We start from the raw sequence: 41,409 nt of genomic DNA, 5'->3' as shown, positions 1-41,409 counted from the left end.
CCATTGATTCGCAGCACGCGGCCGACCGCGCCGGTGTCGCCGCCGAACGCGGTGCGCCAGAGCTCATTGCCAATGACAACGACTGGCGCGCGCGAATCGCAGTCGTCGCGTTGGAGCACGCGTCCCGCGATCGGCCTCACGGGCCCATACACGTCGAAGAATCCGCACGTGACGAGCGCGCCGGGCGTGGGGCGCGCGCCATCGGACAGCGCCAGCTGCACGTGCTGCCATCCCGCGATCGAGGACAGTGATCGGATCCCGCGCGCGTAGGCGAGGTAGTCGCCGAGCGGAGCTGCACCGGGGAACGTTGGCCCCGTCGTGTCCGTGCGATACGACACCAGGATCTGCGTGAACGACGCAGCGTCGCGGTCGACGCGCGCACGGAACGCGAGCGCGTTCATGACGGAGAAGACGACGGCACTGATGCCGATGCCGAGCGTGAGTGTCGTGACGACGATCAACGATTGGATCGGATGGTGTCCAAGGCCGCGCGCCGCGAACGCGACGTTGGCTCGGAGCTCCTGCCACGGTCGCAAGCCGCGCACGTCGCGAGCTGCCTCCTTCTGCGCTGCCACGCCGCCGAACTCGACACGCGCCCGCCGCTCGGCGGCGGCGCGCGCGAGGCCGCGCCGCTCGAGGTCGTCCGCGCGATGTTGGAGGTGACTCCTGAACTCCTCCTCCATATCGCGCTCGAGCGTCGCGCGGCGGACGAGGTGGCGTACGATCGCCCAAGCCTGGCGGATACGTGCTTTCACAGCGACTCCGGCGTCGCACGCAGCGCCGTCGTCATGGCGGCGACCACCTGTTCCCAGCTCGAACGCTCGTCGCGGAGCTGCTTCCGGCCTTCGGGCGTGAGGCGGTAGAACTTCGCGCGCCGATTGTTATCCGACGTACCCCACTCGGTGCCCAGGAATCCGCGATCTTCGAGGCGGTAGAGGGCAGGATAGAGCGTGCCTTGCTGAACTGGAAGGTGCCCGCGAGAGATCTGCTCGATGCGAAGCAGAATCCCGTACCCATGCTGGGGCCCGAGCGAGACAGCTTTGAGAATGAGCAAATCGAGGGTGCCGGGCAGTAGCTCGACGGGTGACACGAAAGGCTCTCTCCTAGGCGGACCAGGAGAGGTTAGCCCTGTTCTCCTAGGCTGTCAAGGAGAGCGCGAGCAACCACGGTACTCACGGCGTCTTGGCATCGGTTGGACCGGCGTCGGCGAACTTCGCGCCCAGGCCTCCCAACAGATCGAGCGGCAGCGGGAAGACGATCGTCGTGTTCTTCTCCGCGCCGATCTCGATCAAGGTTTGGAGATATCGCAGCGTAATCGCGATTGGTTGACGGTTCAGCACGGCCGCAGCCTCCGAGAGTTGGCCCGCGGCCTGGAACTCACCGGCCGCAGCAATGACCTTGGCTCGACGCGTCCGTTCCGCCTGCGCCTGCGCCGCGATCGCGCGCTGCATTTCCTGCGGCAGGTCGACTTGCTTGACCTGAACCTGTGTTACCTTCACACCCCAATTCTCAGTTTGCTCATCGAGGAGGCCTTGCAGCCGCGAGTTGAGCTTCTCGCGCTGCGAGAGCAAGTCGTCCAGCTCGACCTCGCCAAGTACACTGCGAAGGCCTGTCTGCGACGCCTGTTCGACGGCGAAGCGGTAGTTCTCGACCTCGATGATTGCCTTCGTTGCGTCCACGACGCGGAAGTACACGACGGCATTGACCTTCAGGGACACGTTGTCACGCGTGATGACGTCCTGCGGGGGAACGTCCCAGGTCACGACGCGGAGCGAGACCCTGACCATCCTCTCGATGGGCCAAAAGACGAACACGACACCTGGGCCCTTCTCATGCTCCAGGACGTGACCGAGCCGAAAGACCACCGCGCGCTCGTATTGCCGCAGGATGTTCACGCTTGCGAAAAGCCAGATCACGACGATGATCGCGATCGCGGGGAGCGTAGTGGACAGCATCCTCCCGTCACCTCGGGTGGTTCGTCAGGGAGGGCGGATTCTGCATCATCCGTGCGCGACCACCGCCGCGCCGCCAGGCATTCCCTGCCTAACGCGGCATTCTATCGCTCAGATCCGGCATCTTTCCAACGAAGCTCGCCTCGTGCAGCTGCCGCTCCAGGAGCGCGCTATCGAGCACGCGAGACTCTGCGCGCTTGAACGTGTAGCTCCGCTTCACGCCTGCTGCGTTCACAAAGACACGCGTCCGTGCTGCCTCCTCGCAATGCGCGTGGCGATGATTTTTGAACTTGCTGAACGTCGTATCCCAGACCGTCCAGACTTCGCCGCTCTCGGCAGTGAATCGCACGAGCACTGGCGGCGATCGCTTCTTCGGTTCAGACCAGTGCCGCCAACCTTTCGGCGCTTGTTCGGGCATGTCGGGAAGTTGGCTAGCCCACTTGCTCGACGCTAGTGTCCCGGGACAGCGGCAGCACGCAGCGTCGACGCGACCCACCAGACCTGACGCACCGACCCATCACCAGCGTCCGCGGTCCGCAGTCGACGAACCGCCGGTGCGCCCATGACGCGCAGACGTTTGCATCGCCGAGCCCGCTGTGCATAGAAATTGCGAGTGTCCCGCACCCATTGGCTTTCCGTCGCCCACCCGCGACGCGCACTGATCGGCCGACGACGGCCGGAGTTGGTCCGACGTTTCTCCTCGTTGGGCAACCCGAAATGATCACCATGATGCGACCCGCGCTCACGCCGGATGAGTGGTGCCACCGGCGCTCTGGAACCGTCTTTCTCGACATCGTCGACGACGAAACGCATATCGTCGTCGCCGACCCGGACGAACAACTCGTCTCCGTCACCGGGCCTAACGAGCTTCACGCGCTCGCCGCGCTCGCCAACGATGCGTTACCGCCGAGCGATCCGCGGAAGCTCACGGGCACCGACCTCGCCGTGCTGAGCATCCTCGTCGATCGACTCGATCGGTCACTCCCCTACACCAACCGGCTCGTCGCGCTCGCCGACGCCCTCAACGCGAAGATCTCGGCGCTGCTGCCTCCGTAGCTGCCCATCACCTAACGATTGACAGGTCCGGGGGCCCGCTCCGGCGCGCGCTGAAGAATTCACGCAACAGTTCCGCACACTCATCGGCGCGGATGCCCGCGAGGACTTCGGGGCGATGGTTCAGTCGTGGGTGTCTGAGCAGGTCGCCCACCGAGCCTGCCATGCCGGCTTTGTCGTCCCACGCACCGAAGACGACGCGCGCAATTCGCGCGAGCACGATCGCCCCAGCGCACATCGCGCACGACTCGAGGGTCACGTACAACGTGCAGTCGCCGAGTCGCCATTCACCAGCCGCGGCGGCAGCGGCGCGAATCGCGAGTAGCTCGGCGTGAGCGGTTGGGTCCTGATCGCGCACGGTACGATTGCTCGCGCGCGCGAGCACCTGATTGTCTCGAACGATCACGGCACCGACGGGAACGTCGCCCGCCGCCGCCGCCCGCGCTTCTTCGAGCGCGGCGGACATCCAGTTCAAGTCGTCTCGATTCGTTGTCATTCTCAGCGAAGCGAAGGATCTACTATAATGTGTTAGAAGCGTCGAGCTTGAGGCTCGAGAACTGAGTGGTGAGATCCCGCCTACTCCGTGAGGCGTTGCGCGCATCTCACCCGCCATCGGCAGGTGAGATGCCTGGGTGCCACATCGAAAAAGCGGGATCTCATTACTCACGTCTCGAGTCTGAAGCTCGCCCTCGACGCGACTCGTACCGACATTCCGCTTTCCCGAAATTCCCGGATTATCCGAACCCTGCCACTAACAAGGGATGACCGGCTAGGCAATCACTGCCTCGCGCTCCATCGGCCGATGCATCTGCAGTTGGCCATTGGGCCCGACATCGACGACAACAGTGTCGCCGTCGTTGAAGCGGCCGTCGAGTACCGCCATCGCGAGCGGATTCTGAATCAATCGCTGGATCGACCGCTTGAGCGGACGAGCCCCGAACGCCGGATCGTACCCCTCCTCGGCGAGCACGTGCTTCGCCTCCGGAGTTACGAGAATCGTAATCTTCCGATCGGCGAGCAGCTTCTCGAGGCGCTTGAGCTGGAGATCGACGATCTTCTCGATCTGCTCTTGCGTGAGTGGACGGAAGATGATGACGTCGTCCACGCGATTCAGGAACTCGGGCTTGAACACCCGCCGCATCTCGGCCATCACCTGAGTCTCGACCAGTGCCCAATCGCCTCGAGCATGCTCGAGAATGAAGGTGCTGCCGATGTTGGAGGTCATGATGACGACCGAATTCCTGAAATCGACGGTCCGTCCCTGTGAGTCTGTAAGGCGACCGTCATCGAGAATCTGGAGTAGTATGTTAAAAACATCCGGGTGCGCCTTCTCGATCTCGTCGAACAAGATGACAGAGTACGGGCGCCGCCTGACGGCTTCGGTGAGCTGCCCTCCTTCCTCGTATCCGACGTAGCCCGGCGGAGCGCCGATGAGCCGAGCGACGGCGTGCTTCTCCATGTACTCGGACATGTCGATGCGCACCATCGCGCGCTCGTCGTCGAACAAGAACTCGGCGAGCGCACGGGCAGTTTCCGTTTTCCCCACACCGGTAGGACCCAGGAATATGAAAGAGCCGATCGGACGATTCGGGTCCTGCAACCCCGCGCGCGACCGCCTAACGGCGTCCGCGACCGCCTGCACTGCTTCCGGCTGTCCGATGACACGCTCGGCCAGCTCCTGCTCGAGCTTCGTCAGGCGCGCGCGCTCGCTCTCCAACAGCCGTGTCACCGGAATGCCCGTCCAACGCGCCACGACTTCGGCGATGTCGTCCGCGGTCACCTCTTCCTTGAGGAATTGCGGCCGCCCCTGATGCGACGCCAGGTTCTGCTCGGCGTCCGACATCTGCTTCTGCAGTTGCGGGATGCGCCCGTAAGAGATCTCTGCCGCCTTGGCGAGATCGCCGCGACGCGTCGCCTGTTCGGCCTCGATCTTCGCCTGATCGATCTCTTGTTTGATCTTGCCGACGGCGCCTAACGTCTCCTTCTCCCGCTGCCACTGCGCCTTCATGGCCGACGAGCGCTCGCGAAGCCCGGCAAGCTCGCGCTCGATCTGCTCTCGACGCTCCACAGCGCTGGGGTCTCGCTCCTTCTGCAGTGCCGTGCGCTCGATTTCCAGTTGCACGATGCGACGCTCGACCTCGTCGATCTCCTGCGGCATCGAGTCGATCTCGATGCGCAGTCGCGACGCGGCTTCGTCGACGAGGTCAATGGCCTTATCCGGGAGAAATCGATCACCGATGTAGCGATGCGACAGAGTCGCGGCGGCGATGACGGCATCGTCGGTGATGCGCACCCCATGATGCGCCTCATACCGCTCCTTCAAACCGCGCAGAATCGCGATCGTGTTCTCGACGCTCGGCTCACCGACATACACGGGCTGGAAGCGGCGCTCGAGCGCGGCATCCTTCTCGACGTGCTGGCGATACTCGTCGAGCGTCGTCGCGCCGACGACGCGAAGCTCGCCGCGCGCGAGCATCGGCTTGAGCATGTTGCCCGCGTCCATCGCGCCCTCGGCCTTCCCCGCGCCGACCAGCGTGTGCATCTCGTCGATGAAGACGACGTACTGCCCTTCGCTCTCCGTGATCTCCTTGAGCACGGATTTGAGGCGCTCCTCGAACTCGCCGCGGAACTTCGCGCCGGCGATCAACGCGCCGAGATCCAGCGCGACGAGTCGCTTGTTCTTGAGGCTCTCTGGGACGTCGCCGTTGATGATGCGCTGTGCGAGACCTTCGACGATCGCCGTCTTGCCGACGCCTGGCTCACCGATGAGCACCGGATTGTTCTTCGTGCGACGTGAGAGAACTTGAATCACGCGGCGAATTTCCTCATCGCGACCGATCACGGGATCGAGTTTCCCTTTGCGAGCTGCGTCGGTGAGATCGCGAGTGTACTTCTCGAGCGCCTGATACTGGTTTTCGGGACTCTGGTCCGTTACGCGGTGCGTTCCACGCACGGCTTCGAGCGCCTCGAGCAGATTCTCGCGCGTGACGCCAGCCGCGTTCAGCACCGCTTTCGATTCCGAGCCTTTCACCTCGGAGAGTGCGAGCAGCAGATGCTCCGTGGAGACGTACTCGTCGCCGAGCTTCTTCGCTTCGTCTTCGGCGCGATCGAAGACCTGGTTGAGCTCACGAGCGACGTTCGGCTGCGCGTCGCTCTGCTTCGGATATCGGCCGATCTCACGCTGGACGCGTTCCCGAATTGCCGCGACGCTCGCGCCGAGCTTTTGAATGATTGGGACGACGATGCTCTCCTGCTGATCGAGCAGCGCGGAGAGAAGATGGACGTCGTAGACTGCAGGATTGCCATTGCGCCGAGCGATAGTCACCGCTTCGGTGAGTGCTTCGCCGGCTTTGACGGTGAGGCGATCAGCGTTGATCATGTGCCGAGGATGAGTATAACTGAAACTACCAGGGCCTAGGGGCTAGGGGCGTAGGGTTGGGGACCGGCGCAGCGATCTATCCGCGAGCCCTAGCCCCTAGCCCCTAGTCCCTAGCTACTTCCCGTTCACGGGCGAGCGCTCGGCCCTCCTTGCGGCGCACGCACTGCCGAAGCGGCCGGTCCCGCGAGCGACGCTCGAGCCGAGTCCTGCAACTGCAATATCGCTTCGGTGGCAAGCTGCGATAGGACATCGACGATTGCCGGCATAGTGCCCTGCGGTACCGGCCGCTCGAGCCGTGCGCTCCCCGACCAGAGGACGGAGTCATCCGTCGCCCGGACAATGCGTGCGTCGAGCCGAACGACGGCGTACACCCGGCTGCCACGATCGACCTCCTCGAGCTCGCGGATGAGTCCGCGCCAGACGTAAGCGTACACGTGCGGCGAAGGGGGATCGAACACGGCCGGATCGCGCGTAAGCGGCCGGACGCGGAAAATGTCCTCGGTCATCATACCCAGCATCGTCGGTACCGGCACCGCCCATTCGCGATTGGGATACGAGCCCATTTCGCTGTCGTCGATTCGATAGACGATGTTTCCGTCGCCGTACACGCCCGGCGCGACGTAGGGCACGATCGCGACGCCGCCGACGGGCAGCGTGCTCGCGCCGCCGTCGCGGTAGAACGCGGCGAGTGAATCGGGCAGCGGCGCGGTTCGCAAACGGTAATACTCGCGCGGCGGCAGCTTGCCGTGAATGCAGCCCATTGCGGCAAGGATCGCGGCGACAGTGGCGACCTGCCGCGTTAGGCGCTCAATCACGAGCCTTCGGTCCCGCGGGCTTGTTCGGCGCCGCTCGTGCCTTCAGGACACTCGTCGGATCGCGCTCGAGGCGCTCACTGAGTCGCGCGACGTTATCCGACGCGACCGAGAGGTTGCGAACCATCTGATTGACGCCGCCCTCCTGCGCGAACGCATCGCGGAAATCGGCGAGCAGGTTGTGAATCTCGCGCAACGATTGCACCGCCTCACGTTGCGTAGCGGCGAGCTGCGGACCTGCACTTCGCGTCGCGGTGTCGAGCGTGGCGAGCAGTCGACCCGACCGGTCCAGCAGCGCGCCGAGCCTGACGCTCGCCGAGTCGACGCGAGAGAAGGTGCGATCGATCGTGACGAAGCTTGTGCGCGCGCCAACGGTCGCGATGGCGATCAGCGTATCCATGCGCGTGAGCGTGGCGTCGAGGCGCTCGATTGGCGACGCGCGCGCGACGCGCTCGGCACCGCCAAGCAGCGTATCGGTCCGGTCGATGAACTCGGAGAGCCGGCGCATGGCGTCCTGAAAGCTCGGATTCTCCACGGTCGGCAGCGTGCTGCCCGGCGGCAATGCCGCTGCATAACGAGTACCCGGCTCGAGCTGCATGTACGGCGCGCCGAGCAGGCCGACCTGCGTGATCGATGCTTTGGTGTCGCTGCGGATTGGCGTGGACTTCTTGACGCGAAACGCGACGATGATCCGTGTCGGATCACTCGGATCGATGTCCATCCGCACGACCGTACCAACCGGCAGGCCGCCGTACCGCACCTCGTCGCCCTTGTTGAGTCCCGAGACGCTCTTGAAGACTGCGCGATACTGGACGCCCGTGCGAAAGATTCCCGGATAGCGAGCGAGCACGAGCAGCGCGACGAGCACGAGCAGCGTGCCGCTCATGAGCCAGATGATGCCGAAGCGTGCTTCGCCGCGCCGATTCATTGTTCGCGCTCTCGACGATGGAGCAAGCCGTGGATCACCGGATCGTCGCTCTCGAGCAGCGACTCGCGCGTGCCGCGCGCGATGATGCGTCCACCGGCGAGCACGTCGATCTCGTTCGCCGGTGCGTACGCATAACGAATCTCATGAGAGAAGATCACGATTCCGAAGTCGTAGCGTTTTTGCAGTCCGTGAAGCGTCTCGTCGAATTCGTGCGCGGCCTGCGAATCGAGCCCACTCGTCGGCTCGTCGAGAAGCAATAGATGCGGGCGCAGTGCCAACGCCCGCGCGAGCGCGACGCGGCGCTGTCCCGCTCGCCCCAGCTGAACGGGCACAGTGTCATCGTCGACCTCGATACCGACCTCGGCAAGCAACTCCCGCGCCGTGTCACGCGCACGCGCACGTGAGAGCCGCTCGTGCTCGAGCAAAGGAAGCTCGACGTTCTCGAGCACGCTGATGCGTCGGAGGAGCGCCGAGCCCTCGAAGATCACACCCATACTCGCGCGCAGGCTGCGGAGCGCCTTCTCGCCGGGCTTGGTTGGGTCGAACACCTGTCCATCGATGGCAATCATGCCGGACGAGGCGCACTCGAGTCCGACGAGGTGCCGCATGAGCATCGACTTTCCGGACTGAATCGGGCCGAGCACCAACACGGTCTCGCCACGCTTGACGTAAAGGTCGATGTCGAAGATGAGCGGCGTGCGCGCCGGACCCGTGAGGTGGAGCACCTCGAGCGCGCGCTCAGAGGACGAGGGCGGGGATGAAGTAGAAGACGGCATTCACGAGGGTGTCCGCGGCAAGCACGCCGAGGAGACAATAGACGACGGCGCGACTCGCGGCCTCGCCGATCGCGGCCACACGCCGATCGACGCCGAGGCCCTCGTCCGACGCAATGATGGCGATGACGAAGCCGAACATGAACGACTTCGCGGCGCCAATCGCGATATCCGATGTCGATAAGGAAGTTCGAATCTGCTCGAGATAGAATCGTGAGTTAAAGCCAAGGAACAGCGTCGTGCCGACCCAGCCGCCGAGGGTGATGAGCCCATCGGCGATGATCGTGAGCGCCGGGAGCGCGATGCACATCGCGGCGAGCTTCGGTGCAACGAGATACTTGACCGGATCGAGACTCATCGCGCGGAGCGCGTCGATCTCGCCGTTCGTCGTCATCGCCGCGAGCTCACCCGCGATCGCGGACGCGCTTCGCGTGACGACGAGCAGCGCAACGACGAGAGGTCCAACCTCACGCGTCCCAAACCATCCGATCGCGAGGGCGCTCACCGACTCGGCGCCGTACTGTTTCAGCTGATAGGCAACCTGGAACGTCGCGATGAGGCCGACGAGAATCGACGCGCTGGCAACGAGTCGTAAGGCAGCGACGCCGAGTGCATCGAGCTCACGTGCGACGCCGCCGCTGACGACCGAGCGCGGCGAGACGATAATCCACGCCGACCAACGGATCGCATCGAGCGCGACTCGTCCGCGGCTGAGAAAACGGCCCCCGGGTCGCAGTCCGCGCGGCGGACGCAGGGGCCACTCGGCGGTGAGAAACGGGCTCCGCCTCGCGTCCGGGGCGGCGTCGCCACTCCGCATGGGCAAGCTCATGTTCACCATACGGGTGCAAAAGGACGGCCAGCCGCTCCAGGATGTAGTGACCGTATCTGATTCTCGATAGCAGGAGCGGGGTCGCTCCCGCGATCGCACGCACGGGCAGCCCCCTCAGCACGACAATCAGCGCCTCAATAGCATCTTTTTCATTCCCGACGGGTGGCCGTCGACGATTAATTGGTACATGTAGACGCCCGGCGCTGCCTCACGATTGTTGCGCGCGTGCTTGCCGTTCCAGCGAGCGAAATACGATCCGCACGACAGGGAAAGACTCGAGAGCGCACGCGTGGCCGACGGGGCGCTTGGGGGATCCGTCGCCGCGCTGTCGACGAGCATGGGAGTCGCGATGACCTGCGAGAGGATGTTGTAGATCCTGAGCGTTACGAGATGGTGCTGCGTGCCAGCAGAGCAGTCGCCGTCACCGACGGTGAATGGGATCGTCGTCTCGCGCGAAAACGGGTTCGGTTGGTTCTGACCAAGGACGCCTCGCCGGCGACTGTCTTCGGCACGCTGGTCGGCTACCTGACCGGCGGCCCGCGACGCGATCAATGCACACACGAGCAGCCCGAGGGCAGGTGATGCCCAGCGGTAAACCATAGAATTCTCCGGAACTGACAGAACAGGTCGGTGAGTCGATCTCCTGCTTCAAGGTGATACTGCGAAGGTAGAGCACGCCGACGCGAACGTCAAACGCGCCACACTCGACCGCTTGCCGTGCGCGTGGTGAGACCCTGCCGATCGCAATACTCGAGAAATGGAATGAGGAATTTGCGAGAGAACCCAAGCAGCTCGCGAAGCTCGGCTGGCGAATACTCCCGACCCTTCACCATGCCCGTTCGCAACCGCTCGATGAGCAAGTTCACACTTTCGGTGCTGTAGTACCGGTCCGGCTCGACCGCGACGACGCGCCTCTGACGCTCGAGATGACGAAGCAGGTCGGCAACGACGGCGCCAAAGCGCGGCGTGAGCTCGCCAACGCTCGGCGGCTCGTACGCCGCGGCACGAACGCTCTCGTCGATCTCACCCAGGAGGACGCGTTGCGCGTCGGTGAGACGCGGCGACCATCCCGCCGCGCGGATCGTGCCGCCTTCGGTCTCGACGAGGCGCTGCTCCGCGGCTCGCGCAAGGACGAAGTCGATGAGCTCCTGTGGTGCCGCGAGACGCGAACGCAGTTCCTGGAGCGAGACGCCGGTCTCGAGTGGTCGCGCGCGATGCGCGTCATCGACGAGACTAACGAGGCGCGACTCGAGAGAGGCTGCAACCTCGGATGCGTACACTCGGCCATTGATGCGAAGCGTGGTGTCGTCGCCGAGCAGGGGCTCGAGCTCGCGCGGCAGAACGCCGAGGCGGATCGGCAGCGACGCGACGTCGAGTCCGGACTCCCCTGCCTCGCGCAGCGCCAATCCCAATCGCAGCGCCGGCGCCGAATGGGGCTCGACCTCCCACGGCCGCGCGCGACGCGTCGCAAATGGATCGACGACGATGCCGCCGCCAATCGTCGACGCAGGCGACGCAGAACGCAGAACGAAGCGGTCTCCGGCACGCAGAACGACGGGTTCGTCGAGCACCACCCGCGCGAACTTGCGCTCACCTGGCGCGAGCACGCCATCGGAGGCGACAACGCGTGCTCCGATGTCGGCGGTGCCGATATGAAAGCGTACGGCAGTGCGCGCGCGCAGCGCCTTCGGTGCATCGTCGAGCAGCACGACCTCGGCGCGAAGCACATTCGACTCGCGCCAGGCGCCATCGGCGACGAGGAAGCTGCCGCGGTTGACGTCCGCGACGTCGATTCCCGCCAGCGCTACGGCGGTGCGATGTCCCGGCTCCGCGACCTGCACCTGATCGCCGTGGGTCTGAATGCCGCGTACGCGCACGGCGCGATCGACGGGAAGCACACGCACGGTCGCGTCACGCGTTAGGCGTCCCGACCAGACGGTGCCAGTGACGACGGTGCCGGTGCCCTTGATCGTGAATGCGCGATCGACCGGCATGCGGAAGAGATCGTCGCCGGCACGCGCGGGTACTGCGCGCGCGGCGGCGCTGATTGCCGCACGCAGATCGTCGAGACCTGCTCCAGTCGTCGACGAAGTTGCGACGATCGGCGCATCGGCGAGCGGCGTGTCGGCGAGCAATGCGCGCACGTCCTCGACCACGAGCTCGCGCCACTCGTCATCGACGAGATCGCACTTGGTGAGCGCAACGACGCCGCGCTCGACGCCGAGCAGACGAAGAATGGCGAGATGCTCGCGCGTTTGCGGCATGACACCTTCGTCAGCGGCGATGACGAGGAGCGCCAGATCGACTCCGGTTGCGCCGGCCAGCATTGTGCGTACAAAACCCTCGTGTCCGGGGACGTCGACGACGCCGACGGTTCCGACGCCCTCGAGGTGCAGCGGCGCGAAACCCAACTCGATCGTTATGCCGCGCCGCTTCTCCTCGGGAAGCCGATCGGTGTCCACGCCCGTGAGCGCACGAACGAGCGTCGTCTTGCCGTGATCGATGTGGCCGGCGGTTCCGAGAATCATGGCGTTGGGTCGGCGACGAGTTGCGGCGCGCTCAATGGATCCTGCTCCCACATCTCGAACGCGCGGAGCGGGCGCTCATCGGCCAGATGCTCGCGCAGAAACTCGCGCAGGAGACGCTGATGCGCTTTCACGTCCGCATCTCCGCCCAATGTCGCTCGCTGGCCGCTGATCCACGCGCCCAGCGCGGCGCGCGCCGCGGCCGGTAGCCGTCGCCCCGACGGCGCGAGACGCGCGCAGCGGTCGCACAGCGTGCCGCCCGCCGGATGACTGAACAGAGCCGCATCGTTAGGCGCGAACGACGCATGGCATTCGTTGCACTCGTCGACGCCGGGCGCGAATCCCAGCGCCGCGATGATTCGCCACGCGCCGGCGAGCGTCGCTCCGGGCGCATCGTTCGCGCTTGCCGACGCCAACTCGTCGAGCGACGACGACGTGGCATCGAAGAGCTCGGGATCGGCAACGTCTCGCCCGAAGCGAAGGGTCAGCTCCGCGATGACCGCAGCACCAGTGAAGCGCTCGAGCTCCAATGCGAGCGCGGGTCTCGCACGCTCGACCTCGAAGTTCCCGAGCGTGTCGAGATCACGTCCGGGCTTGACGTGAAGCTGTGCGGAGCCCTGCGCGAAGAGATCGAGCGCGCTGCCGAACCGACGCGACGAGCGACGCGCCCCCCGCGCCAGCACGGAGCGCACGCCTCCTTCGCGAGTCACGAGGCGAAGGATTCGCGACGACTCGAGATAGTCGAAGGTGTGAAGAACGATCGCCTCGGTGGCGAGGAGGGGCATGATGAAACATAGGGGCTAGGGGCTAGGGGCTAGGGGCTAGGGGCTAGGGACTAGGGACTAGGGGCTAGCCGTAGCGATAGCAGGAGCGGGGTCGCTCCGGGGCACTATGGACAACACTGCCATTGGCTCCTCTTACGAGAAGCGTCGTCGAAACAAATGGCAGTGTTGCCGATAGCTGCCCCTCCGGACCCCGCTCCTGCTATCCCGACCTAAGATTGCTCGCGATCAGGCTTCGGGGCGCGGGCTCGCGCGTCGCAGCGTCCGAATTGGCGCGCGCGCGCAGTCGTTAGGTGGAAATCACCGCGCGACGATGCACCAGTTGCGCTGGCAGCAGGTGGCAGGGGCGATCGCGGGAGCGGGGTCCGGAGGGGCAGCTATGGCGATCCTGCCATACTATCGACCACGCCTAACGGCGTAGAGGCAAATGGCAGGATCGTCATAGTGCCCCGGAGCGACCCCGCTCCCGCGATCGCACGCACGGAACACGACAAGCCCCGGAGCGACTCCCCAGCCGCTAGAAGGTCGCGCGCACTCCGGCCGTGATCACGCGGCCGGGCGTCGCATAGCCCGCGACGCTGACGTAGCGCGTGTCGAACAGGTTGTCCGCGCGCAGCGTCGCGTCGATCGAGCGCAGTTGACTCCAGACAGCTGCGAGCGGCGCCACGAACGATGCGTCCACCTTCGTATACGGATCGAGCGTCACGTCGTCCGTGTTGAAGTCCGGCGCGCCGTGGAAGAGGCGATCCTCGCGTGTACCGACGTACGTCGCGCGAGCGGTCGCCGAGAGACCGCCGAGGAAATCGTACCTAACGCCGACCGAACCCGAGTGCTTTGGGCGACGCAGAAGCGGACCACCCGAGACGAGCGTCGCTTGCGGCGACGGATCGAAGCCGCTCTGGAGCACTTTCGTGTCGAGCCAGGTGTAGCTCGCGTCGCCGCTCAGACCGTGCCTCGGCATGATGCGCAATTCGACCTCGGCGCCTGCGGCGCGAGCGCGGGCGATGTTCTCGTACTGGCTCTGCGCGGGATTCGCGGCGTCGAAGCGATAATCGATGAGATCGACGAAGCGCTGATTGAAGTAGGTCGCGCCGATCGTCGCGGTACCCGCGGCGATCTCGTGCTCGAGCCCAGTCTCCCAGCTCGTCGTGCGCTCCGGGCGCAGATCGGGATTCGCCGCGGAGAATGGCGTATCGAACGATTCGTAGAACGCGGGCTCGCGGAAGGCAGTACCGAGGCTCGCGCGCACACGCAACGCACCGGGGAGCGCGCGCGACACCGATGCCCGATAGGTCGCGAAGTCGCCGAAGGTGCTGCTGTGATCGAGTCGTGCGCCGAAGGTCGCCGTGGTCAACTCGCCGCTGCGCACCACCTCGGTGTACGCGGCCTCGTTGCGACGATCGTAGTCAGGCGACGCCTCGTGCTGTCGCTCCGCCGTTCCGCCGACAGTCAGCATGAGGGCCGAGGCGACGGGAACGCCGAGGCGGAGATCGGCTGCCTGGCGAAAGGTCCGTGTGATGAGCGAACTGCCGAAATCACCCGGGCCGTTAGGCGGGTCGATCGTCGACTCGTTGGCGAGATTGGAGCTGAGGGCGAGGGACGCGCGAGCGCGGCCGATCTGTTGGCGCACGTCCGCGCCGATCAGCGTACGCTTCTCGGTGCGATACGCGTTGGGATCGACGGGGGCGCCGGTGAAATCCGTCGGATAGTGCGCGATCGCGTCATCGTATCTCGCTGTGCCCGTGATCTCCGTGTTTCTCCATGGCGCGAAGGTCAGCGACGCGTTGCCGACGTCGTTTCTATATCGGCTGTTGAAATCGTAGATACCATCGGTGACGTGGTGCGCCGCACCTAACGACGCGCGCAGTATGCCGATTGGCGCGTCGGCCGTTGCGTCGAGATCGTAGCTTCCGTACGTGCCGCCGCGCGCGTCGACCGAGCCACGCGGCCGCGCATTGCCCTGACGTGTGAAGATCTGGACGACGCCGGCGACGGCATCCGAGCCGTACAGCACGCTCGCGGGCCCGCGCACGATCTCGATGCGCTCGACGTCGTCGAGGGTCAGGAGTCCGAGGTCGAGCGCGCCGCCGGGATCGTTGAGCGGCACGCCATCGACGAGGACCTTCGTGTAATTGTTCTGCGCGCCGCGCGTGAACAACGAGATCGGCGCGCCATAAGAGCCGGACTGCACGACCGCCATGCCGGGCACTTCGCGCAGCGCGTCGGCGACGTGCGTCAGTCCTTGTGCGCGCAGACTCGCGCCGTCGAGCACCGTGACGGCCGCGGGCACGCGGTCGAGCGAGAGCGGAGTACTGGTGGCGGTGACGACGACGGGCGCGATCCGCGCCGTGTCGCGCAGGGAATCGGGACGCTGCGCCGCTACGGGCGACGCGAATGCGAGCCTGACGATGATGATGGTTGACAGCGCGAGAATCGATCGCATGGAAGGAAGTGTGGAGCGTTAGATCCGCCGGCGGACGCGCAGCGGAAGTAGTGCGGGTGCGCCGACAGCGGGATCGCGCGTGACGACGAGTGGCCACTCGTAGACGCGCTCGAGAACAGGCGCCTGCATCACCTCGTCAGGCGGGCCGGCCGCGGCGATGCGGCCCTCATGGAGCAGGAAGATCTCGTCGGCAAACCGCGCGACGAGGTTGAGTTGATGGCTCACGAGCAAGACGGCGAGACCCTCGGCTGCGAGCTGATGGAGAAGTTCAAAAACCGACATCTCGTGCGCGATGTCGAGAAATGTCGTTGGCTCGTCCAGTACGAGCGATTCGGCCTCCTGAGCGAGCGCGCGCGCGAGCCGCACGCGCTGCCATTCGCCGCCGGAGAGCTCCTGCAGCGTGCGCTCGTCGCGAGCAAATCGCTCGACGCCAGCTCGCGTCATCGCGCGCTCGACGGCGACGCGGTCGGCCCTCCCCGCACTGCGCCATCCACCGAGGTGTGGAAATCGGCCAAGGGCGACGTACTCCCCGACGCTCAATGGAAAGGCGAGCTCCTCGCGCTGTGTCACGACGGCAACTCGCCGCGCGAACGTCATTCGATCCGTGACGGGCTCGCCGTTGAGGAGCACCTGGCCGCCGCTGATATCCACACGGCCCAACAGCGCGCGCACGAGCGTGCTCTTGCCGCTGCCATTGGGGCCGACGACCGCGGTGAGACGCCCGCGGATCGCCTCCAGTCGAACGCCGGAGAGCGCGTCGCGGCTCGCGCGCGGATACCGGACGACGACGTCGTCGTAGCGAATCATGCGAGCCGCCGGAGACGCGCGAGGAAAAACGGCACGCCGACGATCGCCGTGACGGCGCCTAACGGGAGCTCGGCTGGAGGACGGATCGTGCGCGCGGCGAGATCGGCGAGGACGACGAGTCCCGCGCCGACGAGCGCGCTGCCCGCCAGCAATGGCAGATGGCGTCTCACACCGGTGCCCCGCACGATGTGCGGCACGACGAGTCCGACAAAGCCGACGAGGCCGGCCGCCGCAACGGTCGCCGCCGCGACGAGCGACGCCGCGGCGTACACCTTCCGCGCGGTCCGCTCGGGATCGAGCCCGAGGGCGGCGGCGGTGTCGTCGCCTAACGCAAGCACGTCGATCTGCCGTGCCCAGAGAAAGAGCGCGCCGCCGCCAACGACGAGATACCCGAAGAGCCAGCCGTTGTCGGACCACGTGGCCGCGGCGACCGAGCCCATCATCCACCAGACGGCGTCGCGCACGACGTTGGATGGTGCGCTGCCAAGGACGAGCATGATCACCGAGTTGGCGAAGGCGCCGACGACGACACCGGCCATGAGCAGAATGCGCGCGTCACCGCGCGTGCCGGCGGCGTGTGCGACGAAGAACGCGAGCGTCACCGCGGCGATCGCGCCCGCGAACGCCGCGATCGGCACGAGCGTGAGCGCCAGGCCTAACGAGACGGCGACCACGGCCCCCACCGCCGCCCCACCCGACACCCCAAGGAGATAGGGCTCGGCGAGCGGGTTGCGCATCGTGCCCTGGAGCGCTGCGCCCGAGATGCCAAGCCCCGCGCCGATCAGCGCCGCCAGCACCGCGCGCGGTAAACGGAGTACCCGCACGATGGTGATCGCCGTGGCATCGCCGCGTCCGAGGAGAGCACTCCACACCTGACCGGGCGAGAGAGCGATCGTCCCCAGGGCGACGGCAAGCACGAGCGCGACGCCAAGGCCGATGACGAAGGCCGACCAGCGCAACCAGCTCGCTCGCGCGCTCATGGCAGCACGCCCGGGTGCAGAATTCGCGCGAGCGAGACGGCGGCTTCGCCCAGCTTCACCGACGGCCGCTCGACGACGTTGGTATCATAGGCAACGACACGCCCTGCGCGGACCGCCGGCAACGCGTGCCACCGCTTGCTCGTGAGCAAAGTCTCACGCTCCAGCGGACTCACGAGCACGATGTCCGGGTTCCGGCGCAGCACGTCTTCGAGTGTGACGACTGGCGATGGCGCCGGCAGCGAGTCGTACACGTTCCGCCCACCCGCGATCGTGACGAGCTCGGAGAGAAAGCTTCCGCCGCCGATCGTCATGAGCGGCTTCTCCCAGGCGTGCAGGAAAACAGTCGGCCGCGGCAGCGTGTCGGTGGCGCGACGAACGCGGTCGAGCGTTGCAGTGACCGAATCGACGACAGTCCGAGCGCGCATCGTGTCACCAAGGAGCCTCCCGAGGTCCATGGCAACACGAGCGAAGTCCCGAATCTTGTCGATGCGGAACGCCGCCGTCGCAATGCCGGCAGCCGTTAGGCGATCAGCGGCGCCGCGATCGTCGCCGCTGGCGTACATCACCACCAGGTCGGGTTGTCGGCCAAGCACCGCCTCGAGGTTCGGCCGCATGCCCGCGCCGACGCTCGGAACGAGGCGTGCCGAATCGGGCCAGAAATCGTATTGCGTCCGGCCGACGACGCGCGGCCCGGCGCCGAGGGCGAAGAGCAGCTCCGTGGTCGCGGGATTCAATGAGACGATGCGTTGCGGCGCCGCGTTCAGCCTAACGGTGCGGCCGTAGTCGTCGACGACACTCCCGGCGCTGCGATTCTCCGGAGCGTGCTCGCGGCACGCCCCGATCGCGACGATCGCGACGATCGTCAGCGTGCAGCGAACAGCGAGCCGCGAAGCAATGAAATGCAAAACGGGCACCGTTCTCGAGGAAGGATGCCCGTCACGTCGAACACGCCCAACACGATCCGGCGCGTCGTCGCCACCAGTCCTCCCCCGAGGATCTGAAAGTGTGGCGCAGACGGGGTCGTCTCCTGGCTTCGGGCTGTCTGCTCGCCTTCCCGACCGGACCTGCGCCGATCAGTGGCTGTTGAGCAGACTCATATTACCCGTCACAGTGGCGGGGCCGCACCGGCATCACACCGGTTTCCGTGTCCCGCGTCCGCGATCGTTCGATTGTGTCGCGAATGTTATCGGGGCTGGGGCTCTTCGGCAAGCGCGGCCGCCAAGCGCGCCTTGAGCCGGCCGCGTTCGGCCTCGTATGCCGCACGCTGATCTTCCGTGGCGCCATTGGCTTGCTCGAAACGCGCGTCGAGCTGCGTAATGGTTTGCAGTAGTTCGTCCGCCGCGGGCGAATATGTCGGCGCTGCTCGCGCCGGCACGCGGCGGCCGCGTGTCGCAAAGAGAATTGCGCCGAGCATCGCCGCGCCGCAAACGACGGCGATGGCGATGAAGAATCGCGAGCGCGTGTCACCGAGCGTGAAGGGCACGTCGATCTGAACGACGCTCTGCGCCGGGATGTTCTGTCCGAGGAATCGACGGAAGGATCGTCCACCGGACGTCGTCGGCGCGACTTCGGCGAGATTTCCACCCGTCACCGTTACGCGCGGCTCCTCGAGCAGCACCTCGAGCACACTCGTCGGCTGCTCGATCGAGAATGAGAGCGGCAGCGCTGCCTTCGGCACCTGGAACGCGTACGACAACTGCCTCGCACCCGGACTCACCGGCGCGTAGAGCCTAACGACTCCACCAGTGAACGAGATTGCACTCGGCGCGATCTCTCCGGTTGGATTCACCTTGGGACTCAGCACGCCGCGCGGGAGCTGGGCCTGCCACACGGGCCGCTCGGCGCCGCCCGTCACGCGGGTGACGCTCGAATCGTTGCCGAGCTCGAAGACCTCGACCGATTCGCGTTGCCCGTGCGCGTCCGGCGAGCCGACGATGATGTGATGACCGAGGACGTGAATCGGCACGGGGCCCGAGGTCGTGTCATACACCATGATCTGCGCGTCGTCGCCTCGCGTCACCGGATCGTGCAGCGGGACGCTGAAGTACGCGATGCCGTCGTACGACGCCGAGACGAAGTAGATCGCGTCGGGGCTGCCCGAAGGGACGTAGCGAAAGTGATATCGCCCACGCGCCTCGGTGAGCATCGAATCGAGTGGTCCGGCGCGATCGGGCCCAACGCGGTGCAGGACGACGTGTACGCCGGCGATCGGACGCGGTCCCTTGGCCTCGCCGTGCATAACGACGCCGTCGACGGTCCGGGCGGGTGTTGCTTGGGCAGGCAACGGCCTCGACATCGCGGCACCAACGCACAATCCAGCCGCGGCGAAGAGTACCAGGATTATGAAGCAAAGAGGTCGCAGAGGACGCAGAAGATCATCCGGGGATTTCGGGAACGATTGAGGTCAGGGGGACCACTGATACCACTGACACGGCGCTGAAACCGCTGACGCGCTCCGTGTGCGGAGACAGCTCCGCGCCCAGTGATGTTGTGAATTTGTGAAAGCGTCCGGAGACGTCTCTGACCGTTGGAAGCTTCCCGAGGCATTTAAACAAGAAACCATCGCTACTTGGTGCATGGAACCGTCGCTGCTGAGGAACCCGTCAGAGGTCTCAGCGCCGTGTCAGCGGTTTCAGCGACCTCCTACAGCTCGTGCCCCGAAGAACAAGAAACAAAGAGAGGTTTCGGCGCGGGAGAGTCAGAGGTTGAATTTCCCGAAATCCTCCGGCCGGAGATTCTCGAGGTATTCCTTGAGCTGATCGGCGCTCAGCTCACCCGTGTCGGGCGTCGCTGCGGCACCGGGTGTCTCGTCGCTCTGCTCGTCCATCTCGATCGTCGAGAGCAGCGTCTCCGCGGCGAAGATCGGAGCCGCGAGGCGCAGCGCAATCGCGATGCTGTCCGAGGGACGCGCGTCGATCTGCACTACGTTGTCGCCACGGTTGATGTGCAGCTCGGCATAATAGGTATTCTTCTCGACCCGCGTGATCTGCACGCGGCGGAGCGAACCGCCGAGACCGAGGATCAGATTCTTGCACAGGTCGTGGGTCAGCGGACGCGCGCGCTTGATGCTGTGGATCTGCATAACGATCGACTCGGCCTCCGGCTGGCCGATCCAGATCGGCAGCAGACGCGGCCCTCCCTTCTCCTGAAGGACGAGGACGTACGACTGCGTCGTACTGTCGAGACCGAGCCGGGCAACGACGACTTCGACCACGTGGCAAGGGGCTGAGGTTCGTGATGCTTTCTGGAAGTTATCGTCCGGACCCAGACGTGTCATCCTGAGGAGCGCTCTCGTCAAGGAATTGAGATTGTGAGAGCAGGGCTTGCCGACTCCATATCAAAACTGGCCCAGCCGAAGATGCCACGATGACAAAGAGTATTACGGATTCGGCGGATGGAACGGATGCTCCTGGACCGAATCCGTTCGATCCGTGCTATCCGTCGAATCCGTAATACTCCTTGTCATTGTGGCCTGGAACGCGCCTGCTCTCGCATCTGCTCTCATTATCTCGGCTACAGTCCACTCGATCCTTCGCTCCGCTCAGGATGACAGCGGCCTAGCCCTTCACGGCGCGCTTCAGCGCCGCAGATCGATCGGTCCGCTCCCAGGTGAACGTCCTAGCAGCCTTACGACCGTTGCCGATGCGCTCGGGCTTGCGGCCGAAGTGGCCGTACGCCGAGGTCGCGGAATAAATCGGCTTGCGGAGATCGAGTGCCTGGATGATTCCGCGCGGAGTGAGGTCGAACACGTCGCGCACGGCGCCCATGATGTCCGACTCGGGTACGACCGACGTACCAAAGCTGTCGACCATCACCGAGACCGGCTCGGCAACACCGATCGCGTACGCGAGCTGAACCTCACATCGGCGCGCCAGACCCGCGGCGACGATGTTCTTGGCGACCCAGCGCGCCGCGTAGCAGGCTGACCGATCCACTTTGCTCGGATCCTTGCCGCTAAAGGCACCGCCACCGTGCCGACCCATACCGCCATAGGTGTCGACGATGATCTTGCGTCCGGTGAGTCCCGCATCGCCCTGCGGGCCGCCGATCACGAAGCGTCCGGTTGGATTGACGTGATACTTGATCTTGTGCGAGCGCAGCGACTCGGGGATGGAGGGCTCGACGATCTCCTCGATGATCCCGCGCTTGATCTCGCGCTGCGAGACGTCGGGCGAGTGCTGCGTCGAAACGACGACCGTATCGACGGCGACGGGACGGCGGTCTTCGTACAGCACGGTGACCTGCGCCTTCCCGTCCGGCCGCAGCCACTCGAGATCGCCGGACTTTCGCCGATCCGCGAGCGCCTTGGTGATGCGATGCGCGAGCATGATCGGCATCGGCATCAACTCCGGCGTCTCGTCCGACGCATAGCCGAACATCATACCTTGATCGCCCGCGCCACCGGTGTCGACGCCCATCGCAATGTCCGGCGATTGTCGATCGATGGTGCTCATGACGGCGCACGTCTGATTGTCGAACCCGTAGCTCGCGTCCGTGTAGCCGATGCGCTGGATGGTCGCGCGGACAATGTCGGGGACGTGAACATAGGTCGACGTCGTGATCTCGCCGGCGACGCAGGCGAGGCCCGTCGTGACGAGCGTTTCGCAGGCGACGCGCGCGGTTGGATCGTCGGCGAGAATGGCGTCGAGGACGGCATCGGAGATGGCGTCCGCGATTTTGTCGGGATGCCCTTCGGTGACGGATTCCGAGGTGAAGAGATGACGATCGAACAAGTTGGTGGTTGGTAGTTGGTGGTGGTTGGTAGTTGGTTGTCGGTTGTTGGTAGTTGATACTGGTGGCTGGTCGTGGGTGGTTAGTGTTTGGTGATTACGATCTACGAACAACCAACTACCAACAACCAATAACCACGAACAACCAGCAACGAACAACCATCTACACTGGCAGTCCCTGTTCCAACAAACCTAATTCCGGCATCGCAGCGCTCAGGCGACGGTGCAGCTCGCGGCTCGCGGCGTCCGCAGTGCTTGCCTTGAGCGCGGCCTTCGCGGCTTCCTCGGCGGTCGCGGCCGAGATGCCACGCACGATGCGCTTGACGAGCGACACCGATCGCGGCGACACGCTCAGCTGCCTAACGCCGAGCCCGATCAGCGCGAACGCCATCAGCGGCTGCGACGCCATCTCGCCGCACACGGCGACCTCGAGGCCCGCGCCCTCGCCAACCTGCACGGTCCGCTCGATGAGGCGAAGGACGGCGGGATGCAACGGCGTGAAGCGAGAAGACAGGTTCGCATTGCCGCGATCGACGGCGAGCGTGTACTGCACCAGATCGTTGGTCCCGATGCTGAAGAACGCGACATCGCCGTCGCGCGTGAACGTGTCGGCGGCAACCGCGGCGGCGGGCGTCTCGATCATCACGCCTAACGGGACGTCGCGGCGCACGGTGACGCCGCGGCGCTCGAGCTGGCTCGCGGCCTCCTCGAGCAGCGCACGTGCTCCGAGCACTTCGTCGAGCGTGACGACGAGCGGAAGCATGATGCGCACGTCGCCATGCGAGGCGGCACGAAGCAGCGCGCGCAACTGGGTGCGGAACAGCTCCGGCTTGTCGAGGCACATCCGGATCGCGCGCCAGCCGAGAAATGGATTCGGCTCGCTCGGATAGCCGCCAACGGGCAGTTTATCGCCGCCGATGTCGAAGGTGCGAATCACAACGGGCTTGCCCCCGAACGCCTCGACGACTTTCCGGTAGGCGCGATATTGCTCGTCCTCGTCAGGCATCGTCGCGCGCCCGAGGACGAGGAACTCGGTGCGCATCAGACCAACGCCCTCGGCGCCGCTCGACGCGGCAAGGTCGGCCTCCTCGGGCAGGTCGACGTTCGCGCGCAGAGTGACGTGCACGCCGTCGGTCGTGATCGACTCGAGCGACGCGAGCCGCTGCAGCTCCGCTTCGGCAACCTTCTCCTGCCGGTCGCGCTCGCGATAGGACTCGATGTCGGCATGCGACGGGTCGATCGCGAGCACACCGGTCGAGCCGTCGAGAATCGCGTGTTCGCCGCCGCGCAGCTCGCTCGTCGCATCGCGCAACCCGACGATCGCCGGCAAGTTGAGCGAACGCGCAAGTATCGCGACGTGCGACGTGCGCGTTCCCGCGTCGGTGGCAATGGCAACGATCGATTTGCGATCCAGCTGAACCGTCAGGCTCGGCGTCAGATCGTGGGTGACGAGAATCGCCCTCCCGCCGGATGGGATGTCGATCGGGTCGTGGCCGAGCAGGAGTGAGAGCACGCGGATGTGCACGTCGGTGAGGTCGCCGACGCGCTCACGGACCATGGGACTCGCCGCGCGCGCGAAGCGCTGCCGCGATTCGACCATCTGGATGTCAAACGCTTTCTCGGCGGCGAGATTCTGGTGAATGAGCTCCTCGACGCCCCGCGTGAGATCCGGGTCGTCGAGAATCGAGAGCTGCACCTCGAAGATCGCGGCCTCTTCGCGCCCCACCGTGCTTTCGACGCGCGTACGGATCTGGCGCAAGCGTTCCTTCGCCGCCTCGAGCGCGTTGTGAAATCGCGTCAGCTCGGCGGGAATGCCGTCGTCGGGAATGATACGATGTGCGACGTCCGGTACCTCCCAGCGCAGCAGCTGGACGGTGCCGACGACGATTCCCGGAGACGCGCCAATCCCCACGAGCTTCCGCTTCACCTGGATACCTCCGAGTCAACTCTCGCCAAACTTGCTCCCGATCAACTTCTCCAGTGCATCCAACGCTTCCTTCGCGTCCGGTCCTTCCGCCTTGAGTTGCAGCGTCGAGCCGCATTCAGCCGCCAGCATCATCACGCCCATGATACTCTTTCCGTTGACCTCGAGCTCATCGCGGACGACGGTAATCTCAGCGTTGTACTTTGCGGCCAACTTCACAATCTCCGCCGCCGGCCTGGCATGCAATCCCGCTTTGTTGACAATCTGAACGATACGCTCGGGCATCAGTGGGCCACGGAGAAGAGGGCGAACCCTGCGAGGATGAACAGCGCGAGACGCCAACCTTCGATTCGACCGTGCAGGCGAACGAGCAGGAGCGCGGCGACGATGACGGCAGTCAGCACGAAGCCGAGCAACACGCGTCCGGGCCCAATCACGCGATAGAGAGCGAGGGGGATCGCGAAGCCGGTCGCAAGTGCCGCGAGCCGTCCGATGTGTAGTGGACCATTTCGCAGCACCGGATTCGCCAGTGCCGACGCGACCCGCAGCCCGTTGTTCCAACCCGTGCGTAATCCCCACAACCGGAGCCCGAAGTGTCCGAGGTTGTAGGAGCCGAGAAACACACTCAGGACCAGCACCGGTCCGCCGCCAAGACCAAACACCGCGAGCGCGACCAGGCTACAAAAGGGCAGCCAGCCCGCCCACACCAACCGATCGCCGACACTGCCAAGCGGCCCGCACAACGCAGTACGAAAACGCTCAATCCGCTCCGGCGGCTCGCCATCGAGCTCCGCGCGCGCGAGCGCACCGACCGCGACGGACGCGAGGTATGGATGCGCGTTGAAGTACTTGCTCTCGCGAGCCAACGCCTGCTTGAAATGCTCGCTGTGCACGCCCTCGGGCAGAAGCCGTAGCGCAGGCTCGAGACAGAAGCCGATACCATTGCCGAGCAGGATCTCGTAGTTCCACGAACCCTGAATCGCGAGCAGACGCAGGAAAATGGCGGCCTGCGTTCGGATCGGCAGTGCGGTACGTCGCTCTGGTTGGGGCATGGGGGCGATCGCTGGCGCGGTCATAGGACTGTCATCACGCCGAGCCCCACGACGACGCCGCAGAGAAAGAGCCAACGCGCGCCGCTGACGCCATGGAAAATCTTGAGACCGGCGCTCACGGCCACGCTTGCGGCCACGGTGACGACGACGGCGCGAGAGATTCGCGCATCGGTGCTCCATGCGCCGATCGCGGCCGTCGTTAGCGGCGCGAAGACCGCGTACGAGATCGCGGCGAGGAAACCACCACGCAGGAGATCGGCGGTCATGCAGAGGAGCTGCAGATCGATCACCGCACCGCGCGCTCCGGCATCCAATGCCGAGCGACGTCGCGCAGCCCAGTAGGCGTTGCGCTCGCGCAGCTTCACCATCGTCCAGCCGCCGACCCACGCCGTTGCCAGCGACGCGATCATCGACATCTCCATCGCGCCGGCGGGATGGCTCGAATGCGTGGCGAAGATCGCGCCGCCGACGACGGCCGCCGACCCCCACTCGGGGTATCGCGACGCGCCGAATGGCAGCGTCTCCAACGCGATCAATTCCAGCGCTGCACCGACGAGGAGTCCGCTCAGTGAATGGCCGATCAGTGTCCCCGCGAGCGTCGCCGCCACGAGCGGACGCGAGATCATCGCTTGCGGAAAGCTGACGACATCGAGGCCCAGGAGTCCGCCAAGGAGCGCGATCGGTAGCAGATCGATCCACATCAGCTGGCGACTCCCGCGAGGATGTCGTCGAGTGGCACCGGACGGGCGCCGGGCACGTCCTGGGCCGAGACCGCGGCACCGAGCGTTGCAATCTCGCGCAACGCCGACTCCTCGTCGTTGTTCAAGAACACATATCGCAGGCGTTGCGTGCGTCCGGCACGATGGTGGATGCCCCCGATGTTGACACTCGTGATTCCACCCGCGTCGACGAGCCGGCGCATCGTGTCGATATCACCGGTGAGGAGGATCCCCTGTCGCGCGTCGCTCCGAAGGCGCGGCAGCTCCGCGACCGCCTGCTCGACGTTCAGGAAATACACATCCATCTCCGGCGGCACACCCATGCGGTAGAGCTCCTGCTCCCACTCGCTGGCCGCGACTTGGTCGTCGACGAGGACGATGAAGCGGATGTCGAGCGGCTGCCCCCAGCCGACCACGACCTGCCCATGAATCAGCCGATCGTCGATACGGTGCAGGACGAGGGTCACGCCTGTTTGACCGCTCCGGCGGCGCCGACGACGGTGATGGCGACTCGTCCGCGTTCAGCGGAGTGACGTGCCGCATCGACCGCGGGCATCTGATCGGCGAAGACGAAGTCGAGCAGCGTCGGCAGGTTCACACCCGCGATGAGCACGGCGTCGTCGGCGCCGCGCAGAATGCGCCGCGCCGCCATCGTGCAACTGCCCGCCTGCAGGTCGGTGAAGATCACCTTCACGCCGCTTTCCTGCATGCGCTCGCGAATGAGCTTCTCGATGTCCTCCGCGCACAAACCAGGCACGGCGACGGGAATCAACTGCGCGCCGCGCCCGGTGATGACGTCGACCGCAGACACCAGACCGCTGGCGAAGTCGCCGTGGCCGGCGACGATCGCGCGGGGCACCGGTCTGATCTCATCGTCCGGCGCTCGATCACTCATAGTCCTCCTGCAAGTAACGACGGACTTCGGAGGCGGCGCGCATCGTCTTCATCAAACGGTCATTGAACCGTTCGGCCGGATCTATACCACTGTACTTGAGCAAATGGTTCATGGCGATTACTTCGGAAATGACAGTAATGTTTTTTCCTGGATTCAGCGGCACCGTGATCTTTGGTAACGTAACATCCAGGATCGTAGTGCCCTCGCGATCGAGCCCGGTGCGGTCGATGACGAGCTCGGGATCCCAGTCCACGAGCTCGACGACGACCTCGATGCGCTTCTGCTGCCTAACGGCGCGGATGCCGAACACCGACGGCACGTCGACGAGCCCGACGCCGCGGACCTCCATGTAATGACGCTGCAGCTCGTGCCCGCGTCCCAGAAGGACCTCGGCACCGCGTCGCGTGACCATGACGACGTCGTCGGCAACGAGCCGGTGCCCGCGTTCGACCAGGTCGAGCACGCACTCGGATTTGCCGATGCCGCTCCGGCCGATGAACAACAATCCGACACCAAAAACGTCGCAGAGCGAGCCGTGAAGCGTCGTCGTCGGTGCAAATTCCTCCTCGAGCCAGGGCTTGATGCGCGTGTAGAACTCATTGGTCTTGAGTCGCGAGCCGATGATCGGCACACCGGCGCTCGCCGCCAGCTCCATCATCTCCGGGGGCGGCTGCTGGCCTTTCGTGACGAACACCGCCGGAATCGGAAACGAGAAGAACGTTCCGAGGATTTCACGACGCTCGACGTCGGACCTCGACGCGAGGTAGCTGATCTCCGTCTCGCCGAAGACCTGCAACCGGTGCGCGGGAAATCGCTCGACGTATCCCGCGAGAACGAGACCGGGACTCGAGACATTGGCGCTGACGATCTCGCGTTCGAGGCCAGTGGCATCGAGTGCCTCCAGAGCGAGAACGTCGCGGAGCCGGTCGATAAGCCGGCCGACGGTGAGCTTGACCTTCACACCCTGGCAAGCTTGCGGCGCATCCGCGACTTCGCGACGCGCCGTCGTCCTGACGTCGTTTTCCGTACGCGCTTCACTTGCGCGCCCAGCTTGCCTAACGCCACGGTGAGCGCGGGACCGAAATATCGTGCTTCGCCGCGGGCCACCAATCGCCGCCCGCGCGGTGCGTGCAGCTCGAGCTCCACGCGCCGCGTCGGTCCGTCCTCTTCCACACGAACGATCGCATCGACAGCGCGACCCAGTCGCGCGACGATCTTGCGGAGCGACGCGTCCGCGCGCTGCTGCAAGCGCGGAGAGATATCGGCATGATGGGCGTGAAAGATGATCTCCATGTGCTCCTCGACAGCGGGACCGACACTACGTGCTACTGTACGAACGGCGAGCGACACGAAACACATGCGCAGAGGGCGTCGCGACGACGCGCGCCAGATGGGCAGCCGTTTCCTCCGCCGCACGCTCCCAGGTGAACGTCTCGGCGAAGGCGCGCGCCGAGCGCCCGAGTTGCTCGACGAGCTCTCGCGAGGCCGCAACCCGATCGAGGGCCGCCGCCATCGCCAGGTTGTCTCCGTGCGGTACGAGATAGCCGGTCTCCTCATTGCGAACGGACTCGCGAATGCCCGGAGAGTTGGATGCGACGACAGGGGTCGCGCAGGCGGCGGCCTCGAGATTCGTGATGCCCCACCCTTCCTTCGGAGAGGCAAAGACCAATGCCCACGCGCGACGCAACAAGGCGAGCTTCTCATGCTCCGATATACGCCCAAGAAACCGCACGCGGTCGCCGAGGTCAAGCGAACGGGCGAGCGCTTCGAGGCTGGGGCGATAGTCCCCCGCACCGGCGATCTCGAGCGTGGCCTCTCGATTCCGCATCGCCGCGAAAGCGCGAATCACGTAATGCACTCCCTTGTACTTCTTGAGCCGGCCGAGGTAGGCAAACGCGGGCTGAGGGCTGCGGGCTCCGGGTGCCGGACTATATCCCTCGGTATCGATACCCGGGTAGATCACCTCGATGCTCTCGCGCGGAATGCCGCGTCGAGCGAGGTCGTCAGCCGTGCTCTGACTGATCGCCTCGAAGGGAACTCCGCGGTACATGCGCGCCAATGGACGTTCGGCGAGCCACACGGCGGCCGCGAGAGGAGCGGCCAGCTCCTGAAACACCGTACCGCCGAATAGATGCGGCACGAGCGCGACGACGCGACGAATGCCGCGCCATCGCGGCGTGTACAACGGAATCTTGTTCACGTCCTCGACGACGACGTCCAGCGAAGGCGCGACGTCGCCGAATACGCGATCGAAGTAACGACGAGCGAGGAGTGGAAAGCTGTGGCGCGTCCCGACGCGGTGCACCTCGATGCCGTCGAGGCGTGCGCGTGGTGGACAGCCTGGCCAGCCACCACACAGGAGCGTGATCTCGTGCCCCGCGGCGGCAAGACGGCCGAAGATTTCATGCATGTGAATCTCGGCGCCACCGGCCTGAGGATTCTCGCGGTCCTGCCAGTTGACGAGCAGGACGCGCACTAGATCCGTCCCATGCGCCGGGCCAGAGCGTCGAGGACTCCGTTCACGAACTTCGCGCTCTGTACGCTGCCGTACCGTTCGGCGAGCTTCACGCCTTCCTGAATCACGACGCGCGGCGGCGTCTTGCCACCATAGAGCTCGGCGGCGCCCATGCGCAACACCGATCGCTCGACGACGCCGAGCCGGTCGAGACGCCAGTTCGTGGTCACTTCGGCGAGCTCCTCGTCCAACTCGTGGCCGTGCTGCGCCACGGTATGTACGAGGGTGCCGGCGATCTTGCGTTCTTCCTGCGGAACGGCAAGATCGTCCCAGATCTGGCTCGCCACGCGCTCCAGCCCCTGCTCGCCGCGCAGGTCCCAAGCGTAGAGAGCCTGGAGGACACGTGCGCGTGCTCTCGTTTCAACTCTCGTCCGCGGCATCGAGTCGGTCGAAAAGGTCGGCCATCTCGAGCGCGGCCAGTGCCGCGTCCCAACCCTTGTTGCCGTGCTCACCGCCGGCGCGGGCTTCGGCCTGCGCCATCGTATCGCAAGTGAGGAGCCCGAAGCCAACCGGCGTCTCGAATGCCGAGGCGGCGTCGGCGAGCCCACGCGATGCTTCGCCGGCGACATAATCGAAGTGCGGGGTGTCGCCGCGCACGACGGCGCCAAGGGCAACCAGCGCGTCGTAGCGCTCGGTGGCGAGGAGCCGGCGCACGGCGGCCGGCAGCTCCCACGCACCGGGCACCCAGACGACGTCGACGTCATCGGCGGCGGCGCCATGCCTAACGAGCGCGTCGAGCGCGCCGTCGACGAGCTTTTGCGTCACCGTCTCGTTGAATCGGCTGGCAACGACCACGAAGCGTCGCCCGTGTCCAGTTGGCGACCCGCTGAACTCGGCCATTCAGTTAGACCGCCGGCCGCCCGCCATCAACATTTCAGTTGCACTAAGTAGGTAGAAAAAAGTCCTGCTGTTGCAAAACTCTTCGTTCTTCGCGGAATTTCGCGACGAGCCAAAGGCGGCCGCTGAAACCCCTGACAGGGCCCTGAACCCGCTGACGGGCTCCGCGCGCCGAGAAGGCTCCGCGCCCGGTGGCGTTTTGAATTTGTGAATGCGTCGCGAGGCTTCCCTGATCGTTGGAAGCTTCCCGAGGCACTCAAAAAAGAACCCATCTGTTACTTGGTGCATGGAGCAGTCCCTGCCGGGGAGCGAGTCAGTGGTTTCAGCGCAGTGTCAGTGGTTTCAGCGGCCCCGCTGACCTCAACCGTTCCGGAAATTCGCGGAAGATCCGGGCTTTCGTGTATCTGCTTAGGAGGCCAGCAGGTGGCCGAGCTTGTCGCGCTTCGTGCGCATGTACCCCGCGCTCTCGCTGTGCTCCGGCTGAACGATGGGAACACGGTCGTGCACGCGAAGGCCGTAGCCCTCGAGCCCGACGAGCTTGCGCGGATTGTTGGTGATGGGCCGGATCGAATGCAGCCCGAGATCGAGCAGGATCTGCGCACCGATGCCGTAGTTCCGCAGATCGGGCTTGAATCCGAGCTGCTCGTTCGCCTCGACCGTGTCGGCGCCGTGATCCTGCAGCTCGTACGCTTTGAGCTTGTTGAGCAAACCGATACCGCGCCCTTCCTGATCGAGATAGACGATGACGCCGCGCCCCTCGACGGCGATCATCTGCATCGCCGTGTCGAGCTGCCAGCCACAATCGCAGCGCAGCGAGTGGAAGACGTCGCCCGTTAGGCACTTGGAGTGCATTCGGACTAGTATATCTTCGCCCTCTCCCACTTCGCCAAACACCAGCGCGACGTGCTCGTGCTCATCCACGTCATTACGATAGCCGACGATCCGCCACTGACCATGGTCGGTCGGAAGCCGAGCCTCGGCGATGCGGTGGACGAGCCGTTCGGTCTTCAGGCGATGCGCAACGAGCTGCGCAACCGTGATGAAGCTGATGCCGTACTCGCGCGCAAAATGCTCGAGGTGCGGGCGGCGCGCGGCCGAACCGTCTTCGTTCAGGATCTCGCAGATCACGCCCGCGGCCCTGAGTCCGGCGAGCCGCGCGAGATCGATGGCTGCTTCGGTGTGTCCGACGCGTTGCAACACACCGCCTTCTCGCGCGCGAAGCGGAAACACATGCCCGCCGTGGTGCAGGTCGGCGGCCGTCGTATCGGGATCGACGGCGACGCGAATCGTGGTCGCGCGATCCTGCGCGCTGATGCCCGTCGTCACGCCAAATCGAGCCGACGCGTCGATGCTCACCGTGTATGCCGTGCGATACGCATCGAGACTCGACTCGGCCATCGGCGAGAGCCCGAGCTGATCGACACGGTCACCAGCCATGGCCAGACAGATCAAGCCGCCGGCCTTCTTGATCATGAAGTTCACCATCTCCGGCGTCACGAGCTCCGCGGCACAAATGAGATCACCCTCATTCTCGCGGTCCTCGTCGTCGGCCACGATCACGAACTTGCCGGCGCTGATGTCGCGAATGGCTTGCTCTACAGTTGCGAAAGAAGACATGGAATCGAAATGGAAAAATGCCTAGCCCCTATTTGTAGGCGCCGAGTAGTCGTTGTACATACTTGCCAATCATGTCCGCTTCGACGTGAACCTCGTCGCCCTCGCCCAACGTGTCGAGTGCCGTATGGCGCAGCGTGTACTCGATGAGCGAGAGTTGCACGACGTCCGCGCCCGGCAGGTCGTTGATGGTCAGGCTCACGCCATCGACCGCAATCGAGCCCTGACGCACCATAAGGTCGGCGAGGCCCGCTGGGAGGGCAAGATCAATCAAACGTGCATCACCCACCGTCCGCACGCCGGTGACGCGAGCCACCCCGTCGACGTGTCCCTGGACCATGTGGCCGCCAAAGCGGTCCCCAGCGCGAATTGCCCGCTCCAGGTTGACGCGTCGTCCGGGCCGCCATTCGCCCATCGTCGTCCGCCCCAGGGTCGTGATCACCGCGGCAGCGCTAAACCAATGCGCCCCGCGGCCGCGCACCGTGAGGCACGTACCGTTCACGGCGATGCTTTCGCCTTCCTCGAGGTCATCGTATTGGCAGCGGATGCGAAACTCCCTGCCCGCTGCAACTGGCGTGATGCGCTCGATCGTGCCGACGTCGTCGACGAGGCCGGTGAACACTACTGATCTCCGAAGGCGTAGGTGGTTTTCAGGTCGTCGCCGAATGTGGCCCGCACGATGACGGGAAGTCGCGCGAGCGACTCGGCCGTCGCCGGCGAGACATAGGCGAACGCGTTCAGAGCGCCCGCGCCGAGGACGACTGGAGCCTGAAAGATAACGAGCCGGTCTACCAATGCCTGCGCAATGAGCGACGCGGCCAGGCGCGCACCACCTTCGACGAGCAGCGCGCGCACGCCGTCTGCCGCAAGCGCGACGATCGCGGATTGGAGAGTTTCGTGAACGCGAACGTCGACGCCGGCCGTGCTCAGCGCCTCACGACGCATCGAGTCGGCGCGCCGCGCAATGATGATCGTCGGCACGAGCCGCGCGCTGCGCACGATCGCGGCCCCTACGGGCGTCCGGAGCTCCGAATCGAAGATGATCCGTCGCGGCGCAACGCGCGGCGGCGGCCCCTCGCGCACGGTGAGGAGTGGATCGTCGGCGAGCACCGTTCCCACCCCAACGGCAATGGCATCCATCCCGGCGCGCATGTGGTGCACTTCGCGCCGTGCTTCAGCGCCCGTGAGGAAGTTTCCCGCGGCGCCGCGCGTCCGATCCGCGCTCGCGATCGCGCCATCGAGCGACATCGCGAGCTTGAGCGTGACCCAGGGGCGATTGCTGGCGAATCGGTGGAAGAATGGCGCGTTCTGTTCACGCGCGGCACTGCGCTCGAGACCGACGTCGAGCGGGATCCCTGCGGCGCGCAACCGTGTCGCGCCGCCCGCCGCCTCTGGATTGACGTCCTCCGTAGCCGCAACGACCCGCGCGATGCCGGCGGCGACGATCGCGTCGGCACAGGGTGGCGTTTTGCCGTGGTGGGCGCAGGGCTCGAGCGTCACATACAGCGTGGCGCCGCGTGCGCGATCGCCGGCCTCTCGCAGCGCTGCGATTTCCGCATGCTCTTGGCCGTACCGCGCGTGGAACCCTTCACCGACGACCTGTCCCTCGCGAACGACGACGGCGCCGACCATGGGGTTCGGCGCCGTGTGGCCCCAGCCGCGGCGGGCGAGGTCGAGCGCCCGACGCATGTACGCGCGATCGTCCTCGCGTTCCTGCGCCGGGCGTTCGTTAGGCATCGGTCATCAGAATCCGATCCGCACGCCGAGCGAACCGTACAGACGCGACTTGTCGGCCGCGCCGCCGCTGAAGGTGTTGTAGGTGCTCACGGAGCCACCCGTCACCTGGCCGACTTCGGCGACGATCTTCGCGATGATGAAATTGAGCGAGCCGTCGACGAAGTAGTTGGTCCTCGTCATGCTCTGCTTCACCAGCACGGGTTGCGACTGCACCGCAACGGGGTTCGTCACCGTGCCTTGAATCGTTGCCGACTGATCGTAGCTGTCGCGTCCAATGCCGGCGGCAAGGCTGAACAGAATGAGACTCTTGCTCGCCGTTAGGCGCCATGCATTTGTCTTGACCGAAGCGTCCCGCACACTCACGTCGACGCCGGATGATGTGCCGATGATCGTCGTCGTCGGCAGATCACGTCGAAGGTATGTCACCGAGACGCCCGGCGTGAGCAGCGATTCCTGAATGATCCCAACGCGTGCGCCGACGCCGATGTTGAGACTCTGATTCGGCTTGACCTGCACTGCGTCATTGGGACCGCCCACCGTCGGGATGTAACTCGCGCTCAACAGGAGGTCGACACCGCCGACATTCGTGAGCCCGAGCGAGAGTCCCTTGAAGATGCCAATCCCGGCGTCGACCGTCGGCAGGCCGACGAACTGCGACTTCGTCGGCAGCGTGTGCGACTGCCGGCCGCTCGTGCTGGGCTGCGGAAACTTCTGGACGTCGGGGAGATCCCCATCGAGGACGTTCGCGCGCAACTCGAGCGCGAAATGTCCCAGCCCGCCGAGCGCGCCGCCCTGACCGAGCGTCGCATTGCCGCCGGTGAGCGCGATGCCAAGTTGCGGAGCGAGAAACTGAAACACGTCGTACGCCATCTGACAAGCATCCTGCGAGATCGTATTCGGATCGAGGCCGCCCGTGCCGGCAGGACAGCTCTTTTGTTGCGCCCGCGCATTGAACGACACGGCGGACAGCAAGACTGCTACGACTGCAATGCGAAGTCTCATCTCGATCTCCTAATTGAGAATCACCCGGCCCGTCCCTCGTACGACACGCCCGAGGCGCCAGGCCCCTACCCTTTCTGACTGTGCGGCCCGGATGATCGTTTCACCATCGGCCGCCGCGGCAATCACCACCATCCCTACGCCCATGTTGAATGCGCGAAACATCTCGTCGCGCGCCACTGCTCCGGCCTGTTGCAGTTGCCTGAACAGATTGGGGATTTCCCAACTCCTGGTGTCGATGTCCGCGTCGAGCGTCGAGGGCAACGCGCGGTTCACGTTCCCGGGAAGGCCTCCACCGGTGATGTGGGCCATAGCGTGAATCGTGCCCAGCACGGGACGCAGCGTCGGGAGATACGAACGATGCACGCGCAGCAACACGTCGGCGGCAGTAGCCGATTCACCCGGAAAGGGATCAGTCGGCCCAAGCCGCATGCGTTCCGCCACGATACGGCGCGCGAGCGAGTATCCGTTGGTGTGCAGTCCACTGCTCGCGAGTCCGATCAACACGTCTCCTTCCCGCACACGATCGGGGCCGATGATCGCGTCTTCTTCGACCCAGCCGACCACAAATCCGGCCAGGTCATAGTCCGGCGGCGTGTACACTCCCGGCATCTCCGCGGTCTCGCCACCGATGAGCGAACACTCATTCTCTCGGCATCCGGCGGCGACGCCGGCCACGACGGCCTCGGCAACCGCCGGCTCGAGCACACCGAACGCCACATAGTCGAGGAAGAACATCGGCCGCGCGCCTTGCACCAGAATGTCGTTCGTGCAGTGGTTCACGAGATCATGACCAATGCTATCGTGGCGACCGGCCTCGATCGCCACTTTGATCTTGGTGCCGACGCCGTCGGCGCTGGCGACGAGCACCGGGCGCTTCGCGTCGGACGGCATGCGGAACATCCCGCCGAATCCGCCGAAGCGTCCGCGCGCACCGGCGGTGAACGTCGATTCGACGAGTTGCTTGATGCGAGACTTCGCGTCATCCGCGGCGTCGATGTCGACGCCGGCACCACGATAGTCGAGCGCCCCCGGGACGTCGCTCACGCGTCCAACTCCTGCTCGAAGGTGACGAGACGATGGAATTCGCGCACCCGATCCGCGACGTCGGCCGGCTTCACCTCGAGCAAGCGCTCGATCGAGAATTTTTCGACGGCGAATGAGCCCATCGCCGAGCCGTACACGACGGCGCGGCGCAGGTTCCGTTCGGACAGGTCACCGCTCCGCGCGAGGTAGCCCATGAAACCGCCGGCGAAGGAATCGCCCGCGCCGGTGGGATCGAAGACGTCCTCGAGCGGATAGGCGGGCGCGAAGAATATTTCACGTTCGCTAAACATGAAGGCGCCGTGCTCGCCCTTCTTCACGATGACGAGCTTGGGCCCGCGACTCATGATCCAGCGCGCGGCCTTGATGAGGTTGTACTTCTCGGTGAGCTGCCGCGCCTCGGCGTCGTTGAGCGTGATGAGGTCGACGCGCGACAGGAGCTCCATCAGCTCGGGACGCCGGCTCTCGATCCAGAAATTCATCGTGTCGCAAGCCACGAGCTTCGGTTTCTCGACCTGTGTCAGCACGTCGAGCTGCAATCGCGGATCGATGTTGCCGAGGAAGACGAACGGCGCGCGCCGAAACTGCTCCGGGATCTTTGGCCGAAAATTGGAGAAGACGCCGAGGTGTGTCTCGAGCGTCTCGGCGACGTTCAGGTCGTGGCGGTAACGGCCGCGCCAGCGAAAGGATCGGCCCTCGGCGCGCTCGAGCCCCGCGAGATCGACGCCGCGCTGGGCCAGCGGCTCGAGCTTCTGCATGGGGTAGTCGTTCCCGACGACACCAACGAGCTGCACACCGGTGAGATGGCTGGCCGACGCCGAGAAAAACGTCGCCGAGCCGCCGAGAACGTCGTCGGCCTTGCCGAACGGCGTTTCAATCGAATCGAGAGCGACGGAGCCTACGACGAGAAGGGACATTGTCGATTGCCTAAGGTGTCATCCTGAGGAGCGCAGCGACGAAGGATCTACTGTCCTCAACGAGTGGTTTGCTTCTAACTATGTACAGTAGATCCTTCGCTTCGCTCAGGATGACAGAGGATGGTCACATTCGTTCCGGCGCGGTGATACCTAACGCGTGCAATCCATTGCGAATCACGATCTGCGAGGCACGCGCGAGCACCAGACGCGCCCGCATGATCGGCTCGGGCTCGTTCAGCACGTGCGACTTGTGATACCAGAGGTGGATCTTCTTCGCCGTCTCGAGGAGGTAGGTCGTTAGGCGCTGGGGCTCGAGAGCCTCCGCGGCACCGGCGAGCTCTCCCGGAAAGTCGAGCAGCGCTTTCATGAGCTCGTGCTCCTCCGGAAGGGACAACACGTCGAAGTCCACATCCTCGGCGCGAATCGACGCCACGTCGATCTCGCCGACGCGGAAGATCCCCGACATCCGCGCATGCGCCATCTGGACGTAATAGACCGGATTCTCCTCCGACTGCGACCGCGCGAGATCGATGTCGAACGAGAGCGGCGAGTCGCCCTTTCGCATGAGGAAGAACCACCGTACCGCGTCACCACCGACTTCCTCGACGAGCTCGCGAATCGACACGATCGTGCCCGTGCGCTTCGAGAACTTCACCTCTTCTCCGCCGCGCATCAGCGACACCATCTGATGCAGGACGTAGTCGGGATAGCCCGCGGGAATGCCCATCTCGAGCGCCTGCAAGCCGACGCGCACGCGCGTCACCGTGCTGTGGTGGTCGGCGCCCTGAACGTTGATCGCGCGCGCGAAGCCGCGCTCCCATTTCGTTACATGGTATGCGACGTCGGGCACGAAATAGGTGAAATCGCTCCCGAACTGCGCGCTCTTTCGCATCACGCGATCCTTGTCGTCGCCGAAATCGGTCGTGCGCAGCCAGAGCGCGCCATCCTTCTCGTACGTATGTCCCGCCGCGACCAGACGCTCGACGGTCTTCTCGACACGTCCCGCCGTGTAGAGTGAGGACTCGAGGAAGTACACGTCGAACTTCACGCCGAACGTCTGCAGGTCGATGTCCTGCTCCTTGCGAAGCTCCTGTACGGTGAACTGCCGAATCGCATCGAGATCGGCTCCCGCACGATCATTGGGGTATTGGGCGACATAATGCTCGGCGATGTCGCGGATGTACTCGCCATGGTAGCCGTCCGGCGGAATCGCCGCGTCCTCACCGCCGAGTTGTCGAACACGCGCCTGAACGCTGCGTGCGAGATTATTGATCTGCGCGCCCGCATCGTTGTAGTAGAACTCGCGGCAAACGCGCCAGCCCGTCCACTCGAGCAACGACGCGATGGCGTCGCCTAACGCGGCCTGGCGACCGTGGCCGACGTGCAGCGGGCCCGTTGGATTTGCGGACACGAACTCGACGTTGACCGGTTTGCCGCCGCCAGCGTCGCTGCGTCCATACGATTCCCCGGCGTCGAGGAGCGCGGCGATACCGCTCGCGACGACGCCGACGTCCATTCGAAAATTGATGAAGCCCGGACCCGCCACTTCTGCGGTGCGAATCCCGGCCCGCTTGTAATCCATCGCCTTCAGCAGCGCCTGCGCGAGGTCGCGCGGCTTCGCCTTGAGTGGCTTCGCGAGGACGAGCGCCAGGTTCGTCGCCCAGTCGCCAAAGGCGGGATCGCGCGGCCGCTCCAGCGCGGGCTCGATGTTTTCAGGCGCACCGAGCGACCGCGCCGCTCGGGTGAGCTCGGCGCGAAGGAGATCGGTAGCGGTCATTACGTGCCGGACTTCGGAGTGCCTGACGAGGATGGCTTCTTTGCCGGCTTCGATTCGCTCGAAGGCTTCGTTTCCGCCGGCTTCGACTCGCTCGGCTTCGACTCGCCACTCTTCGATTCGCTCGAGGAACCGCCCGAGCTGTCACCCCCTTTCGACTCGCCCGAGTTCTTCGAATCGCTCCCGCTCGATTCCGGCGCCGCCTTCCGGTGAGCGTTCTTGCCGTAATCGGTGAGGTAGAAGCCTGAGCCTTTGAACAGCAGGCTCGCTCCTCCCGAGACGAGACGCATGGCCGGCTTGCCGCACACAGGACAGGCCAACTCCGACTGCGCGTCGCTGATCTTTCGGTAGAACTTTTCGAACTCGTGGCCGTCTGGACAACGGAATTCGTAAGTTGGCATTCAGCCGGGACTTAGGGGGGCGAACCGAAACTGTAAGCTAACCCGGCTGCCCCAGCGGGTTCAAGCTCGGCTCGGAAGAGCACGGGAGAAAACGACGAACGCGGCGCCGGGTCGGCGCCGCGTCGTGACAACGAACGATTCGCTGCTCGTTAGGTCGTCGCCGTTACCGTCGACGAGTCGTGGGTCGTGGTGCGTCGTCGTGACCGTTCGGGAGCGCCCAGGAGACGTTGATCCCAAACATCGTGTCGTCGGGATTGTCCGTCGCCACAGCGAAGCCGACCGAAGGCTGAATGACGAGCGAGGGCGTGATCTTGAAGCCTGCGCCGAAGCCAAAGAGGAAGTACGTGTCGCTCGCTGACCCTGGGAAGCCACTCACCGTTGCGCGAGTGTAACCGAGCGCAACCGACCCGTAGGGCAACAGCGAGACATTCCGGCTGAGCGGAAGCGACGTGCCGGCCGACACGCCACCCGTCATCGTCTGAGTGCGAATGTCAGCGCCGCCGGCATTCGGACCAAAGCCGAGACTCAGCGTCCCACCTGGGCAGAACTCCCAGTTTCGTGCCCCCTGGAGAGGCATCGAGTAGCCGAGCGCACCATTCATCGAGAAGGCGCTGCCTACCCCAGCTTGATAGTCCGTCAAGCCAACGGAGCCACCACCGAACAACCCTTCGCGATGGCCAGTGAGCAGACCGGCCCCGAGAGTTGTCGTGTGGTCCGTCAACGATGCCCCACCGCCGATGTGCATGGATCCGCGGAAAGGCAGATTTCCCTGACAGGCTTGCCCAGCGGCCACCGAAGACAAGAGTGCGACGCTGGCGGCTGCCCCGGCGAGAATTCGGTACAGCACGTGGCCTCCTAACTGGATGGGTTGGTTTGCGGCCAGCCAGGCGACTCCCGCCGAGATCTGCCGCGCACGTCCAATGGACGACGAGCCGGTCTCGGCAGTCACGAGTTATGCGTTTTGGGAATGCCCAACGCCGCTCGTAATGCAGCCAGTGGCGTTAGGTCGGTTGGTAGCGGCCCCACTCGCCAGCGAGCATGCCGGCAATCTCGCCGACCGTCGCGCGGAGCCGTACGGCATCGATAATCGCCGTCATCAAATGCGGTCTGCTTTGCGCCGGTGCGTCCGACGCATAGCAGACGGCCGCGGCGCGTAGCTGCTCGAGCGCGCGGCTGACAGCCAAACGATCGCGGTGTGCGCGGGCTTCACGTACGCGAGCAATTTGCTCGCGCTCCAGCGTCGAGTAGTCGGGAGTCGGCACGTCGGGCGGCTCGCGCCCGTCGTTGAAACGATTCAGGCCAACGACGACCGCGTCGCCACGCTCGACCCGAAGCTGAAACTCGTAGGCGCTGCGTGCGATCTCCTCCTGAAAAAAACCAGCGGCAATTGCCTTCGCGGCGCCCCCGAGCTCGTCGACGCGCGTGAGAAGCGCAAGCGCTTGCTTCTCCAGTTCGCTCGTTAGGTGTTCGACGTAGTAGCTCCCGCCCAATGGATCGGCGGTGGCCGCGGCTCCCGATTCGTACGCGATGACCTGCTGCGTTCGGAGCGCGAGTGTCGCCGCCTCCTCCGTCGGGAGCGCGAGCGCTTCGTCATAACCATTCGTGTGCAGCGACTGGGTGCCGCCCAGCACCGCGGCGAGTGCCTGGATTGCGACGCGCACGATGTTGTTCAGCGGCTGTTGCGCCTGCAAGGTCACGCCGCCGGTCTGCGTGTGGAATCGAAGCCGTGCGCTGGCGTCGCTCGCGCCGAACCGATCGCGCATCAGACGCGCATACATGCGCCGAGCCGCGCGAAATTTTGCCACCTCCTCGAACAAGTCGTTATGCGCGGCGAAAAAGAAGGAGAGGCGCGGCGCGAAGCGGTCGACGGGCAATCCCTCGTCGATCGCGCGAGCGACATACTCCATCGCGTTCGCGAAGGTGAACGCGAGCTCCTGCACCGCCGTCGCGCCCGCCTCGCGGATGTGATAGCCCGAGATCGAGATCGGATTCCAGTTAGGCACTTCTTCCGCACAGAATCGAAATACCTCGGCGATGAGGGCCAGGCTCGGCTCCGGCGGATAGATGTACGTGCCGCGGGCGATGTACTCTTTCAGGATGTCGTTCTGAATCGTGCCGCTGATGCGGTCTCGCGGAATCCCCCGTTCCTCGGCGACGACGATGTACATCGCGAGCAGCGTCGACGCAGTGGCATTTATCGTCATCGACGTGGAGACACGATCCAGCGGGATCTCGTCGAGCAGGACGTGCATGTCGTCGACCGTGTCGATCGCGGCGCCGACACGGCCCACTTCGCCGATCGCGCGTGAATCGTCGGAGTCGATCCCCATCTGCGTCGGCAGATCGAAGGCAACCGACAAACCGGTCTGGCCCGCCTCGAGAAGCAGCCGGAATCGACGATTCGTTTCGGCGGCGGTGCCGAAGCCCGCATACTGCCGCATCGTCCAGAGCCGGCCACGGTACATCGTTGGCTGAACGCCACGCGTGAAGGGGTACGAGCCCGGATCGCCGAGATCAGCGGCGTACGAGAAAAGGGCGTTGTCCGGCCGATAGACGGGATCGATTGGCAGCCCCGAGGGCGATTGGATCTTCTCGTCAGGCATCGGCGCTCGCGCCGGGTCGACGTGTTAATAACAGGAGCGGGTTTCGACCGGAGGCCGCTGACACCGCTGACACGGCGCTGAGACCGCTGACGCGCTCCGTGTACAGAGACAGCTCCGCGCCGAGTGATGTTTTGAATTTGTGAATGCACCGGGAGGTTTCCCTCAACGTCGGAAACTTCCCTAGGCACTCAAACAAGAAACCATCTGCTACTTGTTGCATGGGACCGTCCCTGCTGAGGAGCGAGTCAGCGGTTTCAGGGCCGTGTCAGCGGTTCTATGAGAGCGATTGTCAAGGGCGGACTTCGTCCGTGCGGATTGCGTGGGCGTTTTTTCCCGTGCAATCAGCCCTGATGGTTGCTTGGCGGACGAGATCGTCCGCTGCGAT

At 65.0% G+C, this 41,409-nt stretch carries 42 protein-coding genes and 1 riboswitch; of the genes, 2 read left to right on the top strand and 40 right to left on the bottom strand.

Going from position 1 to position 41,409, the window contains the following annotated elements; genetic code table 11:
- The 4 genes from VGH98_15025 to VGH98_15010 form a co-directional block, all read right to left on the bottom strand.
- Positions 1-755: ABC transporter permease (locus VGH98_15025; GenBank protein ID HEY2377287.1), on the bottom strand; the 755-nt coding region annotated here is incomplete at its 3' end.
- Positions 752-1,090: a PadR family transcriptional regulator gene (locus VGH98_15020; GenBank protein HEY2377286.1), complete on the bottom strand. Its 339-nt coding sequence runs from the start codon at positions 1,088-1,090 to the stop codon at positions 752-754. The genes VGH98_15025 and VGH98_15020, both read right to left, overlap by 4 nt.
- 82 nt (positions 1,091-1,172) lie before the next feature.
- Positions 1,173-1,955 (bottom strand): slipin family protein, encoded by a 783-nt coding sequence (locus VGH98_15015; GenBank protein HEY2377285.1) that lies wholly within the window; start codon positions 1,953-1,955, stop codon positions 1,173-1,175.
- Positions 1,956-2,043: 88 nt separating this feature from the next.
- Positions 2,044-2,370, bottom strand: a complete 327-nt coding sequence (locus VGH98_15010; protein ID HEY2377284.1) for a hypothetical protein — start codon at positions 2,368-2,370, stop codon at positions 2,044-2,046.
- Between the two features lie 308 nt (positions 2,371-2,678).
- Between VGH98_15010 and VGH98_15005 the strand changes: the two genes are divergently transcribed.
- Complete coding sequence (locus VGH98_15005; GenBank protein HEY2377283.1) at positions 2,679-3,008, top strand: hypothetical protein; 330 nt, start codon at positions 2,679-2,681, stop codon at positions 3,006-3,008.
- Between the two features lie 7 nt (positions 3,009-3,015).
- On the opposite strand, the gene tadA is transcribed toward VGH98_15005, so the two are convergent.
- The 34 genes from tadA to argS all read right to left on the bottom strand — a co-directional run bounded on the left by tadA (position 3,016) and on the right by argS (position 38,023).
- Positions 3,016-3,501 carry a tRNA adenosine(34) deaminase TadA gene (tadA, locus tag VGH98_15000; GenBank protein ID HEY2377282.1) on the bottom strand — a complete coding sequence of 162 codons (486 nt, stop codon included), beginning with the start codon at positions 3,499-3,501 and terminating at the stop codon, positions 3,016-3,018.
- A gap of 273 nt (positions 3,502-3,774) precedes the next feature.
- On the bottom strand, positions 3,775-6,384 hold the full coding sequence (gene clpB / locus VGH98_14995) for an ATP-dependent chaperone ClpB (GenBank protein HEY2377281.1): 2,610 nt from the start codon (positions 6,382-6,384) through the stop codon (positions 3,775-3,777).
- A 125-nt stretch (positions 6,385-6,509) separates the two neighbouring features.
- Positions 6,510-7,199 (bottom strand): hypothetical protein, encoded by a 690-nt coding sequence (locus tag VGH98_14990; GenBank protein ID HEY2377280.1) that lies wholly within the window; start codon positions 7,197-7,199, stop codon positions 6,510-6,512.
- Positions 7,192-8,124 (bottom strand): MlaD family protein, encoded by a 933-nt coding sequence (locus tag VGH98_14985; GenBank protein ID HEY2377279.1) that lies wholly within the window; start codon positions 8,122-8,124, stop codon positions 7,192-7,194. Before VGH98_14985 ends, VGH98_14990 begins: the two co-directional genes overlap by 8 nt.
- On the bottom strand, positions 8,121-8,849 hold the full coding sequence (locus VGH98_14980) for an ATP-binding cassette domain-containing protein (protein ID HEY2377278.1): 729 nt from the start codon (positions 8,847-8,849) through the stop codon (positions 8,121-8,123). Before VGH98_14980 ends, VGH98_14985 begins: the two co-directional genes overlap by 4 nt.
- A gap of 13 nt (positions 8,850-8,862) precedes the next feature.
- The gene (locus VGH98_14975; protein HEY2377277.1) at positions 8,863-9,726 is read right to left on the bottom strand and encodes an ABC transporter permease; all 864 of its coding nucleotides are present in this window, start codon (positions 9,724-9,726) and stop codon (positions 8,863-8,865) included.
- Positions 9,727-9,852: 126 nt separating this feature from the next.
- Complete coding sequence (locus tag VGH98_14970) at positions 9,853-10,326, bottom strand: hypothetical protein (GenBank protein ID HEY2377276.1); 474 nt, start codon at positions 10,324-10,326, stop codon at positions 9,853-9,855.
- Positions 10,327-10,415: 89 nt separating this feature from the next.
- Complete coding sequence (gene selB, locus VGH98_14965) at positions 10,416-12,254, bottom strand: selenocysteine-specific translation elongation factor (GenBank protein HEY2377275.1); 1,839 nt, start codon at positions 12,252-12,254, stop codon at positions 10,416-10,418.
- On the bottom strand, positions 12,251-13,036 hold the full coding sequence (recO, locus tag VGH98_14960; protein HEY2377274.1) for a DNA repair protein RecO: 786 nt from the start codon (positions 13,034-13,036) through the stop codon (positions 12,251-12,253). Before recO ends, selB begins: the two co-directional genes overlap by 4 nt.
- Positions 13,037-13,550: 514 nt before the next feature.
- Positions 13,551-15,476 (bottom strand): TonB-dependent receptor, encoded by a 1,926-nt coding sequence (locus VGH98_14955; GenBank protein HEY2377273.1) that lies wholly within the window; start codon positions 15,474-15,476, stop codon positions 13,551-13,553.
- 18 nt (positions 15,477-15,494) lie between these two features.
- A complete protein-coding gene (locus VGH98_14950) occupies positions 15,495-16,283 on the bottom strand; it encodes an ABC transporter ATP-binding protein (protein HEY2377272.1) in 789 nt (262 codons plus the stop codon).
- Complete coding sequence (locus tag VGH98_14945) at positions 16,280-17,263, bottom strand: iron ABC transporter permease (GenBank protein ID HEY2377271.1); 984 nt, start codon at positions 17,261-17,263, stop codon at positions 16,280-16,282. The genes VGH98_14950 and VGH98_14945 overlap by 4 nt, the downstream gene beginning before the upstream one ends.
- Positions 17,260-18,177, bottom strand: coding sequence for a helical backbone metal receptor (locus VGH98_14940; GenBank protein ID HEY2377270.1), 918 nt, complete (start codon positions 18,175-18,177; stop codon positions 17,260-17,262). The genes VGH98_14945 and VGH98_14940 overlap by 4 nt, the downstream gene beginning before the upstream one ends.
- 108 nt (positions 18,178-18,285) lie before the next feature.
- Positions 18,286-18,407: riboswitch (cobalamin riboswitch) on the bottom strand.
- 39 nt (positions 18,408-18,446) lie between these two features.
- Entirely contained in the window at positions 18,447-19,559 is a 1,113-nt protein-coding gene (locus VGH98_14935; GenBank protein HEY2377269.1) for a hypothetical protein, read from the bottom strand.
- Positions 19,560-19,961: 402 nt separating this feature from the next.
- Entirely contained in the window at positions 19,962-20,477 is a 516-nt protein-coding gene (locus VGH98_14930; protein HEY2377268.1) for a bifunctional nuclease family protein, read from the bottom strand.
- A gap of 343 nt (positions 20,478-20,820) precedes the next feature.
- Entirely contained in the window at positions 20,821-21,996 is a 1,176-nt protein-coding gene (metK, locus tag VGH98_14925) for a methionine adenosyltransferase (protein ID HEY2377267.1), read from the bottom strand.
- A gap of 160 nt (positions 21,997-22,156) precedes the next feature.
- Positions 22,157-23,920 carry a phosphoenolpyruvate--protein phosphotransferase gene (ptsP, locus tag VGH98_14920; GenBank protein HEY2377266.1) on the bottom strand — a complete coding sequence of 588 codons (1,764 nt, stop codon included), beginning with the start codon at positions 23,918-23,920 and terminating at the stop codon, positions 22,157-22,159.
- Positions 23,921-23,935: 15 nt separating this feature from the next.
- Positions 23,936-24,202, bottom strand: a complete 267-nt coding sequence (locus VGH98_14915) for an HPr family phosphocarrier protein (protein ID HEY2377265.1) — start codon at positions 24,200-24,202, stop codon at positions 23,936-23,938.
- Positions 24,202-24,969, bottom strand: coding sequence for a PTS system mannose/fructose/sorbose family transporter subunit IID (locus VGH98_14910; protein HEY2377264.1), 768 nt, complete (start codon positions 24,967-24,969; stop codon positions 24,202-24,204). The genes VGH98_14915 and VGH98_14910 overlap by 1 nt, the downstream gene beginning before the upstream one ends.
- A 20-nt stretch (positions 24,970-24,989) precedes the next feature.
- Positions 24,990-25,670 (bottom strand): PTS sugar transporter subunit IIC, encoded by a 681-nt coding sequence (locus VGH98_14905; GenBank protein ID HEY2377263.1) that lies wholly within the window; start codon positions 25,668-25,670, stop codon positions 24,990-24,992.
- Positions 25,670-26,155, bottom strand: a complete 486-nt coding sequence (locus VGH98_14900; protein HEY2377262.1) for a PTS sugar transporter subunit IIB — start codon at positions 26,153-26,155, stop codon at positions 25,670-25,672. Before VGH98_14900 ends, VGH98_14905 begins: the two co-directional genes overlap by 1 nt.
- Positions 26,152-26,583 carry a hypothetical protein gene (locus tag VGH98_14895; GenBank protein ID HEY2377261.1) on the bottom strand — a complete coding sequence of 144 codons (432 nt, stop codon included), beginning with the start codon at positions 26,581-26,583 and terminating at the stop codon, positions 26,152-26,154. Before VGH98_14895 ends, VGH98_14900 begins: the two co-directional genes overlap by 4 nt.
- Entirely contained in the window at positions 26,576-27,544 is a 969-nt protein-coding gene (hprK, locus tag VGH98_14890; protein ID HEY2377260.1) for an HPr(Ser) kinase/phosphatase, read from the bottom strand. Before hprK ends, VGH98_14895 begins: the two co-directional genes overlap by 8 nt.
- A complete protein-coding gene (locus tag VGH98_14885; GenBank protein ID HEY2377259.1) occupies positions 27,541-27,876 on the bottom strand; it encodes an HPF/RaiA family ribosome-associated protein in 336 nt (111 codons plus the stop codon). Before VGH98_14885 ends, hprK begins: the two co-directional genes overlap by 4 nt.
- A 25-nt stretch (positions 27,877-27,901) precedes the next feature.
- Entirely contained in the window at positions 27,902-29,059 is a 1,158-nt protein-coding gene (locus VGH98_14880) for a glycosyltransferase family 4 protein (GenBank protein ID HEY2377258.1), read from the bottom strand.
- Positions 29,059-29,478, bottom strand: coding sequence for a transcription antitermination factor NusB (nusB, locus tag VGH98_14875; GenBank protein ID HEY2377257.1), 420 nt, complete (start codon positions 29,476-29,478; stop codon positions 29,059-29,061). The genes VGH98_14880 and nusB overlap by 1 nt, the downstream gene beginning before the upstream one ends.
- Positions 29,459-29,938: a 6,7-dimethyl-8-ribityllumazine synthase gene (gene ribH / locus VGH98_14870; protein ID HEY2377256.1), complete on the bottom strand. Its 480-nt coding sequence runs from the start codon at positions 29,936-29,938 to the stop codon at positions 29,459-29,461. The genes nusB and ribH overlap by 20 nt, the downstream gene beginning before the upstream one ends.
- 405 nt (positions 29,939-30,343) lie before the next feature.
- Complete coding sequence (locus VGH98_14865; protein ID HEY2377255.1) at positions 30,344-31,552, bottom strand: bifunctional 3,4-dihydroxy-2-butanone-4-phosphate synthase/GTP cyclohydrolase II; 1,209 nt, start codon at positions 31,550-31,552, stop codon at positions 30,344-30,346.
- A 28-nt stretch (positions 31,553-31,580) separates the two neighbouring features.
- Positions 31,581-32,171: a riboflavin synthase gene (locus VGH98_14860; GenBank protein ID HEY2377254.1), complete on the bottom strand. Its 591-nt coding sequence runs from the start codon at positions 32,169-32,171 to the stop codon at positions 31,581-31,583.
- Positions 32,171-33,286 carry a bifunctional diaminohydroxyphosphoribosylaminopyrimidine deaminase/5-amino-6-(5-phosphoribosylamino)uracil reductase RibD gene (ribD, locus tag VGH98_14855; GenBank protein HEY2377253.1) on the bottom strand — a complete coding sequence of 372 codons (1,116 nt, stop codon included), beginning with the start codon at positions 33,284-33,286 and terminating at the stop codon, positions 32,171-32,173. Before ribD ends, VGH98_14860 begins: the two co-directional genes overlap by 1 nt.
- 6 nt (positions 33,287-33,292) lie before the next feature.
- A complete protein-coding gene (locus VGH98_14850) occupies positions 33,293-34,288 on the bottom strand; it encodes a hypothetical protein (GenBank protein ID HEY2377252.1) in 996 nt (331 codons plus the stop codon).
- Between the two features lie 9 nt (positions 34,289-34,297).
- Positions 34,298-35,332 (bottom strand): phosphoribosylformylglycinamidine cyclo-ligase, encoded by a 1,035-nt coding sequence (gene purM / locus VGH98_14845; GenBank protein HEY2377251.1) that lies wholly within the window; start codon positions 35,330-35,332, stop codon positions 34,298-34,300.
- A complete protein-coding gene (locus tag VGH98_14840) occupies positions 35,329-36,246 on the bottom strand; it encodes a PfkB family carbohydrate kinase (protein HEY2377250.1) in 918 nt (305 codons plus the stop codon). Before VGH98_14840 ends, purM begins: the two co-directional genes overlap by 4 nt.
- A 124-nt stretch (positions 36,247-36,370) precedes the next feature.
- Positions 36,371-38,023 (bottom strand): arginine--tRNA ligase, encoded by a 1,653-nt coding sequence (gene argS / locus VGH98_14835; protein HEY2377249.1) that lies wholly within the window; start codon positions 38,021-38,023, stop codon positions 36,371-36,373.
- Positions 38,024-38,026: 3 nt separating this feature from the next.
- On the opposite strand from argS, the gene VGH98_14830 reads away from it, so the two are divergent.
- Positions 38,027-38,233, top strand: coding sequence for a hypothetical protein (locus tag VGH98_14830; GenBank protein ID HEY2377248.1), 207 nt, complete (start codon positions 38,027-38,029; stop codon positions 38,231-38,233).
- A gap of 351 nt (positions 38,234-38,584) precedes the next feature.
- Here the strand turns inward: VGH98_14830 and VGH98_14825 are convergent, their stop codons facing one another.
- Complete coding sequence (locus tag VGH98_14825) at positions 38,585-39,370, bottom strand: outer membrane beta-barrel protein (GenBank protein HEY2377247.1); 786 nt, start codon at positions 39,368-39,370, stop codon at positions 38,585-38,587.
- Between the two features lie 52 nt (positions 39,371-39,422).
- Positions 39,423-41,024: a methylmalonyl-CoA mutase family protein gene (locus VGH98_14820; protein HEY2377246.1), complete on the bottom strand. Its 1,602-nt coding sequence runs from the start codon at positions 41,022-41,024 to the stop codon at positions 39,423-39,425.
- Between the last annotated feature and the right edge of the window lie 385 nt (positions 41,025-41,409).

The sequence above is a fragment of the Gemmatimonadaceae bacterium genome, assembly GCA_036496605.1.
Taxonomy (GTDB): domain Bacteria; phylum Gemmatimonadota; class Gemmatimonadetes; order Gemmatimonadales; family Gemmatimonadaceae; genus AG2.
The sequence above is the reverse complement of the archived record's forward strand: the minus strand, read 5'-3'. Positions and strand labels throughout refer to the sequence as shown.

What these genes read in the sequence shown, in the direction of transcription:
- recO (HEY2377274.1), bottom strand. Translation starts at nt 13,036, where the DNA reads ATGCCCCTCCTCGCCACCGAGGCGATCGTTCTTCACACCTTCGACTAT.
- VGH98_14850 (HEY2377252.1), bottom strand. Translation starts at nt 34,288, where the DNA reads ATGAGACTTCGCATTGCAGTCGTAGCAGTCTTGCTGTCCGCCGTGTCG.
- VGH98_14970 (HEY2377276.1), bottom strand. Translation starts at nt 10,326, where the DNA reads ATGGTTTACCGCTGGGCATCACCTGCCCTCGGGCTGCTCGTGTGTGCA.
- VGH98_14935 (HEY2377269.1), bottom strand. Translation starts at nt 19,559, where the DNA reads ATGTCGAGGCCGTTGCCTGCCCAAGCAACACCCGCCCGGACCGTCGAC.
- VGH98_14905 (HEY2377263.1), bottom strand. Translation starts at nt 25,670, where the DNA reads ATGTGGATCGATCTGCTACCGATCGCGCTCCTTGGCGGACTCCTGGGC.
- VGH98_14915 (HEY2377265.1), bottom strand. Translation starts at nt 24,202, where the DNA reads ATGCCCGAGCGTATCGTTCAGATTGTCAACAAAGCGGGATTGCATGCC.
- VGH98_14840 (HEY2377250.1), bottom strand. Translation starts at nt 36,246, where the DNA reads ATGTCCCTTCTCGTCGTAGGCTCCGTCGCTCTCGATTCGATTGAAACG.
- VGH98_14820 (HEY2377246.1), bottom strand. Translation starts at nt 41,024, where the DNA reads ATGCCTGACGAGAAGATCCAATCGCCCTCGGGGCTGCCAATCGATCCC.
- VGH98_15005 (HEY2377283.1), top strand. Translation starts at nt 2,679, where the DNA reads ATGATGCGACCCGCGCTCACGCCGGATGAGTGGTGCCACCGGCGCTCT.
- clpB (HEY2377281.1), bottom strand. Translation starts at nt 6,384, where the DNA reads ATGATCAACGCTGATCGCCTCACCGTCAAAGCCGGCGAAGCACTCACC.
- VGH98_14910 (HEY2377264.1), bottom strand. Translation starts at nt 24,969, where the DNA reads ATGCCCCAACCAGAGCGACGTACCGCACTGCCGATCCGAACGCAGGCC.
- tadA (HEY2377282.1), bottom strand. Translation starts at nt 3,501, where the DNA reads ATGACAACGAATCGAGACGACTTGAACTGGATGTCCGCCGCGCTCGAA.
- VGH98_14950 (HEY2377272.1), bottom strand. Translation starts at nt 16,283, where the DNA reads ATGATTCGCTACGACGACGTCGTCGTCCGGTATCCGCGCGCGAGCCGC.
- ribD (HEY2377253.1), bottom strand. Translation starts at nt 33,286, where the DNA reads ATGCCTAACGAACGCCCGGCGCAGGAACGCGAGGACGATCGCGCGTAC.
- VGH98_14975 (HEY2377277.1), bottom strand. Translation starts at nt 9,726, where the DNA reads ATGAGCTTGCCCATGCGGAGTGGCGACGCCGCCCCGGACGCGAGGCGG.
- selB (HEY2377275.1), bottom strand. Translation starts at nt 12,254, where the DNA reads ATGATTCTCGGAACCGCCGGCCACATCGATCACGGCAAGACGACGCTC.
- VGH98_14885 (HEY2377259.1), bottom strand. Translation starts at nt 27,876, where the DNA reads ATGGAGATCATCTTTCACGCCCATCATGCCGATATCTCTCCGCGCTTG.
- VGH98_14865 (HEY2377255.1), bottom strand. Translation starts at nt 31,552, where the DNA reads ATGTCTTCTTTCGCAACTGTAGAGCAAGCCATTCGCGACATCAGCGCC.
- VGH98_15015 (HEY2377285.1), bottom strand. Translation starts at nt 1,955, where the DNA reads ATGCTGTCCACTACGCTCCCCGCGATCGCGATCATCGTCGTGATCTGG.
- argS (HEY2377249.1), bottom strand. Translation starts at nt 38,023, where the DNA reads ATGACCGCTACCGATCTCCTTCGCGCCGAGCTCACCCGAGCGGCGCGG.
- nusB (HEY2377257.1), bottom strand. Translation starts at nt 29,478, where the DNA reads ATGCCGCGGACGAGAGTTGAAACGAGAGCACGCGCACGTGTCCTCCAG.
- VGH98_14955 (HEY2377273.1), bottom strand. Translation starts at nt 15,476, where the DNA reads ATGCGATCGATTCTCGCGCTGTCAACCATCATCATCGTCAGGCTCGCA.
- VGH98_15010 (HEY2377284.1), bottom strand. Translation starts at nt 2,370, where the DNA reads ATGCCCGAACAAGCGCCGAAAGGTTGGCGGCACTGGTCTGAACCGAAG.
- ribH (HEY2377256.1), bottom strand. Translation starts at nt 29,938, where the DNA reads ATGGCCGAGTTCAGCGGGTCGCCAACTGGACACGGGCGACGCTTCGTG.
- VGH98_14945 (HEY2377271.1), bottom strand. Translation starts at nt 17,263, where the DNA reads ATGAGCGCGCGAGCGAGCTGGTTGCGCTGGTCGGCCTTCGTCATCGGC.
- VGH98_14985 (HEY2377279.1), bottom strand. Translation starts at nt 8,124, where the DNA reads ATGAATCGGCGCGGCGAAGCACGCTTCGGCATCATCTGGCTCATGAGC.
- VGH98_14895 (HEY2377261.1), bottom strand. Translation starts at nt 26,583, where the DNA reads ATGAGTGATCGAGCGCCGGACGATGAGATCAGACCGGTGCCCCGCGCG.